The organism is Synechococcus sp. A15-24 (assembly GCF_014280195.1).
Classification (GTDB): domain Bacteria; phylum Cyanobacteriota; class Cyanobacteriia; order PCC-6307; family Cyanobiaceae; genus Parasynechococcus.
Genome location: NZ_CP047960.1, coordinates 2,254,656 through 2,305,373, shown reverse-complemented (window position 1 = coordinate 2,305,373; position 50,718 = coordinate 2,254,656). Strand labels below are relative to the sequence as shown.

Genomic DNA, 50,718 nt, shown 5'->3' with positions numbered 1-50,718 from the left:
GATCCCAATCATGACCAAGGCTGATAGCAGTAATGAGTTGAGGAGAATGAATCGGGTGCTGGGGAGGGGGAACGTGTTTTCCACTTCTTCACTGCTTGTGGAGAAAAGCTGATGCTCCAGCGCGTCGCGTTTGCTCGTTCTTTCCCCAATCTGTTGAGCGACTTGTTGATGGTCTTCCCCAGTCGCTTTGTCGGTTGGCCGGTGGTTTAAAGAAAAAAAAGACCCCTGTCGGGGTCGTGAGGGATCAGACAGGTGTTGGTTTAAAAACCCATGACTCCCGCCACCGTGGCGAGATCGGGTTTCAGGTCTGTATGGAAGGCGGCATCGTTGTTGTTGATGGCGCAATCCGGATCCTTCAGGCCATTGCCGGTGAGCACGCAGACCACGCTCGCTCCAGCCGGGACTTCATCTTTCCGCTTCAAGAGACCTGCGACGGAGGCTGCACTGGCCGGTTCGCAGAAGATGCCTTCTTGGCCACCCAGAAGCTTGTAGGCCTCGATGATTTCGGCATCGGTGACGTCGAGGAAGGCACCGTTGCTGGCATGACGAGCGGCGATCGCTTTGGCGCGGTTCACCGGATTGCCGATGCGAATGGCGGTTGCAATCGTGTCTGGATCGCTCACGGTGGTGTCGTTGACCAACGGCGCTGAGCCGCTGGCCTGGAAGCCCATCATGCGCGGCAGTGTGCGGCAGTGACCGGCCTGTTGGTATTCCTGGAACCCCATCCAGTAGGCCGTGATGTTGCCGGCGTTGCCCATGGGGATGCACAGCCAATCGGGGGCATTACCGAGGGCATCGACGATTTCAAAGGCAGCGGTTTTCTGGCCCTGAAGTCGGTAGGGGTTTACCGAGTTCACCAGCGTCACGGGGTATTTCTCCGCCGCTTCGCGAACGATGTCCAGAGCCCGGTCGAAATTGCCGCGAATCGCCAGAACCTCAGCGCCGTAGACAAGGGCCTGTGCCAGTTTTCCTTGGGCGACGTATCCGTCGGGGATCAGCACGAAGGCCCGCATTCCTCCGCGACGGGCGTAGGCCGCGGCGGCTGCACTGGTGTTGCCGGTACTGGCACAGATCACAGCCTCGCAGCCGGCTTCCTTGGCCTTGCTGATGGCCATGGTCATGCCCCGATCTTTGAAGGATCCGGTCGGGTTGAGACCGTCGTACTTGACGAAGACCTTCACGTCCTTGCCGATCCGTTCCTCGATGGCGGGTACAGGGATCAGTGGAGTCGCCCCCTCCCTGAGGGTGATCACGGGCGTGGTGGAGGTCACCGGTAGCCAGGCTCTGTATGCCTCGATCAGACCGGGCCAGTCCTGCATCACAGGAGTGGCCGCAAAGCGCCGACGGAGGTTCTGGAACAGGGACACCGGATGCTGCTTGGAGTCAGGCGGAATCTACGAGGTTCAGGGCTTGGCTTCCTTCAGGCCGTCCAGGGGTGAATCGGAGAAGAACTGCACCAGTCCTGAAATGGATTGGGCTTTGTCGATTACGGAGAACAGGGCCGGAAGGTTCACAGCCAACACTTCATTGGGATAGGCCTTGAGGAAATCCACGGCGGTCAGTCCGTCACCGCTGTTGTGGAGTCCGTTGATCACGCCAGCCCGCAACGCGGGGATACTGACTTCAGGTTGAGGTGTGTAGATCGGATAAAGGATCTGCCCCACACGTCGGATGATCGCTTCACCAATGCGGGTGTTAATCAGACGACTGGTGAGAACCAGAGGCAGATCCAGTTTTTGGTTGAGGAGTTTGGCGACGTTTTCAGGATCCTGTTTGGATAGAACCAGGAGCTGCTCCAGCAAACCTCTCGCTTCACCGGTGTTGGCCAGATGCTCGATGTCTTCGACGGGGATTGAGCGCCGAAAGGCTCCACTGACCAGTGCAACGTCTTTTGCTGCTAGCGCTGGGCTGGCCAGGGCGGTCAACCCAATACTCCAGGTTGCGGCCAGGGCTATCGCCCGGCAGCGACGTGTTTTGAAGGTTGGCATGAACCCTGGAGCAATGCCCAGAACTTAGGTGGAGACTCCAGCAGCAACCCTCACGAGGCGGACAACTCCTCGTTCGGCCAGACCCTGAGCGACTTGAACACCCATCCGACGGGTGTCCGGTTCATTGAGCAGCCTGGGCATCCGTTTCATCAGCAGGTCGGGAGTGAAGCCCGGTAGAGATTGGAGAACGTTGATCAGTTCACGAATCGGTTCCAACTTCAGCAGTGGATCGGCTGGGGGCAGTCCTCGAGACTGGAAGGCTGAGGGTTGGAGTCGCTTGGGCAAGCGGCGTCCGAGCCGTTGCATGGTCGACCAGCCAATGGCGTCGAGGCGATCCACAGTGGCCTCAACAAGTTGATCTCTGAGCAAACCGGCTTTGGGAGAGAACAGGAAATCGAGAAGCTGATCCAGCAGGGCTTCGAGGTCCAGTTGTGCCTGGCTGGCTGCACTGGACACCAGATTTTCCAGACGTGTCCAGCGGAATGCGTCACCGTCGAACAACATTTCCTTGAGGCTCTGCCGCAATTGCGGATCGGGATCCTCCATCAATCTCCTGGCGAAATAGGGGTACGCCGCGCCAAGGATCTTGAACTGTGGGTCGACGCTCAAGGCGATGCCTTCAAGCGTGACCAGGGAGCGGATGATGAGTGCGTAATAGGGCGGGACGCGGAAAGGGAATTTGTACATCACACCGGACATGTCGTCGGTTACGGCCTTGAAGTCCATGCGATTGACCCCAGCTTCCAGGGCCTGACTGAAGACGGATTCGAATGCCGGAACGATGGGCTCGAGATTGACGTCTTCCGCCAGGAAACCAAGGGTGACGAAGTCTTTGGAGAGCTTTCCGAAATTGCGGTTCACCAGGTGCACCACCGCTTGAATCAATCCGGTGCGGGACTCACGGCTGACTTCACTCATCATCCCGAAATCCAGATAGCAGAGCCGGCCATCCGCGAGGGCCAGCAGGTTGCCCGGATGAGGGTCGGCATGGAAGAAGCCGTGCTCCAGCAATTGCTGCAAGCTGCAGTTCACACCGACATCCACCATGTCGTCGGGGTCGATGCCCAGCTCACGGACCGCATCGAGATTGGTGAGCTTCACCCCATCGATCCACTCCATCGTCAGCACACGACGGCTGGTGGCCTCGTGGAAGATGGCCGGTACGGCGATGCGGGGATTGTGGCGATGCAGCTCAGCGAATTTTTCAGCGTTGGCCGCCTCATTCAGGTAGTCCATCTCCTCGAACACCCGACGGCCTAATTCATCGATCAGGGCAACCAGGTCGCTGCGGATCAGGCCGATGTTGCTGTTCAACCAGGCGGCGATGTTGCGGACGATGTAGAGATCCAGCGTGATCTGTTCGCGCAGACCGGGTCGCTGAACTTTGACCGCAACCTTCTGTCCGTTGTTGAGAACGCCGCGGTGCACCTGACCAAGTGAGGCTGCAGAGATCGGGTCCCGGTCGAGCTGCTCATAGAGCTCATCGACCGGTGCACCCAGGTCTTCCTCGATACAAGCCATGGCCAGATCGCTATCGAAACCCGGCAATTGATCCTGCAGTTGTGAGAGTTCCTCCAACAACAGAGGAGGCACGATGTCGGGTCGGGTGGACAGGGCCTGGCCAGCTTTGATGAAGGCGGGTCCCAGATCCACCAGCAGTTCAGCGCATTCGCGGGCACGGCTCCGGGCCCGTTCTTCATCCTTCAGAAGCTGGAACAGCCAGTCGAAGGCCACGCCGAGCAGCAGCAGCCCGATTGGGACAAGGGTCTGCCACAGGCGGCGGATTAGCCGTTGGGGATGACCTGCATAGATCCTGGTGATGGCAGCGGGGTCGTACTCGAGCAGACCAGCTGCTTCGATGAAATCCCCAAGCTCCGCTGTCATCGTTAAAGGGGTTTGGTGCACCCCTTCTAAACGACGCGAGCCGTCGCTACGGTCGGCTTCACCACCGGGGATGGCGTGCTCACCGGTCTGCAGCTGCAGAACATCGCCCTGATCGATCGGCTCGAACTGGAGTTCGGATCGGGTTTCACGGTGCTCACCGGTGAAACCGGTGCTGGAAAATCACTCCTCCTCGACGCCCTTGATGCAGTGCTTGGTGGCGCTCAGGGAGCTGCTGGCCAGCGTTTGCTGCGCGAGGGTTCCGAGCGGTCGCGCATCGAAGCCAGTTTTCAGCTCACGCCGCTTCTGCAGGCCTGGTTGTCTGAGGCGGATTTCGAGCCGGAGGACGAGCTTCTGGTCAGCCGGGAATGGAAACGTCAGGACGGCGACCGTTGGTCCAGCCGTTCGCGTCTTAATGGCACACCGGTGAACCGTCAGCAGCTGTTGTCCCTGCGGCCGCTGTTGATCGATCTCACGGTGCAGGGTCACACCCAGCTGTTGTCCAAGCCCGGGCAACAGCGCCAATGGCTGGATCATCTGGGGGGCTCATCCCTGGCGGCACTGAAAGCTGATGTGGCCGCGGCCTGGCAGGGGTGGTGTGAATCAGCAGCGGCCCTTGAGGCGGTTGAACGGGAACAGCAGCGTTGCGAGGAGGAACGGGCCGAGCAGGAGGACTTGCTCGAGCAGCTTGAGGCGGCCGGTCTGGAGGATCCTGGGGAACAAGAGCAGCTGGAACAGGACCAGGATCGATTGGTCCATGGCGTTCGTTTGCAGGAGGGATTGGCCCAGTTGTTTCGTCGTTTCAGGGACGGTGCGGACCAGACCCCGTCACTGCAGGACCATTTCGCCGCGTCGGTCCAGGAGCTGCAGGCGATGGCTCAACTGGACGGTTCCCTGACGGCGGTGAAGGATCAGGCCCTGGATCTGGAGGCGAATGTTGAGGAGCTTCTGCGGTCCCTCGATCACTACAGCTTGGCTTTGGAGAGTGACCCGGAGCATCTCGATCGGATTCAGGAGCGTCTGGCGGAACTGAAGCGGCTGCAGCGTCGTCATGGCCTTGATCTGGCCGGTTTGATCGACCGTCGCGATGGTTTGCGGCAGCGGCTGGGTGATGGGGGGTTCGAAGCGGATCTTCAGCGATTGAGATTGGTTGAACAGTCGCAGCGCCACCAACGGGATCAGGCCAATGCCGCCTTGCGACAGGCCCGTTCTCAGGCTGCCATCGATCTCCAGTCTTCCTTGCTCAAGCTGTTGCCCCCAATGGGCCTAGCCAATGTGCGTTTTGAGGTGGATCTGCGTCTTGCCGAACCGGCAGACCATGGAGCGGATGCCGTCTCTTTCCTGTTTTCCGCGAATCCCGGTCAGCCACTGGCACCGTTGGTGGAGGTGGCGTCTGGAGGTGAGATGTCGCGTTTTCTGTTGGCGTTGAAGACGACCCTTGCTGCAGTGGACAGCTCCAGCACGCTGCTGTTTGACGAGATCGATGCTGGCGTCAGTGGCCGTGTGAGTGGAGCGATGGCCGATTTGTTGCGCAGCCTCGGTGAGCAACGTCAGGTGTTTTGTGTGACCCATCAACCCTTGGTGGCAGCGGTTGCGGATCATCACTTCAGGGTCAACAAGGAGGTGAAGGAAGGCGTCACCTATTCGCGAGTGTCCCGACTGCAGGACACTCGCGAGCGCCAGCAGGAACTGGCTGAACTGGCGGGTGGAGATCAGGCTGATCTTTATGCAGCCAGCCTCCTGGCCCAGCGTTCAGCCTGAGTTCAGCAGTTCTTCTTAAGCTCATGTGCTTTCGATCTGGGCCCGATGGTGCGAGCTGCTGCCAAGAGCACGGATCGATCGGCTCCCATGAATCTGTCCGGCGGCAGCCTGGAGGATGTGATCCGAGTGCGTGGCGCTCGCCAGCACAACCTTAAAAACGTCGACGTCACCATTCCCCGCAACAAGCTGGTGGTGTTCACCGGCGTGAGTGGCAGCGGCAAGAGCTCTCTCGCTTTTGACACGATTTTTGCGGAAGGTCAGCGCCGCTACGTCGAGAGTCTGTCCGCCTACGCCCGACAGTTCTTGGGTCAGGTGGATAAGCCAGATGTGGACGCCATTGAGGGGCTGTCTCCTGCGATTTCGATCGATCAGAAATCCACCAGTCACAACCCCCGCTCCACCGTCGGAACGGTCACGGAAATCCAGGACTACCTGCGCCTGTTGTTCGGCCGCGCTGGTGAGCCCCATTGCCCGCAGTGTGAGCGCTCGATCCGTCCTCAGAGTATCGACGAGATGGTCGATCAGATCCTGTTGCTGCCGGAGGGCACCCGCTATCAGCTGCTGGCTCCCGTGGTTCGGGGCAAGAAGGGCACCCACACCAAGATGATCAGCGGCCTCGCTGCTGAGGGCTTCGCTCGGGTGCGCATCGATGGCGAGGTCCGCGAGCTGGCGGACAACATCGAGCTGGACAAGAACCACAGCCACAACATCGAAGTGGTGGTGGATCGGCTGGTGGCCCGCGACGGCATTCAGGAACGTCTCACTGACTCACTGCGCACTGTTCTCAAACGGGGGGATGGACTCGCTCTGGTTGAAGTTGTGCCTAAGAAGGGAGAGGAGCTCCCCGATGGTGTGGAGCGAGAGCGCCTTTATTCCGAAAAATTTGCTTGCCCGGTCCATGGAGCGGTCATGGAGGAGTTGTCCCCGAGGTTGTTCTCGTTCAACAGCCCCTATGGGGCTTGTGAGGTCTGCCACGGCATCGGTCATCTGCGGAAATTCACCGTGGATCGTGTCATTCCAGATCCCACTCAGCCGGTGTATTCGGCGGTTGCTCCCTGGGCGGAAAAGGACAACAGCTATTACTTCTCCTTGCTCTACTCCGTGGGAGAGGCCTTTGGCTTCGAGATCAAGACTCCATGGAACCAGCTCACCGATGAGCAACGTGATGTGTTGCTGCACGGCAGTCGTGATCCGATCCTGATCCAGGCTGATAGCCGTTACCGCAAGGGCAAGGCGGGCTACAACCGGCCTTTTGAGGGAATCCTGCCGATTCTTGAGCGTCAGCTGCGTGACGCCAGCGGAGAGGCGCAGCGTCAGAAGCTGGAGAAATTTCTTGAGTTGGTCCCGTGCGAGGCCTGCGCCGGTCAGCGGCTGCGGCCGGAAGCCCTCGCCGTGAAGGTGGGCCCTTTCTGCATTCCTGAGCTCACGGCCGTCAGCGTTGGTCAGACCCTTGACCGCATCGAGCAGTTGATGGGTGTTGGCAGCCATGAGGGGGCCAACCCATTGCTGAATGATCGCCAGATTCAGATCGGTGATCTGGTGCTGCGGGAGATCCGGCTGAGGTTGAAGTTCCTGTTGGATGTGGGGCTCGACTACCTGAGCCTGGATCGGCCGGCGATGACGCTGTCCGGTGGAGAAGCGCAGCGGATTCGTCTGGCCACTCAGATCGGTGCCGGTCTCACCGGTGTTCTGTATGTGCTCGATGAGCCGAGCATCGGTCTGCACCAGCGGGACAACGATCGTTTGCTGAACACCCTCGTGCGCCTGAGAGACCTGGGCAACACGCTGGTGGTGGTGGAGCACGACGAAGACACCATCCGTGCCGCCGATCACGTGGTGGACATCGGCCCTGGCGCGGGCGTGCATGGGGGCCACATCGTGGCGGAAGGCAGTTTCGAAGATCTGATAAACAGCGAAGCGTCGCTGACCGGTGCCTACCTCAGCGGTCGCCGCTCGATTCCGACACCGGCGGAACGACGCAAGAGCGGCACCCGTTCGCTCAAGTTGCTCGATTGCAACCGCAACAACCTCAAGAACGTCAGTGTGGAGTTTCCCCTCGGTCGGCTGGTGTCCGTCACCGGGGTGAGCGGCAGCGGCAAGAGCACCTTGGTGAATGAATTGCTCCACCCTGCACTGGAAAACGGCCTGGGAATGAAAGTTCCCTTTCCGCAGGGACTCGGTGAATTGCGGGGGTTGAAGTCAATCGACAAGGTGATCGTGATTGACCAGTCACCGATCGGTCGCACGCCACGCTCCAATCCCGCCACCTACACCGGTGCTTTCGATCCGATCCGTCAGGTGTTTGCTGCAACGGTTGAGGCCAAGGCCCGCGGCTATCAGGTGGGGCAATTCAGCTTCAACGTGAAGGGCGGTCGCTGTGAGGCTTGCCGCGGCCAGGGCGTGAACGTGATCGAGATGAATTTCCTGCCTGATGTCTACGTCCAGTGCGACGTCTGTAAGGGAGCACGTTTCAACCGGGAAACGTTGCAGGTGAAATACAAGGGGCACACCATTGCCGATGTGCTGCAAATGACGGTGGAGCAAGCCGCCGAAGTGTTCGACGCGATTCCTCAGGCTGCGGATCGATTGCGCACGTTGGTGGATGTCGGTCTCGGTTACGTGAAGCTTGGCCAGCCGGCTCCAACCCTCTCTGGTGGAGAAGCGCAGCGGGTGAAGTTGGCGACGGAGTTGTCACGCAGGGCGACTGGGAAAACCCTTTATCTGATTGATGAACCCACCACGGGTCTGAGTTTTTACGACGTCCACAAATTGATGGATGTGATGCAGCGCCTTGTTGATAAGGGCAATTCGATTATCTGTATCGAGCACAATCTGGATGTGATTCGCTGTTCCGATTGGATCATTGATCTCGGACCCGAGGGAGGCGACAAGGGTGGAGAGCTTCTGGTGACCGGGACTCCGGAAGAGGTGGCCCAGCATCCAACTAGTCACACGGGCCGTTACCTGAGCCGTGTTTTGGAGCAGCATCCGCCTGAGATCCCCTTGATCGCTGCCTGATGACGCGTTGTCGCACCCATTGGGCTGCTTTCCTCGGTGGCCTTGCACTGTCAGGGTTCGCTGCACCGGCTCAGGCGCTCGAGCGGTTGGTGCTGCGCATGCCGTTCCTGGAGACGAGCGTCACCATCAACCTCGGAGAGGCTGGCTCCGCTTCAGGACTGATTCGATCCAGCCCTGATCTTGAGGATCTCCAATCGGCGAGCGGTGGACAACTTCTTGATCTGATCAGCAAGATTTTTCTGGCGCCGTTGCCTGTCGAGACCAAGGCCTTCCTGGAAGGGTCCACCGGCCAGCCATTGCTTGAGCAGGCCTTGATTGCGGCCACGGATCTCGTTGATCTCGAGGGGGTGGATCCAGACACCAGTGTTCGGATGTTGACGGAAGCTCTGGTGCGAGCTGAACGCAATGGCCAACCCAATGTGCTCGGCTTCCTGCGGGAGCTGCCCGGTGAGCAGGCCTCCATCGATCTGTCTCGGGTGGCTGATGCGGCGAACCGACTCAAAGCCAACCAGGAGCAGGGCGTGGCTCTGGCTAAGGCAGGGCCTTCCGCCACGGTCACGCCATCGTTGCGAGCTCCGTTGAAGTCGTCCTGGACCCGTCAGGTCATTCGTCTTTCCGTAACCCATCGTCAGCAACCACTCAGAGTGCTGACGCTGGTGCCGAGTGGCTCAGCCAACGGCCGTCTGGTGGTGATTTCCCATGGCCTCTGGGATGACCCTGAATCGTTTGAAGGATGGGGCGAGGTGCTTGCGGCCCAGGGCTTCACCGTCCTCCTGCCGGACCACCCCGGCAGTGATTTCAGTCAACAGAAGGCGATGTTGGCCGGTGATCGGCCGCCCCCAGGTCCAGAGGAACTGCGTCTGCGACCCATGGATGTCTCTGCTCTGCTCGATGCCGTCGAGTCCGGCCGTCTGTTGAAGGGCCGAGGCTTGAACACGGAGGCTGTTGCGGTGGTGGGCCATTCCTGGGGTGCCACCACAACACTCCAGCTTTCAGGTGGTGTTCCGACTGAACGCAAGCTCAAGAGCCGTTGCAGTGATCTCAGAGACCCCGAACGCAACCTGAGCTGGGTGCTCCAGTGCAGCTGGTTGAGCGGCATCAACAAGGCCGGTGTAGCCGACCAGCGGGTCAAGGCTGTCGTGGCCGTCAGTCCTCCCTTGCGTCTGCTGTTTGAACCCTCCAGTTCCACCAGCCTCAATTCCAAGGTGCTGTTGATCAGTGGTACCCGCGACTGGGTGGTTCCTTCAGGCCCTGAGGCGATTTCCCCGATGCGCGATACCAAGGCTGCACAGTTGGGCCATCGCCTGGTGCTGGTGAAGGGTGCTGACCACTTCAGCCTGCGCAGTTTTCAAGGGGAAGATCGACCGGCTCTGGTCGGACCGGTGCTGCTGGCCTGGATCAATGAGCAGCTTGGGGTGAATGGAGTCGTCAGCTTCAGCGGTGGTGGCTGGGGTGATGATCAGATTGATCTGGTGGATGTGAGCAATAAGCTCTGACATTGCTTGTTCTTCACAATTGATTCTCCATTGAGCCGTTGAGAAGCGGTTGCTGATAGTCAGTGTTCATCACTGTTTTGGCTGAATCAGGTCGCTCCAAAACGATCATCCCTAACGTTTTTTTCAACTTTCAGTTCGTTTTTTCTCCCTAAAGACAAATCAACGGAGTCGCTTGATTCCGCTGTTGTTTGAAGGGATGGCAGTCATGGGAAGGGGTGTCCGCGTCCTTCATCTGCACTTGCACGGTCTGTTCCGTTCCCGGGATCTGGAGCTTGGTCGTGATGCGGACACCGGCGGCCAGACCCTCTACGTGCTGGATCTGGTGCGCAGCCTGGCCCAGCGTCCCGAGGTTGAACGGGTCGATGTGGTGACACGCCTTGTGCAGGACCGTCGGGTTGCTGCGGACTATGAGCGCCCACTCGAGATGATTGCTCCCGGTGCTCGAATCCTGCGCTTTCCGTTTGGTCCGAAGCGTTATCTGCGCAAGGAACAGCTTTGGCCGCACCTTGAAGATCTTGCCGATCAGCTGGTGCATCACCTCACCCAGCCCGGCCACGAGGTGGATTGGATTCACGCCCATTACGCCGATGCCGGTTTTGTCGGGGCTCTGGTGAGCCAACGGCTTGGTTTACCCCTGGTGTTCACCGGTCATTCCCTCGGCCGCGAAAAGCAACGCCGTCTTCTCGCCGGCGGTGGCGATCGTCAACAGATCGAACAGGCCTACGCCATGAGCCGTCGCATTGAAGCGGAGGAGCAGGCACTCACCCAGGCGGATCTGGTGATCACCAGCACGCAGCAGGAAGCAGACCTGCAATACGCCCGCTACGCCCAGTTCCGTCGTGATCGCGCTCAGGTGATCGCGCCCGGCGTGGATGCCGGACGCTTTCACCCCGTTTCCCCCGCCGCTGAAGGGGAGGCTCTGGATCAGTTGCTCAGCCCCTTTCTTCGCGATCCCCGCAAGCCACCGTTGTTGGCGATTTCCCGTGCTGTCCGCCGAAAGAACATCCCAGCTCTGTTGGAGGCCTTCGGATCCTCATCGGTGCTGCGGGACCGCCACAACCTCGTGCTGGTGCTGGGGTGCCGTGAGGATCCCCGACAGATGGAGAGGCAGCAACGGGATGTGTTCCAGCAGGTGTTCGATCTCGTCGATCGTTACAACCTCTATGGCTCGGTCGCCTACCCGAAACAGCATCGCCGCTCGCAGGTGCCGGCCTTCTACCGCTGGGCAGCCCAACGGGGAGGTCTGTTCGTCAACCCTGCGCTGACGGAACCGTTCGGTCTCACGCTGCTGGAGGCCGCGGCCTGTGGTCTGCCGATGGTCGCCACCGATGACGGTGGTCCTCGCGATATTCAGGCCCGCTGTGAGAACGGCCTGTTGGTGGATGTGACCGATGCCGGAGCGTTGCAGGAGGCGCTCGAGCGGGCTGGCAAGGATGCCAGTCGCTGGCGGCGCTGGAGCGATAACGGTGTGGAGGCGGTGTCACGACATTTCAGCTGGGATGCCCATGTCTGCCGCTACCTGGGACTGATGCAAGCCCATCTGCATCAGCTGCCATCTGGGGGTTCAAGGCTTCAGGGTTCGCCGGCCCCAGTGCATCGACCGGATCATCTGCTGTTGCTCGATCTCGAAAGCACCCTCGATTGTCCCGACGGCCCGTCGCTCATTGCCTTGCGCAGACAGCTGGAACACGATGGTCAGCGCTACGGCTTGGGAATCCTGACCGGTCGATCATTGGCGGCGGCGCGGCAGCGCTACGGCGATCTGCATCTGCCGTCGCCGTTGGTCTGGATCAGCCGGGCAGGCAGTGAGATTCACCTGGGCGAGGATCTCCAGCCCGATCGCATCTGGGAGCAGAACATCGATGCCGATTGGCAGCGTGACTCCGTGGAGGCTGTGATGGAGGATCTCTACGACCTTTTAGAACCCCAGAGCGAAGAGCATCAGGGGCCCTGGAAGCTGAGTTACCTGCAACGTCAGCCGGATGAATCGGTGTTAAGCCACGTGCGTCAGCGGCTGAGGCGGGAGGGGCTGTCGGCTCGGCCTCAACGGCGCTGCCACTGGTATTTAGATGTTCTTCCTCGGCTGGCGTCCCGTAGTGAGGCGATCCGTCACCTCGCTCTGCACTGGCAGCTGCCCCTCGAGAGGGTGATGGTGATGGCCAGTCAGCAGGGTGATGGTGAGTTGCTCCGGGGGCTACCGGCCACGGTGGTACCGGCGGACCATGATCCCTGCCTCGTACGCCATCCCCAACAGAAACGGGTGCTGTTCTCAGGTCGCCCCAGCCTTGCGGCCGTGCTGGATGGATTGAGTCATTACCGGTTTCCCAGTCAGCGCTGAATCACCTGAACGCAGGCTGCGGCCCGATCGGCTTTGGCTCGCGCTTCTGCCAGGTGTTCCCCTTTGGCCAGGGCCACCCCCATGCGACGTCCTGGGCGAGCCGTGGGTTTGCCGAATAGCAGTAGTTGGGTGTCGGGTTCCTGCAGGGCCGTGTCGACGCCCGTGTAGCTGACAGCATCCATCTGGTTCTGGGCGAGGATCACACGACTGGCGGCTGCGTCGGCAGTCGTGATCGACGGGATCGGTAAGCCCAGAACCGCACGCAGGTGCAGCTCGAATTCGCTCAGGTTCTGGCTGATCAATGTCACCAGGCCAGTGTCGTGCGGTCGTGGGGAGAGCTCCGAGAAGATCACCTCATCGCCGCAGAGGAAGAATTCCACACCGAACAGGCCAACCCCCCCCAGGTTCTGGGTCACCGTCCTGGCCATGGCCTGGGCCTGATGCAGCTGCTCGGACGACAGCTCCGCTGGCTGCCAACTGCACTGGTAATCACCGTTCTCCTGTTCATGGCCGATCGGGGCACAGAACAGGGTTTCACCGTTGTGCTGACGAATGGTCAGCAGGGTGATTTCAAGGTCGAAACGGAGAAATTCCTCCACGATCACGCGGGGGGAGGTTCCCCTGGCGCCGGCCATTGCAGCCTCCCAGGCCTGATTCAGACCATCCGGTCCATCCACAACGCTCTGACCTTTGCCGGATGAGCTCATCACCGGTTTCACCACCACGGGCCAGCCGAGGGCAGTAGCTTCGGCTCGCAGTTCTTCCGCGCTGGCGGCGTAGGCGAAACGCGCCGTCCGCAGAGCGAGTTCGCCGGCGGCGAGATCGCGGATCCGATCACGGTTCATCGTCACTGCAGTGGCCCGCGCGGTGGGAATCACTGTGATTCCGTCCTGCTCCAGTTCCGCCAGAGCTGACAACGCCAGCGCTTCAATCTCGGGGATCACCACATCAGGGCGGTGGCGACGAACTGTTGCCAACAACGCGTCGGTGTCCGTCATTGCCAGAACTTCCGCCTGATCGGCCACCTGCATCGCGGGAGCATCGGCGTAGCGATCACAGGCGATCACATGGCAGCCGAGGCGCTGGGCGGCGATGGCCACCTCCTTCCCCAGTTCGCCGCTGCCCAGCAGCATCACCGTCTTGGGAAATTGGGTCATTGGCGGCTTTGACGGCGGATCTCACCAATCAACCAGACGGCGATGAAGCCCAGGGATGAGATGCCGAAGTAAATCAACACCCAGCGCAGCACACGGTCTGGATCAGCGGCGGCAGCGGAGAGCAGGTCTGCTGTTTTGGTGAGCAGTTCGTCCATCAGGTGTCCAGATCCGGGATCAGTGTGAGCTGGCGAACAGGAGATTCTTCACTGACGAATCCCCAGGCTTCGAACACCGAGGGATCGGGATGGGTGATCCGTTGTTGGTCGCCATCGCGCTCGAGGCGGAACCCCTCCTCCGCGATGCGTCGCATCAGGCTGGCGGACTCCTCAAACCGTGCCGCCATCGCCTCCAGGCTGGCGCAGTCCGTGGTGAGACCGGATTCCCGCCATGTGAAGTAAGTCATTGCTCAGATGGTCGGTCGAAGCAGTAGCCCCAGCAGCACGAAGCCGGCCGTGACGAGCCAGAAGCATGGCACCACTGCGCGTTCGCTGGTGCCCCCCAGTTCGAAGTGATGGTGCAGGGGGGCCATCCGGAACACGCGTCGCCCTTGACCGTCCGGTCCTTTGGTGGCTTTGAACACCCACACCTGAATGATCACTGACAGGGACTCCGCCAGGAAGACCCCGCCCATCACCAGCAGAGGCCAAAGACTGTTCGACAGCAGGGCCACGCCACTGAGGGCAGCTCCCATGGCAAGGGAGCCGGTGTCCCCCATAAATGCCCGCGCCGGGTGGCGGTTATGCATCAGGAAGCCGAGCCAGGCGCCGGCCATGGCCATGCAGAAGCCCGCCAGCGCCGGATCACCGGTGTGTCCCCTGAGCATCAACTGCACAGCCATTCCCAGGAACACCAGAGCGCCGCAACCGCTGGCCAGCCCATCCAGTCCATCGGTGAGGTTGGTGGCATTGCTTTCGGCCAGGAACACAAACAGTCCCAGGGGCCAGATCAGCCAACCGATCGGCAGGCTCCAATCGAAGGGCAGGGACACGCTGCTGCTGATCCAGCCCTGCCATGCCGCCACGGCGAGGAAGAGAACCCCCATCAGGCTTTGCAGCAGTAACTTGCCGCGGGGTGTGAGGCCGGTGTTGGTTTGGCGTGTGAGGCTGCGCCAATCATCAAAACCACCGATCACCATGTAGCCCAAGGTGATGGTGGAAACAGCCAGCAGCTGCTGAGCTGCTGTGCCCTCCAGGCTGATCAGCCCCCCGATGATCGTGCCCACGGGCACCACCAAAAGCCCTCCCATTGTTGGGGTGCCTGCCTTGGACTGATGGGCTTGAGGTCCTTCAACCCGAATCACCTGACCCACCTTCAGGGCTTTGAGGCGCGGGATTCCCGCCGCGGCCACCAGAGCGGCCACGGCGGTTGAGATCAGCAGAGGCAGCGTCAGCTGGCTGTTCGGTACCCATTTATCAGAGGCCAGGCTGCCTGCCAGAACCACAACAGTCAGAAGTGATGCACTGACGGATCCGTTCTCCCACCAGGTGCGAGGACGGTTGCTGACGTCAGTCACGACTGAAGTGGCCGGTGCGCTGGGACCCTAGAGGAGCTGTCCGAAACCGACCAGACAAGGACCGGATGTCAGTCCTCCCACTGCTCCTCGTTCTGCTCGTCAGCGTTGTTGTAATCCTCCTTCTCACCCATCAGTGCTGAGAGCTCCTCCTCTTCAACCGTGCTCACTTCGGGAGAACCGGATTCTTCATCAGCCACAAGCCGGCCGCTGGCCTCGAGCCAACTCAGAAGATCAGGCTCCTCACGCAGGGGCAGCACCGGGGCCGGATCCCTGCGTCCGTAGCGCGTCAGGGAGGGGTTGATGCTGTCGAGAGCGCTCATCGTTGAGGAGACAGTCCAATCCACCAACATAGTTCATGCCCTTGATGACGACCATGCGTGATGTCGTGGCGCTATTGATCAGCTGGGGTTCGGCGTTGGTGATCAGCTGGGGTCTGCGCTTCTGGGGTGATCAGCACCTAGCTCCGCTGCAGGCGCCCTGGGCTGTTGTTATGACCATCGTGCTGCTGCCGGCGTTGCTGATGGCGGGGTGGGTGCTGCTGTCGGCAGCACGGCCCGGGGACGGTGAAGGGGGAGAATCAATCGATTCTGATCAGGAGACCCGTTGATGGGCCGCGCCAACAAGGTGGTTCTCGCCTACTCCGGCGGGGTGGATACCAGCGTCTGCATTCCCTATTTGAAGCAGGAATGGGGTGTTGAAGAGGTCATCACCTTCGCCGCTGATCTCGGCCAGGGCGATGAGCTGGAACCGATTCGTCAAAAGGCCTTGGATGCCGGCGCGAGTCAGTCGTTGGTGGGGGATCTGATTCAGCCCTTCATCGAAGAGTTCGCCTTCCCCGCCATCCGCGCTAATGCCTTGTACGAGGGGCGCTACCCCCTTTCCACAGCATTGGCGCGGCCGTTGATCGCTCGCCGCCTCGTGGAGGTGGCCCGCGAGGTGGGTGCCGATGCAGTGGCCCATGGCTGCACCGGCAAGGGCAACGATCAGGTGCGCTTCGATGTGGCTATTGCGGCTCTTGCTCCCGATCTGAAGGTGCTGACCCCCGCCAGGGAGTGGGGAATGAGCCGTGAGGAGACCATTGCCTATGGCGAGCGCTGCGGAATCCCGGCGCCGGTGAGCAAGAAGTCTCCTTATTCGATCGATCTCAACCTTCTGGGTCGCAGCATCGAGGCGGGACCGCTTGAAGATCCGATGGTGGCGCCTCCTGAGGAGGTGTTCGCCATGACCTCTCCGGTGTCGGAAACGCCTGATGCAGCCGAGGAGATCGAGATTGCCTTCGAAGCCGGTAACCCCGTCGCCATCAATGGCCAGGTCCTGGATCCAGTGGCGATGATCCGCGAAGCCAACCGTCTGGCGGGTCGTCACGGCATCGGCCGTCTCGACATGATCGAGAACCGGGTGGTGGGGATTAAATCCAGGGAGATCTACGAAACACCGGGCTTGCTGCTCTTGATTCAGGCCCATCAGGAACTGGAGAGTTTGACGTTGGCCGCTGATGTTCTGCGCAGCAAACGTCAGCTGGAGATGCAGTGGGCTGACTTGGTGTATCAGGGCCTGTGGTTCGGGCCGCTGAAGGATGCACTGGACGGTTTCATGGATCGGACCCAGCAGCATGTCAACGGCGTCGTGCGCCTGCGTCTGCACAAGGGCAATGCCACGGTCATCGGCCGCGGCTCAACCCAGAGCAGTCTTTATGTGCCTGCGATGGCGTCCTACGGCAGTGAAGACACGTTCGACCATCGCGCCGCCGAGGGATTCATCTACGTCTGGGGATTGCCAACCCGTCTCTGGGCTGCCTCCCAGCGGAAATCAGGCTGAGCGCCGCTGACCGAATCCTGGAAGTTTCGGTAGCCGGAACTGGGGGAATCCGATCACATTGTCCGATCGATCCCCCGCGCTCTGCACTTTTGAAGGCGGCAGGGCGGGGTGGTCATGATCATCCGGAGGAGCGTCCAACTGCTGAGCTAGCAGTTGGACGCTCCATCAACGGTTCGAGAGGTTGCTGGAACTTGCGCTCGAACAACTCCGGCAACTCGTCCAGGAGTAGTTCATAGACCTTGATCTGCTCTTCCAGTTCATCAATGCGACGTTGCAGCAGTTGATGATCTGTTGAGCGAGGTGCCTGCGGCATCCAGCGAGGTATCGGAGCTTGATGCTGCTTGGCGTCCTGGGTCATGGACTGACGCTATCGCCGGTCCATGACCAGAACAACCGTGTCAGGAAGCGGCTTCTGAGTTGGCTGCGGGCTGCTCCTGAGGAGCGGCAGCGGGCTCACTGCCCGGGACGACGCGTGGGGCGGGAAGTGGGCCTTCCTGCTTCACCGTGAGGTAACGGATCACGTCTTCACTGAGGCGCATCGCTTTTTCCAGCACAGCCACCTGCTGGCCATCGCCGTTGTGGCTCAGTTGCACGTAGATGCCTTCCTTGTGCTTGTCGATCGGATAGGCCAGGCGGCGCTTCCCGCGCATCTGGTTATCCAAAACATCCGCGCCAACTTCAACCAGCATGTCGCGGTATTTGGTGAGATGGCTCTCAACCTCCTCCTCCGGAATATCCGGACGAAGGATGTACATGGTTTCGTAGTACGGATCGAGCGTCATGGGCTGTGCCGGCGGGGACTTCAGGCTCACCGTGGTGAGCGACGGATCCAACACCTTATCCCCCGGACCTCCCGGATCAATAGAGCTGCATCCGAACAGCCTGGCTGATGCCGGGCAGATCAGGTTCGCGGCCTCGCAGGCATTCCACGAGCGAGAAGAGCAGGATGGCCAGAACGGCAACGACCACGGCGCTGGAAAGGGTGCCCAGCAGCAGGCTGCCTGCTGCGATGGGTTGCAGCAACAGGCGGAAGCCGATGCTCAACACGATCAGCGCGATGTCGGTGAGCAGTGCCTGCAGGGCGTTGAAGCGCAGGAAATAAGGGACGTTTGGATTCCGCACCACGGCGAGGAACAGCACGAAGAACAGCAAAAGGCCCCCGAGACCAAAAGGAATGCTGCGCTCCAGCTGCATCAGCGGCAAAGCGGGTAAAACCAATGGTCTCAGGACTGGATACTGAAGAAACAGTCCGTCGGGGCCGAATCCAAGCGGAATGGCATCACTCCAGGGCAGTAGGTACATCAATGGCGCGACCAGTCGCTGCCAGAGGGGGGGTTCCATCGTCGGCCCTGATGAATTTGCTGACGCTAATGGCTCAAAGCGGTTTCAGCCGCGTGGCGCATGCTGTCCACGGGAACGTCATTGACGCCGCTCCAAAGCCTCAGGGATGCGGCGCCCTGCTGCACCAGCATTTCCAGCCCATCGATGCATCGGTGCCCCCGCCCCTGACCCCAACGCAGCCAGGCGGTGGGACGTGGGGTGTAGATCAGGTCATAAAGGGTGGCCTGCTTCGCAAGCCTGTTCCAGAGATCAGAGCCCAGGGGCATGGCGGAGGCGTCGCCGTGCAGGGCCATGCCCACCGGCGTGGTGTTCACCACCAGATCAGCTGTGGCCAGAAGGTCAGCCACGGCGGGATCTGTTTCGAGGCAGCTGCTCAGAGGGGCGTCCTCCAGCTGCAGGTCAGCAATGAAGTTCAACAGCGCCTCCGAACGTCGTCCGACCACCTGAATCGATGCCAAGCCAAGGGTCTGTAAGCCAGCCACCACAGCTCGGGCGGAACCGCCGCAGCCGAGCACCACGGCCCGTTGATCTCTCCAGCGTTCGCTGCCGCCGAGGGGTGCCAGAAACCCCTCCACATCCGTGTTGGTGCCGCACCAGCCATTCTCTCCATCGGGGATCAGCGTGTTGACCGCCTGAAGCCGACGGGCAGCTGTGCTGAGTTGGCTGCAAAGGCAGGTCACAGCCTGTTTGTGTGGAATGGTCACGTTGAGGCCATGGCAGCCCACCGCCCTGAGCCCCTCCATCACTTGTGGGAGGGCGTTCTCCTCACAGGGCAGTGCCAGGTAACGCCAGTTGAGTCCCAGCGCCTGCAGTGCCGCGTTCTGCATCGCAGGTGAGAGCGAGTGCTGTACCGGATTGCCGAGCAGCCCCACCAAACCAGTGCTGCCGTTGATCATGGCCTCGTCGGAATGCCCGCCCAGCCTGCCTGTTCGGGAACCACACCTCGCCTGGGGCAGGGTCCCCTGATGAAGATGACGAGGTTTCGTTCATCCCTTCAGGAGGTGGCCACCGATGGGCAAGGTTGTCGGCATTGACCTTGGCACCACGAACAGTTGCGTGTCCGTGATGGAAGGTGGCAAACCCACCGTGATCGCGAACGCCGAGGGTTTCCGGACCACGCCCTCCGTCGTGGCTTACACCAAGAACCAGGACCAGTTGGTCGGTCAGATCGCCAAGCGTCAGGCGGTGATGAATCCGGACAACACTTTTTATTCCGTCAAGCGCTTCATCGGCCGTCGTGTCGATGAAGTGAACGAGGAATCCAAGGAAGTGAGTTACGGCGTCGAGAAGGCCGGCGCCAACGTGAAGGTGAAGTGCCCGGTTCTCGACAAGCAGTTCGCCCCAGAAGAGGTGTCTGCGCAGGTGCTGCGCAAGCTGGCCGAGGACGCCGGTAAATACCTCGGTGAGACCGTCACCCAGGCGGTGATCACCGTTCCCGCTTATTTCAACGATTCCCAGCGTCAGGCCACCAAGGATGCCGGCAAGATCGCCGGCCTCGAGGTGCTGCGGATCATCAACGAGCCCACCGCGGCGGCTCTGGCCTATGGCCTCGACAAGAAGAGCAACGAGCGCATCCTTGTTTTCGATCTGGGCGGCGGCACCTTCGACGTGTCCGTGCTCGAGGTAGGTGACGGGGTCTTTGAGGTGCTCTCCACCTCCGGTGATACGCACCTGGGTGGCGATGACTTCGACAAAGTGATCGTCGATCACCTGGCTGAGACCTTCAAGTCGAACGAAGGCATTGACCTGCGTCAGGACAAGCAGGCCCTGCAGCGTCTGACTGAGGCGGCTGAAAAGGCCAAGATCGAGCTGTCCAGCGCCACGCAGAGCGAGATCAACCTGCCGTTCATCACGGCCACGCCCGAGGGTCCCAAGCACCTGGATCTCACCCTCACCCGTGCCAAGTTCGAAGAGCTGGCCGCCAACCTGATCGACCGCTGCCGCATCCCTGTGGAGCAGGCGCTTAAGGACGCCAAGCTCTCCTCCAGCGAGCTGGACGAGATCGTGATGGTGGGTGGTTCCACCCGTATCCCGGCCGTGCTGGAGCTGGTGAAGCGCACCACCAGCAAGGATCCGAACCAGACCGTCAACCCCGATGAGGTGGTTGCCGTCGGCGCCGCCATTCAGGGCGGTGTGCTGGCTGGTGAGGTCAAGGACATCCTGCTGCTTGACGTCACACCGCTGTCCCTCGGTGTGGAGACCCTCGGTGGTGTGATGACCAAGATGATCACCCGCAACACCACGGTTCCCACCAAGAAAACCGAGACCTACTCCACGGCTGTGGATGGTCAGACCAACGTGGAGATCCACGTGCTCCAGGGTGAGCGCGAGATGGCGTCCGACAACAAGTCCCTGGGAACCTTCCGTCTCGATGGCATTCCTCCGGCTCCCCGGGGTGTTCCTCAGATCGAGGTGACCTTCGACATCGACGCCAACGGCATCCTCAGCGTCACCGCCAAGGACAAGGGCAGCGGCAAGGAGCAGTCGATCTCGATCACCGGTGCGTCGACCCTCTCGGATTCCGAAGTGGACAAGATGGTGAAGGACGCTGAGGCCAACGCCAGCGCCGACAAGGAGAAGCGCGAAAAGATCGACCTGAAGAACCAGGCCGAGACCCTTGTTTATCAGGCTGAAAAGCAGATGGGCGAACTCGGCGACAAGGTCGAGGCTGATGCCAAGGCCAAGGTCGACGAGAAGCGCACGAAGCTTCAGGAGGCCATCAACGCTGAGGACTACGACGCGATGAAGACCCTGCTGGAGGAATTGCAGCAGGAGCTCTACACCGTGGGCGCCTCCGTTTATCAGCAGGAAGGTGCTGCTGCTGGTGGTGCAGCTCCCGGTGGCGACGCTGGAGCAGGCGCGGCCTCCGGCGGTGGTGACGCCAGCGATGACGTCATCGACGCGGAGTTCACGGAAACCAAGTGATCGCTTGATCTGATAGCCATCAAAAAAGGGTGCCCATACGGGCCCCTTTTTTGTGTTGTGGAAACGATCAGATCACGATCATTCGCTGATCTTTTCGACGGCAGCCAGGGACTTCTCCACCACACCCTTCGGCAGGCTGACGTAGCCCAGCTCGGGAGCCTGGGATTGGGCTTTCTCGGAGAGCATGAACTCGAAGGTCTTCTTCAGAGCAGCGGTCTTGTCGCCATTGCCCGTTTCGTAGGCCAGCACCCATGTGAAGGTCACGATCGGGTAGCCCGCAGGGGGGGTGGGGTTGCCACCGATGAGATCGGGGCCAATGTCGATGGAGTCGAGGGCAGCGCTCTCGGTTTCGTTGGTGGGCTTCACCTGTTCGCCTGAGGCGTTGGTGACGGCTGTAACTTGGAGCTTGCCTTTCACGTAGGCGGCTTCTACATAGCCCACACCACCTGGGATCTGATTTAGCTGGGCCGCCACACCCTCATTGCCTTTCGAGCCAACACCGGTGGGCCACTTGATGGATTTAGCGGCGCCGGGGCCGTTCTTCCACTCTTCGCTGATGGCGGACAGGTGCTTGGTGAAGTTGTAGGTGGTGCCGGAACCATCGGAGCGACGGACCACGGTGAGTTTCTGGTCTGCGCAGCCCAGTTCACTGAAGTTTTTGATCTTGCCGAGGAATATTCCTGCCAGTTGCTCGGTGGTGAGCTTGAGGTCACATCCTTCGAGGTTGTAGGCCACAGCGATCGCGCCAGCCGTCATCGGAATCTGCAGCACACCTCGCTCCACCTTGGCGATTTCGGCTTCCTTCATCGGTTTGTCCGATGCACCGAAATCCACGGTGTTGGCCGTGAACTGACGCACGCCAGCGCCGGATCCCACGGATTGGTAGTTCACCGTGACGCCCTCCGGCTGGAGTTCTTGGAACCAGCGCTGGTAGATGGCTGCCGGGAAGGAGGCGCCAGCGCCGTTGAGTTTTCCGGTGACCTTGTCATCGCCGCCGCCGCTGCCACCACTGGAGCAGGAGGTGAGGGCCATGGAGGCGCTCAGGCCGGCGATGGCGCAGGGCACGAAAGCTGTTGGAACGACGCATGGGTTCGAATGCACGTGGATGTGACCATCGGGACCGTATGCAGTGCAGGGGAAGGCGGGGCTAAGCGCCGGTAATCGGAAGGTTGTGGTTCAGTTCAGCTGCGATCCATTCCGCACTGGCCGGCATCAGCAGCACGCCGTTGCGGTAGTGACCACTCGCCAGCAGCAGACCAGGTTCGACGTGTTCAAGGAGTGGAGCCGGTCGCTCCACCGGTCTGGCCCGCAGGCCACTCCAGTGCTCAACGACCGTGGCGGATCTCAGCCATTCAGGAGCCTGGTCATGCAGGGATCGCATCAGAGCGAGGGGGTCTTCTGCGGCTTCTGTACCGGGTTCAACGGTGGCCCCCAGGAGCAATCGACCCGGTCCATCGGGAATCAGGTTGAAGCCCTGATCCACCAGGACGGCGGGCCAGTGGTGCCAGTCGATGGCTGCGTTGTTCAACTCCAATCGCAGGGCCTGTCCTAGTACCGGTGCCATGGGACGGTCGTGACCCAGGGGGGCCAGCAGCGCTGAGCTGGCCATGGCTGCGCAGATCACCACGGCAAAGAAGTCGTCGTGCTGGCCTCCTGCCCTCCACACACGCCAGCCGGCGTTATTACGCGCCACGGCCTCCACAGGTTCAGCCACCAGGCCCACTTGACGCTCTCCAACGGCCAGTCGCAGGGATTGCTGCAGCTTCAGGGGATCCACGCGACCGTCCTGCTCAGATCGCAGTCCACCGTGTTCTGCCCCGGGCCAGATCCCGTGCAGCTCGGCTGCGGACAAGGTGGTCAGACCAAGCTTTTGGCGTTGTTCGGCCAGATCGTGGAAACGAACTCTGCTGGCTTCATCACCTGCGACTTGCAGCAGCGGGGTTCGTAGAGCCAGTTCCGGGACGAAGCGCCGCAGCTTGGTGATCCAGTGGGGCCAGAGTTCCATGCTGCGTTTGCGCAGCCGCCAGCCACGGCCACTGGAGCGGCGGAACACATGTCCCATCAGCACACCGAGGGATGCTGTGGTGCCGTTGAGATCGGTTGAAGAGCTTGTCCTGCTGACGGGTTGGGTCAGGCCAGGATCAAAGACCGTCACCGGATGGCCAAGGCCGCTCAGGTGCCAGGCGGTACCAAGGCCAAGGGCCCCGGCACCGACAACGGCAATCGGATGGTTCAGCTGAAGGCCTCAGCAGGGATCACGTCGGAGTAAGCGTCGAAGCTGGCCGCCAGGTTGCTGTAGGACCGTTGCAGACGGGAGCCGTCCTGCAGGCGGGCCGCTTCATCCAGGTCTGCAAGGGCTTCCTTCAATTTGCGGGCGATCTTGTCGGCATCTTTGCGCTCAGAGCGATCCAGGCGCTGGTTGATGTACGACATTTCACGACCCACTTCCTGCATCGGACCATGCAGAAGGTTGCGGGTGAAGACCCAATCCTCAGCGCTCACCAGCCGTGCCAGGTCAGGCAGACGGGACTTGGTGGCTTCAAACGCGGCGGCCTGGCGGCGGATCACCGCCAGGTCATCTGGGTTGATGCCAGCAGCATTGACAGCAGCCGGGGCCATCAGACCCAGGCTCAACGCGACGCAGAGGCAGATCGCGGCAAGGCGGCGCAGGGCCTTCAGCATGGTCAGGAAAAAATCCCGTGGACTTTAACCAGCCAGTTCTGCGCGGGAGAATTTGTTTTTCAAACCTTCGTCGTGCGTGACGTCACGGTGATCCTGCAAATGATCTGCCCGGATCGTCCGGGGTTGGTCAGTGAGCTGGCAGGTTGGGTGGCAGCCAACGGCGGCAACATCCGCCACGCCGACCACCACACCGATGCGGGGGCAGGGTTGTTTCTCAGTCGGATCGAGTGGGATCTCGATGGCTTCGGTCTGTCGCGGGCTGCCTTGCCCGAGGCAGCTGCAGCATTGGAGCAGCGTCTGAACGGTCAGGCTCAGCTGCACTTTTCCGATGCAATGCCTCGGGTGGCGATCTTCGCCAGCAAGCAGGCCCACTGCCTTCAGGATCTGCTGTGGCGGGTGCAGAGCGGTGAATTGCCGATGCAGGTGCCGCTGGTCATCGCCAACCACCCGGATCTCGAGCCCCTTTGTGCCGGGTTCGGGGTTCGTTTTGTCTGTGTTCCAGTCGCCAAGGCGACCAAACCGGAGGCTGAGCAGAGGATGCTGGAGCTGTTGGCAGAGAACCGGATCGAACTCGCGGTGCTCGCCAAGTACATGCAGGTGCTCAGTGGTGATTTTCTGCAGCGTTTCCCGGATGTGATCAACATCCACCACTCCTTTTTGCCGGCCTTCAAGGGCGCGCAGCCCTATCACCGAGCCTGGGAGCGGGGGGTCAAGTTGATTGGTGCCACCGCTCACTATGTGACCGAGGACCTCGACGACGGGCCGATCATCGAGCAGACCACCGTGCCCGTGAGTCACCGTGATGATGTCGATGACCTCATCCGCAAGGGACGCGACACCGAACGGCTGGCACTGGCGCGGGCTTTGCGGATGCATCTTCACCGTCAGGTAATGGTCTATCGGGGCCGTACGGCTGTGTTCGCGTGATCAGGGATCGGCGCATCGGGGGCCAGGCGTTTCGGCTTGGGTTGTTCTTTCTGCCCTCCAGCGCTCTGTTGGCGGGAGTTGGCCTGTTGATCGCCTGCGTCAGCGGAAGTCGTGGTCGGGAGCAACCGCTGTGGCGGGATCGTTGGTGCCAGCCGCTGCTGCTGGCTGGGCTGCTGATGCTGATCGGGGCCTGTCTGGCCGAGAACGTTGGCCTGGCTTGGGCAGGTCTGGCCAACTGGTTGCCTTTTGTCTGGGCGTTCTGGGCCTTTCAACCTCACCTCGCGAAGGCCAGCCAACGCCGCCAGGCGGTGTGGATGTTGCTGGCGGGCACGCTGCCTGTTCTGGTGACGGGATTCGGTCAGATGCTCCTGGGTTGGCAGGGCCCTTGGCAGGTGGGGGGCGGAGCGATCATCTGGTTTCTGCATCCCGATGGCCGCCCGATCGGTCGTCTGTCCGGTCTGTTCGATTACGCCAACATCACCGGCGCCTGGCTCGCAGTGGTCTGGCCGTTGATGCTGGCTGCCGTGCTTCGCCCCGATGGCTGGCGACGACGCGGGGGCGCTCTGTTGCTGTCCATGGCCACCGCGCTGGCAGTGCTGCTCACCCAGTCGCGCAATGCCATGGGTGGATTGGTGCTGGTGCTGCCGTTCGTGTTCGGGCCTTGCCAGTGGATGTGGTTGCTGCCGTTGCTGCTGCTCCTCGCCTCACCCCTCCTGCTTGCTGTCCTGCCGGGGGTTCCCGCCGGTCTGCAGCAGTGGGGGATGCGCCTGCTGCCAGATCAGGTGCTGGTGCGGGTGCTGGAAAGCCAGGGGGAAACCGCCTGGAAACACACGCGTTTGGGTCAGTGGCAGTACGCCCTGCAGTTGGTGACGGCCCGCCCTTGGTTCGGCTGGGGTGCTGCTGCTTTCAGCGTTCTGTATCCCATCCATGCTGCCAAGCGCTGGCATGGCCATGTCCATAACTTGCCACTGGAGCTGGCCGTCAGTCATGGAGTGCCGGCGATGCTGTTGATCGTCGGCACAGTGCTGTTCCTGCTGGTGCTGGCCGCCCAACGCGGAATGCTGCAGAAGGCTCCACTGGAGCGGGCCTGGTGGGCCGCCACGTTGGTGATGGTGGTGATGCACGCCACCGATCTGCCGCTGTTTGACAGCCGTCTCAACATCCTTGGCTGGACCCTGCTCGCCGGGCTTTGTGCCTTCAGCCGTCAGTGCCAGGAACCAGGGCCTGATCGTGATGCTCCAGCAGTTTCTCCGGAGCAAGCGGACCCCTGAGGTGGGTCCAGGGCAAAACGCGGGTGGGCTCCCAGGTCCCATGAACCACCTCATCCCAGGGGGGTGGGGCCGGCAGCGGGTCGCCAGGGATGGAATCCAGCTCGTCGTTAAGGGCAGCTCGATAGGCCTTTTTCCATCCGCCGATGCTCTCGCGGGCGTCGCCGACGGCGGCGATCACCGGGGCCAGGCGTCGGTCGCTGCGGGACAGCAGGGCCTGGATCACGCTCCAGCCGTAGCTCTCCGGGCGGAACTCAATGCCCTTGGGTTTGACTTTCTTCGCCAGCCGTTTCAAGCGTTTGTCCGCTTCCGGCCGCACCCCTTGCCATTGGAAGGGGGTCTGGGCCTTGGGCACGAAGGTGCTGACGCCAAGGGTGAAACGCAGCCCAGGGGTGCCTTTTTTCAGGGTCAGCAGCAGATCGGCGGTGGCGTCCACATCGTCATCGCTCTCGGTCGGCAGACCGACCATGCCGTAGAGCTTCAGGCCTGACAGCCCGCCTTGCTTGGCGTGCTGGGCAGCGGCATGGATCGCTTCGGTGGAGAGCTTTTTGTTGACCACCTCCCGCATGCGTTCGCTGCCGCTTTCGATGGCAATCGTGAGCGACCGACTGCCCCGTTTTGCCAGGATCCGTCCCAGGTCAGGGGTGACCGTGGCGGCTCGCACGGAACTCACGCTGATGCGCGTGCCGTCGAAGCGGTCCTGATCCAACCAATGCAGCAGATCGGAGAACTGGGGGTGCTGGGTGACCGAAGCACCCAGCAGCCCAAGCCGTTGGGTGGCGGTCAGACCCTTTTCCACCGCCGGGATCAGACCATCGTCCAGGGATGGTGTGCGGAAGGGGAGGGTGAGGTAACTGGCCAGGCAGAAGCGGCACAGTTCGGGACAACTCCGCACCACTTCCACCATGTGGATGTCTGGCCAGGCGGCCTCCGGTGTCACCACCGTGGAGTGGCTGAGGGTGTTGCCGCGCCAGGTCTGTTTTTCAATCGTGTGCGGCAGCCCAGGCTGAATCGGTTTCACCCCTTGCAGCTGGCCGTCGCTGTCGTATTGAGGGGCATAGAGCGCGGGCACGTATACCCCTGGCACCTGAGCGAGGTGTCGCAACCGTGCCTGACGGTCAGCCCCTCGGCATTGCTGGAGAGCATCAATGAAGGCGGGCAGCAGCAGCTCCCCATCTCCGAGCAGCACCGCATCAAAGAAGGGGGCCAGCGGTTCAGGGTTGGCGGTCAGCACAGGACCGCCACCGAAGACGATCGGGTCCTGATCGCGACGCTCCACAGCCCAGATGGGAATGCGCTGGTTCTGCAGCAGCTCAGGCAACACTGGACCATCCAGCTCCCAGCTCAGGGACAGCCCGAACAGATCGCAGTGGCGCGGCAGAGGATCACTCTGATCGGTGAATAGTCGCCGCACGTCGACATCGCTGCGACGCGCCAAGGTCGCCCAGACGATCTGATACCCGAGGCTGGTAATCCCCACCGAATAGGTGCTGGGAAACGCCAGCACGGCCTTGAGGGCATCGGGTTCCGGTGTGGCCGGATCGAACAGCAGGGTTTCCTGATTCAGTTGGTGTCTCCTGAGGGCCCGGAGGGTGGTGGTGGCGGGGTGAACGGACGGCGATGACGGTTGATCCGCTGCTGCATCCGTTCTTCAGACGCCAGCTCCATCCCCATCTGACGGTCGTAGATGGAGTTGGGGTTGAACAACCTGGCCACCAGGAAGCTCATCAGAGAGGCCACGAGGATTGGCTTGAGAATCAGCAGGTCCTTGGTGAGGGCAAACGCCAGGAACATGGCGGAGATCGGCGTGTGGGAACACCCCGCCACGAAGGCCCCCATGCCTGCAAACACATAGGTGGTGGGGACGTGGCCTGTGAGGGCTTCCACCCCGATGCCACAGGCCAGGCCAATGGCACCGCCCAGGGTCAGCATCGGCATGAACAACCCCCCGGGGGCCCCTGAGCCGGCGGCCAGTCCGGTGCTGAAGAACAGAACCACGAAGCTGGCGAGGGCGAGGCCGACGTCCGCTTTTCCAGCGGCAATCAGGTGCTTCAACTCCGATGGATTGTGAAAGGTGTCGGGCAGGGCGGCATAGACGCAGCCGATCACCACCCCGCTGAGGGTCATGCGCAGGATTAATCGGTCACCGAACCAGCGGTTCCCCTGACGCTGCATGGCCAGCACATAGCGGGTGTAGAGCTCTGCCAGCACCCCGATCACGGCTCCCAGTGCGATCAGATACAGCAGATCGATGGGCAGGAATTTCACCAGCGGTGTGTAGGCGCGCTCCAGCTGGAAGCCACTGCTGCCGCTGAGGCCGGACGACCCAGGGTTGAGGCCGAGAAAGCCCAGCACGTCCGCCCAGGTGTCTGCGGAGAACGTGGTGATCAGCACCAGCAACAGCACCACGGGTCTGGCCGAGTGCAGCAGCTCCTCGATCGCGTAGATGAAACCTCCAATCGGTGCACTGAACACGGCGGCGATACCAGCGCCACCCCCCGCGGCAACGATCATGCGGCGAAAGGCCGCGGGTGCCTTCAGCCAGCGGGACATCTGCCAGGCCACGGACCCACCCATCTGCACAGCTGGACCCTCCGGGCCGAGGGGAAAGCCACTGCCGATGGCGATGATTCCGGCCACGAGTTTCACCAGGCCCACCTGTAGCCCCATGGGAACGGCCCTGTGGCGCAGAAATCCCATGATGTGGGTGATGCCGGCGCCACCGGCAGCGGGCGCCAGATTGCTGATCAGCCAGCCGGACAGCAAACCGCCGAATCCCCCCAGAGCTGGCAGCACCACCCAGGCGGGAAAGTCATCGAGCAACTCCAGGCGCCAATCCTTGAGCAGGTTGATGCCTCCGGTGAACAGCAGGCCAGTGATGGCAGCCCCCAGGCCTGTGAGTGCCAGCGCCAGAACCACCACCAGCCAGCGGCGTTCGAGCAACCGCTGGATGCTGCGGCTGGACCCCAGCAGGTGGCGTCGTCGTTTCGGTTCGCTCAGGGTGGGCACAGGGTGATGGGGGATCAGGCTTCAGCCAGCACAGCCGCCTCCTCATCCGCACTCATCACCCGGCCTTGATCTTCAAAACCGCTGATCTGATCGAAATTCAGGTAGCGGTAAAGCTCATCAGAGAGCGGATCAATTTTTTCAGCGGCGATTGAGCGGTACTCATCGGCGGTAGGAATGCGACCCAGCAGGGCGCAGACCGCTGCCAGCTCGGCACTGCCCAGATAAACCTGGGCGCCTTTGCCCAGACGGTTGTTGAAGTTCCGGGTGCTGGTGGAGAACACCGTGGTGTTGTCCTCCACCCGGGCCTGGTTGCCCATGCAAAGCGAACAACCCGGCATCTCCATGCGAGAGCCGGCCGCTTCAAAGGTGGCGTAGTAGCCCTCGGCCTTCAGGGTCTCTTCGTCCATGCGTGTTGGCGGGCAGACCCAGAGGCGGGCTTTGTTGCTGCCCGAGCCCTCCAGCACCTTGGCCGCGGCGCGGTAGTGGCCGATGTTGGTCATGCAGGAGCCGATGAACACCTCCTGAACGGGATCGCCGGCGACCTCGCTGAGCAGTTTCACGTTGTCGGGATCGTTGGGACAGGCCAGCACCGGTTCGGTGAGCTCGTCGAGGTTGATCTCCAGGACTTCGGCATATTGAGCATCCGGATCAGCGCTCAGCAGCTGCGGATTGGCCAGCCAGGCCTCCATGGCCTTGATCCGACGAGCCAGGGTTTTGGCATCGCTATAGCCCCTGGCAATCATGTTTTTCAGCAGGGCCACATTGCTGCGCAGGTATTCGCTCACGGTTGCTTCCGAGAGCTTGATCGTGCAGCCGGCGCAGGAGCGTTCGGCGGTGGCATCGGTGAGTTCAAAGGCTTGCTCCAGCTTGAGATCCGGCAGACCTTCGATCTCCATGATCCGGCCGTTGAAGACGTTCTTCTTATTGGCCTTCTCCACTGTGAGAAGACCCTTCTGAATGGCCACCCATGGAATGGCGTTCACCACATCCCGCAGCGTCACACCAGGCTGCAGTGAACCGCTGAAGCGCACCAGCACCGACTCGGGCATGTCCAGGGGCATCGCACCGATGGCAGCAGCGAAGGCCACCAGGCCGGAACCAGCAGGGAAGGAAATGCCGAGGGGGAAGCGGGTGTGGCTGTCCCCACCCGTGCCCACGCTGTCGGGCAGGAGCATGCGGTTCAGCCAGCTGTGGATGATCCCGTCGCCCGGGCGAAGGGCAACACCGCCGCGCTGGGCAAAGAAGTCCGGCAGATCCTTCTGGGTCTGCAGATCCACTGGTTTGGGGTAAGCCGCAGTGTGGCAGAAGCTCTGCATCACCAGGTCGGAGGAGAAGCCGAGACAGGCCAGCTCCTTCATCTCATCCCGGGTCATCGGTCCGGTGGTGTCCTGGGAGCCGACGGTGGTCATCAGTGGCTCGCAGCTGGTACCGGGGCGAACGCCCGGCAAGCCGCAGGCTTTACCCACCATTTTCTGGGCCAGAGTGAAGCCCTTGCCGGTGTCTGCTGGTGCCGAGGGTCGGATGAAGGCGTCCGAAGGGGTGAGACCCAGCTGCGCTCGTACCTTGTCCGTGAGGGCCCGGCCGATCATCAAAGAGATGCGGCCTCCGGCCCGCACTTCATCGCTGATGGTGCTGGGTTTGAGTTCGAACCGACTCACCACCTCGCTATCGCGTTCGATCGTGCCGGCGTGGGGCCTGATGGTGATCACATCACCTGTGTTCAGCACGGTGACATCACATTCGATCGGCAGGGCTCCGGAGTCTTCGGCGGTGTTGAAAAAGATCGGCGCGATCTTGCCGCCGAGAATCACGCCGCTCCCGCGTTTGTTGGGGACGTGGGGAATGTCGTCGCCGGTGTGCCAGAGCACGGAGTTGATCGCACTTTTCCTGGAGCTGCCTGTTCCCACCACGTCGCCCACGTAGGCCACGGGATGACCCTTTTGTTTGAGGGTTGCGATCGTTTTCAGACTCTCGGGATCCCGGGTCTCGAGCATCGCCAGGGCGTGCAGGGGAATGTCCGGTCGGGTGGTGGCGTGGGTGGCGGGTGAGAGGTCGTCGGTGTTGGTTTCCCCTTCCACCTTGAACACGGTCACCGTGATCATTTCGGCCAGGGGCTCACGGCGGGTGAACCATTCGGCCGCCGCCCAGCTGTCCACCACCTGCTTGGCGAAGCGATTGCTCGCTGCCAGCTCCATCACGTCATTGAAGGCGTCGTAAACCAGCAGGGTGCGGCTGAGGCCTTCAGCCGCGCAGCTGGCCAGCTGCTCGTCGCTGTGCTGAAGCAGCTCAATTAGTGCTGCCACGTTGTAACCACCCACCATGGTTCCGAGCAGGCGAGTGGCCTCCAGTGGTGACACCAGGGGGCTTGTCGCTTGCCCTTGGGCGACGGCGCTGAGCCAGGTGGCTTTCACATAAGAGGCTTCGTCAACTCCGGGTGGAATGCGCTCAATGAGCAAATGCAACAGGGCTTCGTCCTCCCCTGCAGGTGGTTGTTGCAGCAGTTCGGTCAGGGCCTGGGTCTGCTCAGCGGTTAGCGGCAGGGCCGGGATGCCTTGGGCTTCGCGGTCGGCGGCCAGCTCGCGATACGCGCTCAGCATGGTGAGGAATTTGCGGGGCAGACCACCATTCTTCCGGACAGGGTCTGTTGCCAGTGAGCAGGATGCGTAGCCTTGGTCCGTTTAACGCGCGCGGTCATGGCCACCACCTCGGATTTGCATGTGGTGGAGACCCGTCCGCTGGTGGCTCCGGCTTTGCTGCACGGAGATCTGCCGATTGATGCCGCCGCCATGGAGACGGTCGCATCGGCCCGTCGACGGATTCAGGCCATTTTGCGCGGCGAGGATCAGCGTCTGCTGGTGGTGGTGGGCCCCTGCTCGGTCCACGATGTGAAGGCGGCGCGGGAGTACGCCGAACGGCTGGCCCCGATCCGGGAACGGCTGAAGGATCAGCTGGAGGTGGTGATGCGGGTTTATTTCGAAAAGCCGCGTACGACGGTTGGTTGGAAAGGCCTCATCAATGACCCCCACCTCGATGGCTCGTACGACATCAATACAGGCCTGAGGCGGGCCCGTGGCTTACTGCTGGACCTGGCCCGGGAGGGCATGCCGGCTGCAACGGAACTGCTGGATCCGGTGGTTCCCCAGTACATCGCTGATCTGATCAGCTGGACTGCGATCGGAGCCCGCACCACGGAAAGCCAGACCCATCGGGAGATGGCTTCAGGCTTGTCGATGCCGATCGGCTACAAAAACAGCACTGATGGCAGCGCCACCATCGCCATCAATGCGATGCAGGCGGCATCGAAACCTCATCATTTTCTGGGGATCAACCACGACGGCCATGCCTCGATCGTGAGCACGACCGGCAACCCGGATGGTCATCTGGTGCTGCGTGGCGGTCATCAGGGCAGCAACTACCACCTGGAGGCCGTTCAGGCTGCTGCAGCGGAACTGAGCAAGGCGAGCCTGAAGGATCGTCTGATGGTGGACTGCAGCCATGCCAACTCGAACAAGGATTTCCGCCGCCAGGCCGATGTACTCGCCACGGTGGCTGATCAGTTGAAGGCTGGATCCGGCCATGTGATGGGCGTGATGATCGAAAGTCATCTGGTGGAAGGCAATCAGAAACTCACCGCTGATCTCTCCCAGCTCACCTATGGCCAGAGCATCACGGATGCCTGCATCAGCCTGGAGACCACAGATGCGCTGCTGTCCCAGCTGGCTAAAGCCGTGGCCGAGCGCAGCAGCGCTGTGACGGCATAACGTTCATCATTGATTAGCACTCCAAGCGCTTGAGTGCTAATCAGGCTTTCTTTTTGCGCTTGCTAACTGTTCAGTATTAACCGATCATGTTGAACAGTTTTTCCATCACTTCTCCGTAGGTTGTTGATCACGACGGAGACGATGTTGATTCACCTTCATTTCTTCGGCTTCGGAGATCCGCTGTGTCGGTTTTCTCTGGAGCAACGCACCGGTCTTCATGTGGAAGGCTTTCGCCCCCTCCTGCTGGATGAACTCCTGGGTTGGTCCCAGCGGGTTGCACGTCACCAGCATTGGGACATTGAGCCACTGCAGCAGATGGTGATCAACCGCTGGATGGAGCAGGAGGACCAGATCCGTGGATGGCAGAAGCAACTCACCCATCACCCTGCTGAGGTTGAACTCGTCGCCGGGCTCGGAAGTCGTGGCGACTGGCAGGGTCACTGGAACGCCATGCTGCGGGTCAGCTGATCAGCAACACCCAGGCCAGTCCCACCAGCAGCGGCACGCTGAGGTTGTCCACCCCCGCGGGACTAATTTGTTCCAGTGCCGTGGCCATCGTGCTGATGCCTAAGGCAACTCTCCAGGCGATGGCGTTGCCGCTGACCAGCATCAATCCGACCAGCACCAGTGTTGACACCAGGGCCATGGTCAACGTGCCAGCGACGGATTTCGTCTGTCCCAGCACGGTCCACCGCGCTGAGTTCACCGATCGGCCGATGAGGCCAGCCAGTCCATCGCCGAGTGCCATGACCAGAACACCGGCGCAGACTGCATCGGCTCGGGCGGGCCAGCACAGAATCAGCAACATGGTGATCGCCAGGCCGTAGGCAACAGTGCCGTAGCTGTTGCGATCGACATCCTCAACGGCCGGAACGATGCGCCATCGGTGGTTGATCGCCGTTGCCAGGGTCACCAATACGGCAAAGGGAACGGCGATCCAGGCCGGGATGGCGAAGAACCAGGCCAGCGGAACCACGGCTCCTGTGCCGATGTGGATGATTTTGCGAGACAACTCCTGCTGATCGGGCCAGCGCTGACGAGTCAGCACGGCGATCAGCACCACTATCCCGAGCCAGAGACCGATGGCGATGGGTCCGATCAGATGCACCACCGGACTGGAGGCTTGGATCAGGCGGCCTGCTGATGATCGGTCATCGAGCGCAGCTTGAGGATGGCTTTGGCTTCCAGCTGACGAACCCGCTCGCGGGACACATTGATCTGACGCCCAATCTCCGCAAGGGTCAGCGGCTCTTCACCGCCAAGACCGAAGCGAAGCCGCAGGATCTTCTGTTCCCGCTCATTGAGCTGGGACAGCCAGCCACCGAGATGCTCTTTTTGGATGCTGCGGTCCATGCCTTCCATCGGCTCCTCGCCGTTGGGGTCTGGAATCAGCTCACCCAGGGTGCTGCGGTCTTCCTCGCCGCGGGCATGGGCATCGAGCGATGCACAGGGAGCGCTCTGGGAGATCAGATCCTCCAGCTCGCGCGGCTCAATGCCCATGGCACTGGCCAGTTCCAGTCGATTCGGTTGACGTCCAAACCGATGGGACAACTCCCGCGAGATGCGTCGCATTTTGGAGAGCTTTTCGCTGATGTGAATCGGCAGCCGGATGGTGCGGGCGCTGTTGTCGATCGCGCGAGTCATCCCCTGGCGGATCCACCAGTAGGCGTAGGTGGAAAACTTGTATCCCATGGCCGGGTCGAACTTATCGACGGCCCGTTCGAGTCCGATCGCTCCCTCCTGAACCAGATCCAGCAGTTCCAGTCCTTGGTTCTGGTACTTCTTGGCGACGCTGACCACAAGGCGGAGATTGGCGGCCATCATCCGATCCCGGGCACGTTTGCCCATGCGGATTTTGTGATGATGACGGGAGGTGAACTCTTCTTCAGGGAGTTCCTGAAGTTGCTTCATCTCCTGGACGTGGTGCGCCAGTTCAATCTCCTCAGCGGCTGTCAGCAGAGGAATGCGACCGATGCTGCTGAGATAAAAACCGATGGAATCGGTGGCCAGACGGCTGCTTTGACGCGTTGATGCCCGCCGTCCAGTGGATGGTAAGGCAAGGGACTTCCGGGAAGACTTTGCAGTCGATCCGGAAGAGTCCAGAGGGATCCCCATCACCCTGGTCTCCTGATGAATTTGTAATCAATTTAGCACTCACCTTCAGATTTGACTGTTGTGAATCCGAAGACTTTCGGGAGCCCCTGATGTGGTTTATGACACCAGTGTGTGGCAAGGGTGTGTTGAACGGCTTCGGCTTGATTGCGACGATTCCGTATCAGTCATCACGGATATTTGACGCAACTTCATCTCGAAAGATCACGATTGCGGGACGCCTAGGCTCCATTGCTTGATCAGTTGAACCTGAGAGTTGCAAACGTCCTCTCCCTCCTCTGGTTGCCGTTGGATGAAGCTGCCATCGCTTTGCATGTCCCAGGCGCCCCGGTTGTCCTTCAGGTAGAGCTCCAGCAAGCGCTCCAGTCGGCCGCGAAGGTTGGGATCTTCCACGGGTGTTACAGCTTCCACCCGGCGGTCAAGGTTGCGACTCATCCAGTCTGCGCTACCGATGTACACCTCAGGTGAGCCACCGTTTCCGAACCAGAAAATGCGCGAGTGTTCGAGGAACTGGCCGATGATGCTCACAACGCTGATGCTTTCACTCAGTCCTTCTCGGCCTGGGTAGAGGCTGCACATGCCGCGGATGATCAGTTCAACCCGCACATTCGCTGCTGCGGCTTCATATAACAACGCGATGATGTCCGGATCCACCAAGGAATTCATCTTGGCTCTGATGTGACCGTCCCGACCTTCCCTGGCATGTTCGATTTCGCGCCGGATCAGGGATTCCATCCCTTTGCGCAGGGTCACCGGAGCCACCAGCAGTCGGCGGAAACTTTGCTGCTTTGAGAACCCGGTCAGGTAGTTGAACAGTTCCACCAGGTCTTGGCCCAGCTCCGGCCGCGTGGAGAGAAGCCCGAGATCGGTGTAGAGCTTCGAAGTCTTTGAGTTGTAATTCCCGGTCCCGATGTGGACGTAACTACGCAGCTTTTCTTGCTCTTTGCGGACCACCAGAACGATCTTGGTATGGGTTTTCAAGCCCAGAACGCCATACACCACATGGACGCCGGAGCGTTCCAGTTGTCGGGCCCACTGGATGTTGTTGTCTTCATCAAATCTGGCTTTGAGTTCCACCAGGGCCATCACCTGCTTGCCATTTTCAGCGGCACGGATGAGTGCCGCGATGATCGGTGAATCCTTCGAGGTTCGATACAGGGTCATCTTGATCCCCATCACCTGGGGATCATCAGCGGCCTGGTTGATGAATTCCTCCACCGTGGTGGAGAACAGGTCATAGGGGTGATGCAAGAGGATGTCTTGCTGACGCATCACCGAGAAGATGTTTTCGAATTCCTCGGGTTTGATGGCACCTTCGTCAATCAGATGCTGTTGGGTTCTAGCCAGCACCGCTGGTGTCTGTCCGCTGTGCTGTTTGTCCTTCAGCTTCGGAAGAGGTAGGGCCATCAAACCGAAGAGATCATCCAGACCCAGGGGTCCATCAATCCTGTAGAGGTCTTCTTCCTCAACCGCGAGGCCATTCATCAACATTTCAACGACGTCCTCGGGCATATCGTTGGGCACCTCGAGTCGCACCACTTCGCCTCCCATCCGCCGTTTGCGTAGACCCTGCTCAAGGGCAAGCATCAGGTCATCGGCTTCGAGATCCCGCAGTTCCAGGTCGGCATCGCGCGTCACGCGGAAGAAGTAATGCCCCTGCACGCTCATCCCCGGAAAGAGGAGATCGAGGTTGAAGGCGATCACCTGTTCCAGCGGTACGGCGGTGTGGATGGGTTTGGGATCGCTCTCACTCAGCTCGGTGGGAATGGAGACGAAGCGGGGGAGGTTCTTCTGGGGAACCTTTACCCGTGCGAATTGACGTTGGCCTGATTCCGGGTCGTGAATGACAGCAGCAACGTTGAGGCTGAGGTTGCTGACGAAGGGGAAGGGATGTGCCGGGTCAACGGCAAGCGGAGTCAGCACCGGAAACACCGAATGGCGGAAGGTGTCGCTGACCCATTGCTGTTGATGCTTGTTCAACTGGCTGTAATCCAGCAGTTGCACGTTGTGGTCGAGCAGTTGTTTGCGCAGTTGTTTGCGATAGTGGTCCTGCTGTTGCTGCAGCAGGGGTATCAGCCGTTCGCGAATGGTCAGCAGCTGTTCGAGCGGCGTCTTTCCGTCTTCGCTGGGGGTGGTGATGCCAGCTTCCACCTGAGACTTCAGGGACGCCACGCGCACCATGAAGAACTCATCAAGGTTGTTGCTGAAGATGGCGCTGAACTTGGCCTGGTCCAGCAGGGGGGTGCGCTGATCCAGCGCCTGGGCGAGGACTCTCTGGTTGAAGGCGATCCAGCTCAGTTCCCGGTTTATGTAGCAGTCCGGGCTCAGAACAGCGGAGCTCATGGGAAGTTTGGAGCTGGATCTGCGGGGTCAGCCGAAACGTAGCAATCAGATTCGTGTTTCCACCGTGGGTGAACGCGGGGCACCAGCCACCAGACCAGCAACGCCGAACAGCACCAGAGCACCGATCCAGAAAGGACTCGTCTGTCCCAGACGGTCGTAGCTGAATCCTGCAGCGGATGCCCCCAGAAAGGTGCCGAGACTCTGGAGTCCCTGCAGTCCTCCCAGGGCTGCTCCCTGACCATCCCGCGTCAGTCGTTTCGAGACCAGCGCCCGCAGACAAGGCGTGACCAGGCCGGTGCCCAGCGCCAGCAGGGCGACGGCGCTGTAAATGACCGGCATCGACGTCTCTTCCTTGGCGAGAGGCACCATCAGGCAACCCACGCTGAGCAGTCCCAGACCCGCCAGGGTGAGACGGAGTTCGCCGAATCGCTTCACCAGCGGGCCTATCAGTCCTCCCTGCACCACCATGGCGATCACGCCCACCAGGGCAAAGGCGGCTCCCGCCATCCCTTCCGTCCAGTTGAAGGCGTTGCGGAGATAGATCACAAGAACGGTGGTGAAGCCGTTGAAGGCCATGAAGAAGCCGAAGAAGGCCAGGGCCAGACGCCGCACATCCGGACGGGCAAACACTCGCTGAAGCAGCGACACAGGGTTGAGGGCTCGCTTGCGCGGCAGAGGTTTACGGGCCTCAAGGGGATGGGTTTCCGGCAGCAACAGACTCACCATCACCAGGTTCACGACGGCAAACCCGGTGGCTCCCCAGGCGGGGAGGATGCGGTTCATTTCGCCGAGCACACCACCGAGGCCTGGTCCAAGGGCAAAGCCCAGGCCGAAGGCAACACCGATCAGTCCAAAAGCTTTGGCACGGTTCTCCGAGGTTGTGACGTCCGCCAGCACGGCGGTGGCGGTGGCGGACGTGCCGCCGCTGATGCCATCGATGATCCGGGCTGTGAACAGCAGGGCCAGGGGGACGCCTGCTGCGGCAGCTCCGGGCCAGATCTGCTGCCAGGGCACCGTCAGGGTGGTGGCGAACAGTCCCATGCCGACGACGGAGCCACCCACACAGATGCTGATTACCGGTTTGCGGCCGAAGCGATCACTGAGGGCACCGATCAGTGGCGCCACAGCGAATTGAGAGAGGGCGTAAGTCCCCGACAGCAGACCGACGGTGCTGCCGCTGCTGCTGAAGTCCGCCAGCAGAAAGGGCAACAGCGGTAAAAAAATGCTCTCGCTCAGTCGATCGTTCAGCAGCGTCAGAAACGCGCTGAGCAGGGTGGGGATACGGGGGCGCTGCAAGGCGACCGGCGGTTGAAGGAGACTCACATTCCCACAGGCCGATGGCATGCCACTCCGCCCGATCGGGTCCGCTGATCACCCCCTGCTGCGGGAGATCTATGCGGATGCCATCGAGAGTCAGGCTCCGGGGCTCTATTCCTCAGACCAGGTCCGCGCCTGGGCGGCTCTGGCCTGGTTGCCCGGGATCCTGGATCGCACCTTCCTGGAGGGGCAGGGGTGGATCAGTGGCCACGACGCTGCCTTTGCCATCCGTGAACCAAGGGATCGCTTGTCATTGCTTTATTGCCGAGGACGGGCTTGCCGCCAGGGCCATGGCCGCGCCTTGCTGGACCAGATTGAGGCCGATGCCCGCCATGAGGGTGTGGAGCGGTTGCGCACCGAAGCGAGTCAGTTAAGTCGCCCGTTGCTGGAACGCTGCGGTTGGCGTGTGCAGGCTCCAGAAACCATCAGCATTGGAGGCGTTCCGTTCGAGCGCTATCGGATGGATAAATGGCTTCTCCAGGACCGCAGCTGATCGAGGCATTGCAGGGCTTGGCCTGTTTTCAGCACGCCATCAGCCGTTTGCAGGCCTGATTCAAGGCTGTCGCTGTGGCCGCTGAACCAGAGGTAAGCCCCGGCATTCCAGCGCAGGGCATCCAGGAGGGGGCCACGGTTGTCGAGTGCCGCAAGGGCCTGTTCAGTCCAGGCCGCTTCATCGCTCCACTCCACATCTGCTGCATGGCAGCCATGGTCTCGAGGGTGAAGAATCAGCCGTTCGGCCTGGCCCTGCTGAACCCTTGCGGTGATGCAGGCCCGACCGATGGGGAGATCGGTGCCACCTTCCAGACCCTTCACCGTGAGCAGATCGGTTTCGCCGGCCAGCTTGAGGGCCTCCCAGGCACGGCTTTCCGTGGGGGGATGAACGAAACCACTCACCAGCAGGTGGTTGCCTTGATGGGGTGTCCACAGCAGTTCAAGACTGGCCACTGGAGGACGTTTGCCCAGTTCCTCGCGGTAACCGATCAGGCTTTCGGCGATGGCGAAATGGTCGGGCTGGTGGATCAGTGCAAACCCGGTCTGCTCGAAGCCGTCTTGGACAGTGGCTATGGAGAGACCCGCCAGGTCAAGGCCCAGTATTCGGAACAGATCAATTGCGGTGACGCCGTATTTGATCGGCATGCGATCCCCCCCTTGCAGCACCACGGGCTGACCGCAGGCGAGCAGCACCAGCGTGGTGAGTGGGTAGATAGGGGCCGTGCGTGTGCGACCGTCAAAGGGCATGCCGAAACAGAGAGGCGGCCGCTGACCCTCTGCACTGGTCAGCACAGGACCAAGTCTGCGGTAGGTATCGAGCATGCCGGTGAGTTCCTGAGGCTCCGGCCGGCGGATGCGATGGGCGATCAGGAAGGCTCCGATTTGAGCTGGGGATGCCACCCCATCGAGCATGAGATGGAGCGCATCGGCAGCCTCCTCCCTGCTCATCCCCTTGCTGGTGTGCTCACCACTGCCAACTTTGCGCAGGTGCTGCTTGAAGCGTTCCCGACCGTTGACGATGGCGCTGGTCACAGATGTCCCTTCAGCTGAGCGAAGTGTTCAGGAGTGCCGGACTCCGTGAACGTAGTGATTGATACTAATCGTCCTAGCTTTGTGGCAGGACATTCAGTCCATCGAAGCTGCCGTGCCGGGGATGGTCGGGGTTGTGACGACCATCGGCGTAGTACAGACGCTCGAGGGCGAGGTTGATGGCCGGTTTTGCTTGCAATTGTTGGCTGAACAACAACGACGAGCTTTCCCGAAAGAGCTGAACCATATAATTGTAATATAGTTTTTTTGTTGCAGCGTCACGGGAACGTGTCTGTTGTATGCGATGCATCAAAACGATGAATTGATTTGGTCGCCGTTGCTGCATTTTGAGTGCATCTGCTGGGTGACACTTACGATGCTGCTGAGACGTTCCGATCTGGAATGCTGCTTTGAGGCAGTTCATTGTTCGCTTAACCGTTATGTCTTTAACAGCCACGTTGATGGCCGCCAAAAAGGCCAAAGGTATGAGTTTTGCTGATCTCGAGGCGGCTATTGGTCTCGATGAGGTTTGGGTTGCATCTTTGTTCTATGGCCAAGCGACGGCCTCGAAGGAGGAGGCCGAGAAACTTGCTGGTTTGTTATCCCTTGATGCAGAAACAACAGCGGCACTGCAGGAGTACCCAACCAAGGGAAGCCTTGAGCCAGTGATTCCCACTGATCCTTTGATTTATCGTTTTTACGAGATCATGCAGGTGTATGGCATGCCTCTGAAAGATGTAATTCAGGAGCATTTCGGAGATGGAATTATGAGTGCTATTGATTTCACTATAGATGTCGATAAAGTTGTGGACCCTAAAGGTGATCGTGTCAAAATTGTAATGTGTGGTAAGTTTTTACCCTACAAGAAATGGTAAAAACTTAGGCTTTCGACTTATCTATAGTCCAATTGTCATTGGGCTTTAAGATCTAAACTGTTCGTTAAGTTTTTTTTGGGCTAATAATCGTCTTGATTCACTTTTTAGGGTTTTACTAAGTTTCAGTAGATATCTTTTGCTATTTTCGGATGCTATACAGCTAAGAGCACGGAGTGCGGTAAATGCGACTTCGTGAGAGTCTTCTTGACACAAACAAAATAATTGTTTGCAGATTTCTTTACTGTCACGACGCTGAATTATACGGATTGCTGCAATAACAACTGAATCCCGAAAATCGTTGAGTGCTTCATTACAGTAATCCAAGAGTTGGTGATCTGTTAGAAGGTGTGAGCGAAATTCCAGCAATTGAAGACCAGCGAGTCGAAAATTTTGACCAGGATGATGTAAGCAATGAGTGACGATTGCTTCGGGAACTTCAGCACCCCAACAACCAAGCGATTGAACTGCAGTTAGTTGAAGTTTTTCATTATAATTGCTGCGCTTGAGCAATTCCAGTAACCATTCACGGGCCTCAATTTGATGGCAGAGTCCTGCGGCCATCACCAAATCAGGCATGTCGCCATAGCGTTGCAGTAAATGTTCAATAATAGGCCAGCCACGATCTGCAAGCATACCCATTTTTTCACAGAGAGCTAGCCGCAGATCAGTAGCAAGGTTGGGCGAATAGACATTTTCTAACCAACAAGGATCCAAGGGAACCTTACGTGAATTGCCGAGTCTCTCCCACAGATCTGATTCAGTATCCTTCATGGTTATTTAGCGTAAGTAGTTTTTTTGATTTCAAGATGTAATTCTTCATTGTGTAGAAACGAACACAACAAGTCTACTATATAGTCTTGGTATCGTATGAATATATCACATATCATTTTCCCTATTTTAGGCTTGCTGAATCTGAGCGTATGATTTTTCATTTATGGTTACATAGGTAAATGATTAATACTCGCTCTAGACAAATGATGTATGCTGAATTTATCTAAACTTCATTAATTGTAATTAAATGGTATCCAGTTCTACTAAGAATTCGTTGTCGGATAACAATTACGATTTTCTATCAACTTGTCAGTATTTTACTTTCACGTCTGTACCAACCAGAACTCGACTCTTTTTTGATTGTAATAAGGCATTTGAGATAAAGTTATATATCCTTATACTATTTTGAAGTCTGAGTGGTTAAAAAAGCAATGAATTAAGAGAATACCACAAACGATCATATACTTTTGAGGCCGAATATTAGGAGAATGTGCCAGCTAATTGATTGCTTGTAAATCAATTTATTATATTGTTTACTGCATGACTTTACATTATGCACGTATACCGTTCGATAGTAATCTTACAAAAGCAAAATTGGTAATCTTAAATATGTCTAAAATCAACTTGATGATCTTAACGGCACAGCTATAATAAATTAGCGGTCAATCACAAATGAGCTTTTTTGGATTAGGTTTTCCTGAGCTACTAATTATATGCCTTATTTCTTTTTTATTAGTCTTAGGGCCTAATAGTTTGCCCAAAGTTGGAAAATATTTGGCTAAATATTTGGGCGGTTTTAGATCCGCCTCTGATGAATTTAAGAAAGAAATTGATGTAGTTGTCTTGGAGGACAAAGATCCTAATGAAGATACCCTTTAATCTTAAGGCGATTGATCTGCGCAGCAGATCTTCTCTCAAATATAATAAATTCCCAATAATAAAGATTCACTCATTGTTGCAATAAGTATAATTTTAAGTTTAAGCGCACACTGTTTAGGACATCCAACAAATTTTATCTGGAGAATTACCTTTCTCTCTAATAAATTGAACAGCCATTTAATGTAGCAAGTGAGACAATTCTGACAAATTTTGCTATGAGTATCACTTGATACAACATCCGCGTTCACTTTCCAACTATAAATATGGAACTATGAACCAGATTTGTGGCGAATCTTTTCACCTCGCATGCATCCACAACTACTCAGACTGCCGCTGAGATTCTTAAGTCACAGCTTCAATGTAATAGCACTACGGAAGCTACATCAAGTTCTCCTTCCTTTCAACCCCAAACCGGTCATGGTTTGTTTTGCTTCTGTGTAGAGTGCCGGCCATTTAGCCCAGATCATCAAGATTTTACCGAAGATATGCCTTCAGATCCTGAGGATTTGATGGATGATTTTTATAAAATGGGTTTGATTAAAGCCGATGCTGTAGAAGTCGCTGAGGCTGTTTCATCAGCGGAGCTTAGAGAAATTCTTTTTTATAAGAACGCTTCTCAAGGTGATCCTGCCAAGGAAAAGCTTTTGCGGGCACTAGCTGAAGAAGCCGGTGGATTAGACCAAGCGATGGCAGCAGCTTTTGGTCCTCAAGCAGGTGAATTCTTCGCCTCTATTCACTCTAGTTCCCCTTTTGGAAGAAGGTCATTTCTCAAAGGATTGGCTGCTGGTGCGGCCATGATAACAATTGCCAATAGTGCAGGATTAGATACTCAAGATGCTCATGCAGCAGGTCATGCCGGCGGTAAATTAGAGAAAACTAACTTGAAGATTGGATTCATTCCAATTACATGTGCAACACCGATAATCATGTCAGAACCTATGGGTTTTTATAAATCTAATGGGTTGAAATGTAAGGTTGTGAAAATGCCAAGTTGGGGAGCTGTTCGCGATTCGGCCATTGCAGGTGAGCTTGATGCTTATCACATGCTCGCACCAATGCCTATCTCTATGACTTTGGGATTGGGAACTTCTCCATTCAGCGTCAAACTAGCCAGTATTGAAAATATCAACGGACAAGCAATAACTGTAGCTAATCGCCACAAGGATAAAGTTAAATCTGCCGCAGACATGAAAGGCTTTGTATTCGGAGTACCATTCCCATACTCGATGCATAATTTACTACTTAGATATTACCTCGCTAAGGGTGGAGTTGATCCTGACAAGGATGTACAAATTCGCCCTGTACCACCACCGGACAGTGTTGCCCAGATGGTTGCAGGTGATATCGATGCATATTTGATGCCTGATCCATTTAATCAGAGAGCTGTGTTTGAAGGTGTTGGTTTTATTCACCTTCTAACTAAGGATCTCTGGGTTGGTCATCCATGCTGCGCTTTCGCTGCGGGAGAACCCTGGATTAATAAGCATCCAAATACTTTTAAAGCCATCAATAAATCTATTATTGAAGCTGCGAATTATGCAACAAATCCTACTAACAGATCTGAAATTGCGAAATACATTTCTGGCCGCGCCTTTCTAAACCAACCGACTAAAGTCGTTGAAGCTGTTTTGACAGGCAAGTTCGATGACGGCTTGGGCAATAAGAAAAATGTCCCTGACAGAATAGATTTTAAACCTTATCCTTGGCAGAGCTTTTCACATTGGATTCAGTCTCAACTTGTACGATGGGACCTTGGAGGAGCTGCTGACGCAATTAAAGCTGGTGACTTTAATGCTAATAGTGCCGCAATATTCCTAACAAATGAAGCTCAATCTTTGGAGAGGGAGTTGGGGTTCAATCCTCCCTCCCGTTCGTTCAAGACTGAGAAGCTTGCATACGACAGTTTTGACCCTACTGATCCGTTGGGCTATGTCAGCAAACAAATTGATAGGGACGGTGTATAGACTGTATGTCTACAAAGTCAACAATCCTGAGATCGTTACTGATCTCAGGATCTAGTCTCCTTTCTTTTTGCGTTGTTTGGGAAATTATAGCCAGTGCCAATTTAATTCCTAATTTTCCAGGGGCTTTAAAGACCTTTCAGGAATTATTATGGTGGATATCAGATCCATTTTTTGATAACGGTCCTAACGATTTAGGTATTGGTTTTAATTTACTTATAAGCTTAAGAAGAGTTCTAATTGGTTACACACTTGCAATGGTTGTTGCAATTCCACTCGGTCTCTTTGTTGGTGTTTCCAAAACCGTTAAGTCTTCTGTTGATCCTTATGTACAACTACTGAAACCGGTCTCACCGCTTGCCTGGCTGCCCATTGGCTTATTCGTATTTAGAAATTCAGAAGTTACCGGTATTTTTGTCATTTTTATTACAAGCATCTGGCCGACTTTAATTAATACCGCAATTGGTGTTCAATCTGTAGATTCTGATGTCTTAAAAGTTGCAAAGTCATTAGGTGCTTCCAAAACTAATACCATTACCAAAGTCATCTTACCTGCAGTAATGCCAAATATTTTAGCTGGGATGAGAATTTCAATGGGTACAGCATGGCTTGTAATAGTTGCTGCTGAAATGCTTCTAGGCACGGGTATCGGATATTTTATATGGAATGAATGGAACAATTTATATGTAGCTAACATATTTGTAGCAATTATAATCATAGGTATAACTGGTTATGTACTGGATCAAATCTTTGAGATTTTGCAACTTCGATTCAATTACGATTTATGACTAAATCTGCTCCCAGTTCAGCTGATTCCATTTCTTACAAGGAACATGAATCTCATGTTGAAATTGTAAATCTAAGAAAAGTTTTCCCAATTTCTCGACCTTCTCTTTTTAACAAAAAAACTGAGAACTATATTGCTCTTGAAGGTATAAATCTTGATATTAAAAAGAACACTTTTGTCTCTTTGATTGGCCCTTCAGGCTGTGGTAAATCAACGCTTTTGAATCTTTTAGCAGGATTAGATGATTTCACGTCTGGTGAAATTTTCATCGAAGGCAAGCCACTGGTTGGCCCTGGTCCAGACAGAGGCATAATTTTTCAGAACTACGCACTGATGCCCTGGCTTACCGCCGCAGGCAACATCGAATATGCCTTAGAGACGGCCTGTCCAGAACTAAGTACCTCACAGAGGCGTGAAAAAGCCAGATACTTTTTGAATATGGTTGGGTTAGAACGCTCAATGAACAAGTTTCCAAAGCAAATTTCAGGTGGTATGAAGCAGAGAGTTGCTATTGCACGAGCTTTGTCTATTAATCCGTCTATGTTACTTATGGACGAGCCTTTTGGAGCCCTTGATGCCCTTACAAGGTCCTATTTGCAAGAAGAAGTGTTAAAAATATGGGAGAAAAATAGAGTCACAGCTCTTTTAATTACACACAGTATTGAAGAAGCATTATTAATGTCTGACAAAATTGTGCTTATGTCAAGTGGACCATCTGCAAATATTGCAGATATTATAGATGTCCCTTTGCCAAGGCCCAGAATCCGTAATATTATAGAAAAAGATTCTCTCTTCATTGATATCAAACTCCAACTTGAGGATCATCTCCTACGCGAAACAAGAGCAGTTGAGGAGTCTTCTTAGTTACACTTTGTGTTTATTTAACTTGCCTAAAGTAGCTCTTTTATTTTATTATGTATTTAGTAATTTCACTTAATTCTATGTCTCCGGGTCTAAAGTATCTTACATATAACGTATCAACATTTTTGTAATTACCTTTAATAAATTCTTGGAATTCTTCTTCATTGCTTATATTGCAATGTTTAGGTTGTATCTCATTGCCCTTTAAAAATTCTCCATCCTTTTCAATTCCAACGATAATTATTAAAATCTTTCCTTGAATAATACTTGCACCTGATTCTTTTAATAAAGCAAGAGTACTTACTTCTTTCATTAATTGTGAAAAAATATCTTGGCCTTCGTTACTTTTTGCTGATTCTTCATTCATTAGCAATGGGCTCGGGTTCTTTCTATATTATAAACATTCATGTTATTATAAAGGACTCTATTATCGGCCCATTAAAAATCTTAATCAAAATTGCGTATGTTAATGCCTAAATAAACCGCTTCCTTAAACAATTCTGTAGTTGCTTTTTTGTCATTTTCTTTTTGAGACTTTAGATAACGCTTCCGCAGTGAGTCAGTGACGGAAGCTAGCCATTGAGTTTGATACATAACTTGTATTGTATTGATTTACACCATTGTACAGTCCGGCCAGTCGCATTTGAATTAGTTTTTAATTTCTTAATCAACTCTCCTCTGATCCTCAAGGATTATATCAAACGGTTATATATTTACTTTTTGAATCCGAATCCTTCTCCATTTTTAGACGGTATATCCCAGCAGAATAATTTCCCCGAGTCGCTAGCAGCTAAAAAGGCATTATCATCTTTTTTCCATCTTAGTCGTGTCGGCGTCGAGTTGATGGATATCTTGTCAATGGGCTCACCATCTCCATTTTTATCTAATTTCCAAATTGCAATTGACCCATCTTTTGCACCAGATGCTAATAATGAGCTACTGTTGGCAAAGCTTAGGCAACTTATCGGCTCATTATGAAGTATAAGTTGCCCCGGAATTGTTCCCTCAGGACCCTTATTTTTAAAGTTCCATACTGTAACTTGGGGGCTTCCCCCTGTAGCTAAATATTTTCCCGTAATATCAAACACAATATCTTTAGGTTTGCCAGGATAACCAGTCATTTCTGCATCTTTACCATTAGTTCGTCGCCAAAAATGTACTGAATTGTCTTGACTTCCACAAGCTACAATCTCCCCGTTTGGGCTCAATGCCAATGATATAAGAGATCCCTTCCACTCAAATCTTTGACAAACTTTATTGGTTTTCACATCATAAATAATCACTTGGCCGTAGCTTGCTATCGCTAATTCGCTATTATTTGACCAATAAATTGCTGACACAGTACTTGTCAGTTCATCGGAACTCCATAATTGATTTCCTGACGAATCAATCACATGTACGAACTTTCCAATGCTACCGGCTAATAATTTTCCGTTATTTGTCCATTGTATATTATCAATCCAATCATTGCCTAATGAGCTTGAACTTAGTAAGCTTCCATCTGAAGCCGCATTAATATCAACCTTGCCGTTTTGGCCACAAGTTGCATATATGCTTCCATTGGGATTTACTGCTAGATCTAAGAGTGATTTGTTGTGAGTGTCTTTTTGCATGTATAGTAACTTCCCTGTTTTTGCATCAAAAGAGTAAATATTGCCTGTTATATCTGCAGCAATAATATTCTTATTTTCGAGTGCCCAGTCACAAGCTATTACGTATTCATTAATTTCACTGTACCATCCACCTTGAAAAATGCTGTTAGATCTTTTCATGCTAGACATTTTTGAAACTCAGTCCTTAATGCATCCTCGTCTAAATTTCGGCCTATGAATACAAGTTGATTCTTCCTGGGCTCGTTTCCCCACTCGCTTCCAGGTTCTGCAGTAAATAACATATGGACCCCTTGAAATACAATTTTTCTAGATTCTTCAGCGTAGCTGATAAACCCTTTGGTTCTAAATATATCTACTCCTTTTTCTCGGAGAAGTTTAGAAATCCAATCGTTTAATTTATCTGGATTAATGTTGCCAAGGCTTTCTAGGGCAATAGATCCAACTTCATCGTCATGCTCGTGTTCTGCTACCCATATTCTTTCGGTCTTTGTATCGATCCCCTTAGTTATATTGCTAAATTCCTTATCTCTGGGCTGATCATCTTTATTTTCATCCAGTCTTATATTAAATTCTTCTGCCGTATGTTGAGTGAAGAGACCTATAGTTGATTTATTGTCTATATATAATTCAAAGAGCTTTTGACCAGCATCTTGTAATTGTAATTCAATAACCTCGTTAAAGCTTATTGCTTCACCTGGTAAAAGTTTTTTAGGTTCTTTTGAGAATATTCTTACACAATCTTCGGCGTATTCGTCAAGATCTTTTCCATTTGAACTATCACATTTTATTGCTGTTATTAGCATTGTTGGATCAGGTCCATCATCAAAATAAAGCCTGTAGTTTCCTTTCTTAAGTTCATATACTCCGGTCCACTCAAACGGATATTCAGGTTCGAGAAATGTCGGACGTCTATCTAATGTTTGCTGGAGATCAAATGCACCAAGATTCAAGACATCTTCAACATCGACCCCGGCTTCTTTTGCACGCAGTATACGGGCCATTTTGTTCATATCTCGAAGGCGTGATTCAAGTACATTGACTTCGTTTTTGGAAACTAAGTCAGTTTTATTGAGTATGAGTACGTCCGCGAAGGCGACCTGCTCTGCACTTTCAGTGCTATGTTCCAATTGTTGATTAATGTGTGCAGAATCTACTAACGTCACTATTCCATCAAGAGTGAATTCATCTCTAACTTCATCATCCATAAAAAAAGTTTGTGCTACCGGCCCTGGGTCAGCGAGGCCGGTCGTTTCAACTAAAACGTAATCAAATTTGTCCCTACGTTTCATTAGATTGCCTAGGACTCTTATCAGATCACCTCTTACCGTGCAACAAATGCAACCATTAGACATTTCAAAGACCTCTTCGTCTGCGTTAATGACGAGTCCTTGATCAATTCCAACCTCGCCGTATTCGTTTTCTATGACTGCAATTTTTTTGCCGTGCTCTTCTCTCAAGATCTTGTTTAAAAGTGTGGTTTTCCCTGCCCCAAGGTAGCCAGTAAGTATGGTGACAGGAACCTTTCGCTTTTCTTTCATTACGAGATGGATGTTCAACAATTATACTAATCCCGGGCAGCTTATATCGCCTTGTTTTTTCGGTGATTCAGAAAGATCTTTGTTTTTTCGTATCGTATTTGACTTCGCTTCTCCTACTAGATGCGCTTGAGTAAGTGGATTAGTGGCTCGCTAGCATCCATTTTTTTGGTTTCTTGCGGCTCCCTCACAACGCCTCCTGAGGGGTCTAAAAAGATTTCCATTATGACCTCATTCCTTCCGATAACACTATTTGCAAGGGCAGTAGCCGGTGAATGCGGAGATGTCAAAGCTTTAATCCCCACAAATATTGGACCACACGATTTTCAATCAACCCCTAAGGACATCCTATCTATTGGCAAGGCTGATGTATTTTTTATTAATGGCTTGGGAATGGAGACTTTTTTAGACAGGCTAATCTCTTCAGCAGCGAGTACAACATTATCCGTTGTTGACACTAGTGTTGGCATCAAGACTATTTCTACTGATATCTCTAACGCGAATTCTTATTCTGATCCTAATCCTCATATATGGCTAGATCCTATACGTGCTATTAGCCAGGTAGAGACTATTAAAGATGCTCTTGTGGATTTAAACCCTGCTTGTAGTGAGGTCTATACTTCAAATGCCTTAGCTTATGTGGATAACTTGCTCGCATTGCATGCTGAAATTTTATCCAAGTTGGAGCCTTATCAGGGCAAATCATTTATCGCTTATCATGACTTTGCACCATATTTTGCTGAACGATATCAATTAAAAGCTGAATACTTAGTTGATCTGCCAGATATCAATCCAAGCCCTGCTGATTTACAGCGAGTTTCGAATCTTGTTCGAGATTCCGATTTAAAGGCTCTTTTAACTGAGCCTCAAGATGGAAGCAATTCTTTCAATTCGTTGGCACGTGATCTTAATATTGAAATAGCACTATTCAATCCTATTGAAACTATTTCACAGGATTTTGTGTATGACGAGTCTCTCTATTTTGACCTTATGCGGGATAACCTGTCCAATCTTCTTCTCTCTCTTGGTGGTTAAACTATGTCATATCCAATTGCTTCTGTTAAGAATCTTACTGTAAGAAGGGGTGCCAATGTTGTTGTAGATGATGTTTCTTTTGAATTATTAGCTGAAAGTGATACAGCTTTAGTTGGCCCTAATGGTGCTGGTAAAAGTTCCTTAGTTGCCTCCTTGTTGGGTCTTATTCCGCGCGTCTCAGGTGACATCAATATTATGGGCACCAAAATGAATAAAGCTGGGTAT

At 56.6% G+C, this 50,718-nt stretch carries 48 protein-coding genes (1 of these 48 cut by a window edge); 20 read left to right on the top strand and 28 right to left on the bottom strand.

Annotated elements, in window-relative coordinates:
* Positions 1–260: 260 nt before the first annotated feature.
* The 3 genes from thrC to SynA1524_RS12850 form a co-directional block, all read right to left on the bottom strand.
* Positions 261–1,319, bottom strand: a complete 1,059-nt coding sequence (gene thrC / locus SynA1524_RS12860; protein WP_186499661.1) for a threonine synthase — start codon at positions 1,317–1,319, stop codon at positions 261–263.
* Positions 1,320–1,403: 84 nt separating this feature from the next.
* Complete coding sequence (locus SynA1524_RS12855) at positions 1,404–1,988, bottom strand: alpha/beta hydrolase (RefSeq protein ID WP_186498405.1); 585 nt, start codon at positions 1,986–1,988, stop codon at positions 1,404–1,406.
* Positions 1,989–2,012: 24 nt separating this feature from the next.
* Positions 2,013–3,872 carry an ABC1 kinase family protein gene (locus tag SynA1524_RS12850; RefSeq protein ID WP_186498404.1) on the bottom strand — a complete coding sequence of 620 codons (1,860 nt, stop codon included), beginning with the start codon at positions 3,870–3,872 and terminating at the stop codon, positions 2,013–2,015.
* A 75-nt stretch (positions 3,873–3,947) separates the two neighbouring features.
* On the opposite strand from SynA1524_RS12850, the gene recN reads away from it, so the two are divergent.
* The 4 genes from recN (at position 3,948) to SynA1524_RS12830 (ending at position 12,482) form a co-directional block, all read left to right on the top strand.
* A complete protein-coding gene (gene recN / locus SynA1524_RS12845; protein WP_186498403.1) occupies positions 3,948–5,630 on the top strand; it encodes a DNA repair protein RecN in 1,683 nt (560 codons plus the stop codon).
* Positions 5,631–5,675: 45 nt separating this feature from the next.
* Positions 5,676–8,648 (top strand): excinuclease ABC subunit UvrA, encoded by a 2,973-nt coding sequence (gene uvrA, locus SynA1524_RS12840; RefSeq protein ID WP_186498402.1) that lies wholly within the window; start codon positions 5,676–5,678, stop codon positions 8,646–8,648.
* A complete protein-coding gene (locus tag SynA1524_RS12835; protein ID WP_186498401.1) occupies positions 8,648–10,144 on the top strand; it encodes an alpha/beta hydrolase family protein in 1,497 nt (498 codons plus the stop codon). Before uvrA ends, SynA1524_RS12835 begins: the two co-directional genes overlap by 1 nt.
* Before the next feature lie 205 nt (positions 10,145–10,349).
* Positions 10,350–12,482, top strand: a complete 2,133-nt coding sequence (locus SynA1524_RS12830) for an HAD family hydrolase (RefSeq protein WP_186499660.1) — start codon at positions 10,350–10,352, stop codon at positions 12,480–12,482.
* On the opposite strand, the gene purT is transcribed toward SynA1524_RS12830, so the two are convergent.
* From purT to SynA1524_RS12805, 5 genes are all read right to left on the bottom strand, one after another.
* A complete protein-coding gene (gene purT, locus SynA1524_RS12825; protein ID WP_186498400.1) occupies positions 12,473–13,639 on the bottom strand; it encodes a formate-dependent phosphoribosylglycinamide formyltransferase in 1,167 nt (388 codons plus the stop codon). The genes SynA1524_RS12830 and purT overlap by 10 nt on opposite strands.
* Entirely contained in the window at positions 13,636–13,794 is a 159-nt protein-coding gene (locus SynA1524_RS12820) for a hypothetical protein (RefSeq protein ID WP_173544310.1), read from the bottom strand. The genes purT and SynA1524_RS12820 overlap by 4 nt, the downstream gene beginning before the upstream one ends.
* Positions 13,794–14,042, bottom strand: coding sequence for a hypothetical protein (locus SynA1524_RS12815; RefSeq protein WP_186498399.1), 249 nt, complete (start codon positions 14,040–14,042; stop codon positions 13,794–13,796). The genes SynA1524_RS12820 and SynA1524_RS12815 overlap by 1 nt, the downstream gene beginning before the upstream one ends.
* Positions 14,043–14,045: 3 nt before the next feature.
* Positions 14,046–15,152 (bottom strand): phospho-N-acetylmuramoyl-pentapeptide-transferase, encoded by a 1,107-nt coding sequence (gene mraY, locus SynA1524_RS12810; RefSeq protein WP_186498398.1) that lies wholly within the window; start codon positions 15,150–15,152, stop codon positions 14,046–14,048.
* Between the two features lie 68 nt (positions 15,153–15,220).
* A complete protein-coding gene (locus SynA1524_RS12805) occupies positions 15,221–15,502 on the bottom strand; it encodes a DUF3134 domain-containing protein (RefSeq protein WP_186498397.1) in 282 nt (93 codons plus the stop codon).
* 14 nt (positions 15,503–15,516) lie between these two features.
* Between SynA1524_RS12805 and SynA1524_RS12800 the strand changes: the two genes are divergently transcribed.
* Positions 15,517–15,759, top strand: coding sequence for a hypothetical protein (locus tag SynA1524_RS12800; RefSeq protein ID WP_286188604.1), 243 nt, complete (start codon positions 15,517–15,519; stop codon positions 15,757–15,759).
* Positions 15,759–16,970, top strand: coding sequence for an argininosuccinate synthase (locus SynA1524_RS12795; protein ID WP_186498395.1), 1,212 nt, complete (start codon positions 15,759–15,761; stop codon positions 16,968–16,970). Before SynA1524_RS12800 ends, SynA1524_RS12795 begins: the two co-directional genes overlap by 1 nt.
* Positions 16,971–17,088: 118 nt before the next feature.
* On the opposite strand, the gene SynA1524_RS12790 is transcribed toward SynA1524_RS12795, so the two are convergent.
* The 4 genes from SynA1524_RS12790 to SynA1524_RS12775 form a co-directional block, all read right to left on the bottom strand.
* Positions 17,089–17,328, bottom strand: coding sequence for a hypothetical protein (locus tag SynA1524_RS12790; protein ID WP_186498394.1), 240 nt, complete (start codon positions 17,326–17,328; stop codon positions 17,089–17,091).
* A gap of 40 nt (positions 17,329–17,368) precedes the next feature.
* A complete protein-coding gene (gene rpsF, locus SynA1524_RS12785; RefSeq protein WP_186498393.1) occupies positions 17,369–17,752 on the bottom strand; it encodes a 30S ribosomal protein S6 in 384 nt (127 codons plus the stop codon).
* Between the two features lie 76 nt (positions 17,753–17,828).
* Positions 17,829–18,311 (bottom strand): Tic20 family protein, encoded by a 483-nt coding sequence (locus SynA1524_RS12780; protein ID WP_011129363.1) that lies wholly within the window; start codon positions 18,309–18,311, stop codon positions 17,829–17,831.
* Between the two features lie 26 nt (positions 18,312–18,337).
* Positions 18,338–19,207 carry a shikimate dehydrogenase gene (locus tag SynA1524_RS12775; RefSeq protein ID WP_186498392.1) on the bottom strand — a complete coding sequence of 290 codons (870 nt, stop codon included), beginning with the start codon at positions 19,205–19,207 and terminating at the stop codon, positions 18,338–18,340.
* Positions 19,208–19,322: 115 nt separating this feature from the next.
* Between SynA1524_RS12775 and dnaK the strand changes: the two genes are divergently transcribed.
* Entirely contained in the window at positions 19,323–21,236 is a 1,914-nt protein-coding gene (dnaK, locus tag SynA1524_RS12770) for a molecular chaperone DnaK (protein ID WP_186498391.1), read from the top strand.
* 78 nt (positions 21,237–21,314) lie between these two features.
* Here dnaK and pstS read toward each other — a convergent pair whose 3' ends face one another.
* Together pstS and SynA1524_RS12760 are read right to left on the bottom strand one after the other, a co-directional pair.
* Positions 21,315–22,268, bottom strand: coding sequence for a phosphate ABC transporter substrate-binding protein PstS (gene pstS, locus SynA1524_RS12765; protein ID WP_186498390.1), 954 nt, complete (start codon positions 22,266–22,268; stop codon positions 21,315–21,317).
* Positions 22,269–22,383: 115 nt separating this feature from the next.
* The gene (locus tag SynA1524_RS12760) at positions 22,384–23,412 is read right to left on the bottom strand and encodes an NAD(P)/FAD-dependent oxidoreductase (RefSeq protein ID WP_286188750.1); all 1,029 of its coding nucleotides are present in this window, start codon (positions 23,410–23,412) and stop codon (positions 22,384–22,386) included.
* On the opposite strand from SynA1524_RS12760, the gene SynA1524_RS13135 reads away from it, so the two are divergent.
* Positions 23,362–23,505 (top strand): hypothetical protein, encoded by a 144-nt coding sequence (locus SynA1524_RS13135; protein WP_286188603.1) that lies wholly within the window; start codon positions 23,362–23,364, stop codon positions 23,503–23,505. The genes SynA1524_RS12760 and SynA1524_RS13135 overlap by 51 nt on opposite strands.
* Here SynA1524_RS13135 and psbQ read toward each other — a convergent pair.
* Positions 23,469–23,918 (bottom strand): photosystem II protein PsbQ, encoded by a 450-nt coding sequence (gene psbQ / locus SynA1524_RS12755; protein ID WP_186498389.1) that lies wholly within the window; start codon positions 23,916–23,918, stop codon positions 23,469–23,471. The two genes, SynA1524_RS13135 and psbQ, sit on opposite strands and share 37 nt — an antisense overlap.
* 72 nt (positions 23,919–23,990) lie before the next feature.
* Here psbQ and purU point away from each other — a divergent pair, with 72 nt between their 5' ends.
* Both purU and SynA1524_RS12745 read left to right on the top strand, forming a co-directional pair.
* Entirely contained in the window at positions 23,991–24,845 is an 855-nt protein-coding gene (purU, locus tag SynA1524_RS12750; RefSeq protein WP_049692723.1) for a formyltetrahydrofolate deformylase, read from the top strand.
* Entirely contained in the window at positions 24,842–26,116 is a 1,275-nt protein-coding gene (locus SynA1524_RS12745) for an O-antigen ligase family protein (RefSeq protein ID WP_186498388.1), read from the top strand. Before purU ends, SynA1524_RS12745 begins: the two co-directional genes overlap by 4 nt.
* On the opposite strand, the gene SynA1524_RS12740 is transcribed toward SynA1524_RS12745, so the two are convergent.
* From SynA1524_RS12740 to acnB, 3 genes are read right to left on the bottom strand one after another with little or no spacing between them, the layout of a single operon-like run.
* Positions 26,043–27,620: a B12-binding domain-containing radical SAM protein gene (locus SynA1524_RS12740; RefSeq protein ID WP_186498387.1), complete on the bottom strand. Its 1,578-nt coding sequence runs from the start codon at positions 27,618–27,620 to the stop codon at positions 26,043–26,045. The genes SynA1524_RS12745 and SynA1524_RS12740 overlap by 74 nt on opposite strands.
* Before the next feature lie 56 nt (positions 27,621–27,676).
* Positions 27,677–29,122 (bottom strand): ClC family H(+)/Cl(-) exchange transporter, encoded by a 1,446-nt coding sequence (locus tag SynA1524_RS12735; protein ID WP_186498386.1) that lies wholly within the window; start codon positions 29,120–29,122, stop codon positions 27,677–27,679.
* A 14-nt stretch (positions 29,123–29,136) separates the two neighbouring features.
* Positions 29,137–31,719 carry a bifunctional aconitate hydratase 2/2-methylisocitrate dehydratase gene (gene acnB, locus SynA1524_RS12730; protein WP_186498385.1) on the bottom strand — a complete coding sequence of 861 codons (2,583 nt, stop codon included), beginning with the start codon at positions 31,717–31,719 and terminating at the stop codon, positions 29,137–29,139.
* Between the two features lie 96 nt (positions 31,720–31,815).
* Here acnB and SynA1524_RS12725 point away from each other — a divergent pair, with 96 nt between their 5' ends.
* Together SynA1524_RS12725 and SynA1524_RS12720 are read left to right on the top strand one after the other, a co-directional pair.
* Positions 31,816–32,883 carry a 3-deoxy-7-phosphoheptulonate synthase gene (locus SynA1524_RS12725; RefSeq protein ID WP_186498384.1) on the top strand — a complete coding sequence of 356 codons (1,068 nt, stop codon included), beginning with the start codon at positions 31,816–31,818 and terminating at the stop codon, positions 32,881–32,883.
* A 123-nt stretch (positions 32,884–33,006) separates the two neighbouring features.
* The gene (locus tag SynA1524_RS12720) at positions 33,007–33,351 is read left to right on the top strand and encodes a hypothetical protein (RefSeq protein ID WP_353616562.1); all 345 of its coding nucleotides are present in this window, start codon (positions 33,007–33,009) and stop codon (positions 33,349–33,351) included.
* Here the strand turns inward: SynA1524_RS12720 and SynA1524_RS12715 are convergent.
* From SynA1524_RS12715 to SynA1524_RS12700, 4 genes are all read right to left on the bottom strand, one after another.
* Entirely contained in the window at positions 33,344–33,994 is a 651-nt protein-coding gene (locus SynA1524_RS12715; RefSeq protein ID WP_186498383.1) for a diacylglycerol/polyprenol kinase family protein, read from the bottom strand. The genes SynA1524_RS12720 and SynA1524_RS12715 overlap by 8 nt on opposite strands.
* A gap of 17 nt (positions 33,995–34,011) precedes the next feature.
* On the bottom strand, positions 34,012–34,998 hold the full coding sequence (locus SynA1524_RS12710) for an RpoD/SigA family RNA polymerase sigma factor (protein WP_186498382.1): 987 nt from the start codon (positions 34,996–34,998) through the stop codon (positions 34,012–34,014).
* A gap of 201 nt (positions 34,999–35,199) precedes the next feature.
* Positions 35,200–37,338, bottom strand: a complete 2,139-nt coding sequence (gene ppk1 / locus SynA1524_RS12705) for a polyphosphate kinase 1 (protein ID WP_186498381.1) — start codon at positions 37,336–37,338, stop codon at positions 35,200–35,202.
* A gap of 45 nt (positions 37,339–37,383) precedes the next feature.
* On the bottom strand, positions 37,384–38,682 hold the full coding sequence (locus SynA1524_RS12700; protein ID WP_186498380.1) for an MFS transporter: 1,299 nt from the start codon (positions 38,680–38,682) through the stop codon (positions 37,384–37,386).
* Here SynA1524_RS12700 and SynA1524_RS12695 point away from each other — a divergent pair.
* Positions 38,681–39,148: a GNAT family N-acetyltransferase gene (locus SynA1524_RS12695; RefSeq protein ID WP_186498379.1), complete on the top strand. Its 468-nt coding sequence runs from the start codon at positions 38,681–38,683 to the stop codon at positions 39,146–39,148. The genes SynA1524_RS12700 and SynA1524_RS12695 overlap by 2 nt on opposite strands.
* Here SynA1524_RS12695 and SynA1524_RS12690 read toward each other — a convergent pair.
* Positions 39,109–40,179 carry an anthranilate phosphoribosyltransferase family protein gene (locus SynA1524_RS12690; protein ID WP_186498378.1) on the bottom strand — a complete coding sequence of 357 codons (1,071 nt, stop codon included), beginning with the start codon at positions 40,177–40,179 and terminating at the stop codon, positions 39,109–39,111. The two genes, SynA1524_RS12695 and SynA1524_RS12690, sit on opposite strands and share 40 nt — an antisense overlap.
* 73 nt (positions 40,180–40,252) lie before the next feature.
* On the bottom strand, positions 40,253–40,423 hold the full coding sequence (locus tag SynA1524_RS12685) for a cyanate hydratase (protein WP_186498377.1): 171 nt from the start codon (positions 40,421–40,423) through the stop codon (positions 40,253–40,255).
* Positions 40,424–40,616: 193 nt separating this feature from the next.
* Between SynA1524_RS12685 and cynS the strand changes: the two genes are divergently transcribed.
* Positions 40,617–41,051, top strand: coding sequence for a cyanase (gene cynS, locus SynA1524_RS12680; RefSeq protein ID WP_186499657.1), 435 nt, complete (start codon positions 40,617–40,619; stop codon positions 41,049–41,051).
* A gap of 45 nt (positions 41,052–41,096) precedes the next feature.
* On the opposite strand, the gene SynA1524_RS12675 is transcribed toward cynS, so the two are convergent.
* The gene (locus SynA1524_RS12675) at positions 41,097–41,822 is read right to left on the bottom strand and encodes a HEAT repeat domain-containing protein (protein WP_186498376.1); all 726 of its coding nucleotides are present in this window, start codon (positions 41,820–41,822) and stop codon (positions 41,097–41,099) included.
* Between the two features lie 672 nt (positions 41,823–42,494).
* Between SynA1524_RS12675 and SynA1524_RS13230 the strand changes: the two genes are divergently transcribed.
* The 4 genes from SynA1524_RS13230 (at position 42,495) to SynA1524_RS12655 (ending at position 46,313) form a co-directional block, all read left to right on the top strand.
* The gene (locus tag SynA1524_RS13230) at positions 42,495–42,701 is read left to right on the top strand and encodes a twin-arginine translocase TatA/TatE family subunit (protein WP_186498375.1); all 207 of its coding nucleotides are present in this window, start codon (positions 42,495–42,497) and stop codon (positions 42,699–42,701) included.
* A gap of 509 nt (positions 42,702–43,210) precedes the next feature.
* Positions 43,211–44,665: an ABC transporter substrate-binding protein gene (locus tag SynA1524_RS12665; protein ID WP_321189156.1), complete on the top strand. Its 1,455-nt coding sequence runs from the start codon at positions 43,211–43,213 to the stop codon at positions 44,663–44,665.
* A gap of 5 nt (positions 44,666–44,670) precedes the next feature.
* On the top strand, positions 44,671–45,450 hold the full coding sequence (ntrB, locus tag SynA1524_RS12660) for a nitrate ABC transporter permease (RefSeq protein ID WP_186498374.1): 780 nt from the start codon (positions 44,671–44,673) through the stop codon (positions 45,448–45,450).
* Positions 45,447–46,313, top strand: a complete 867-nt coding sequence (locus tag SynA1524_RS12655; protein ID WP_186498373.1) for an ABC transporter ATP-binding protein — start codon at positions 45,447–45,449, stop codon at positions 46,311–46,313. Before ntrB ends, SynA1524_RS12655 begins: the two co-directional genes overlap by 4 nt.
* Before the next feature lie 40 nt (positions 46,314–46,353).
* Here the strand turns inward: SynA1524_RS12655 and SynA1524_RS12650 are convergent, their stop codons facing one another.
* The 3 genes from SynA1524_RS12650 to SynA1524_RS12640 form a co-directional block, all read right to left on the bottom strand.
* A complete protein-coding gene (locus SynA1524_RS12650) occupies positions 46,354–46,677 on the bottom strand; it encodes a hypothetical protein (protein WP_186498372.1) in 324 nt (107 codons plus the stop codon).
* 346 nt (positions 46,678–47,023) lie between these two features.
* Entirely contained in the window at positions 47,024–48,091 is a 1,068-nt protein-coding gene (locus SynA1524_RS12645; protein ID WP_186498371.1) for a WD40 repeat domain-containing protein, read from the bottom strand.
* Complete coding sequence (locus SynA1524_RS12640) at positions 48,079–49,461, bottom strand: CobW family GTP-binding protein (protein ID WP_186499656.1); 1,383 nt, start codon at positions 49,459–49,461, stop codon at positions 48,079–48,081. Before SynA1524_RS12640 ends, SynA1524_RS12645 begins: the two co-directional genes overlap by 13 nt.
* 222 nt (positions 49,462–49,683) lie before the next feature.
* Between SynA1524_RS12640 and SynA1524_RS12635 the strand changes: the two genes are divergently transcribed.
* Both SynA1524_RS12635 and SynA1524_RS12630 read left to right on the top strand, forming a co-directional pair.
* A complete protein-coding gene (locus tag SynA1524_RS12635; protein ID WP_286188600.1) occupies positions 49,684–50,493 on the top strand; it encodes a metal ABC transporter solute-binding protein, Zn/Mn family in 810 nt (269 codons plus the stop codon).
* A 3-nt stretch (positions 50,494–50,496) separates the two neighbouring features.
* On the top strand, positions 50,497–50,718 hold the 5' portion of the coding sequence (locus tag SynA1524_RS12630) for a metal ABC transporter ATP-binding protein (RefSeq protein WP_186498369.1). Its footprint extends 546 nt past the window's final position; 222 of the gene's 768 nt are visible here — the first part of the coding sequence; the start codon lies at positions 50,497–50,499; its stop codon lies beyond the right edge, outside the window.

What these genes read in the sequence shown, in the direction of transcription:
- SynA1524_RS12815 (WP_186498399.1), bottom strand. Translation starts at nt 14,042, where the DNA reads ATGACTTACTTCACATGGCGGGAATCCGGTCTCACCACGGACTGCGCC.
- psbQ (WP_186498389.1), bottom strand. Translation starts at nt 23,918, where the DNA reads ATGCTGAAGGCCCTGCGCCGCCTTGCCGCGATCTGCCTCTGCGTCGCG.
- SynA1524_RS12695 (WP_186498379.1), top strand. Translation starts at nt 38,681, where the DNA reads ATGCCACTCCGCCCGATCGGGTCCGCTGATCACCCCCTGCTGCGGGAG.
- SynA1524_RS12835 (WP_186498401.1), top strand. Translation starts at nt 8,648, where the DNA reads ATGACGCGTTGTCGCACCCATTGGGCTGCTTTCCTCGGTGGCCTTGCA.
- SynA1524_RS12795 (WP_186498395.1), top strand. Translation starts at nt 15,759, where the DNA reads ATGGGCCGCGCCAACAAGGTGGTTCTCGCCTACTCCGGCGGGGTGGAT.
- rpsF (WP_186498393.1), bottom strand. Translation starts at nt 17,752, where the DNA reads ATGACGCTCGATCCGTACTACGAAACCATGTACATCCTTCGTCCGGAT.
- cynS (WP_186499657.1), top strand. Translation starts at nt 40,617, where the DNA reads ATGTCTTTAACAGCCACGTTGATGGCCGCCAAAAAGGCCAAAGGTATG.
- SynA1524_RS12700 (WP_186498380.1), bottom strand. Translation starts at nt 38,682, where the DNA reads ATGCCATCGGCCTGTGGGAATGTGAGTCTCCTTCAACCGCCGGTCGCC.
- SynA1524_RS12800 (WP_286188604.1), top strand. Translation starts at nt 15,517, where the DNA reads ATGACGACCATGCGTGATGTCGTGGCGCTATTGATCAGCTGGGGTTCG.
- dnaK (WP_186498391.1), top strand. Translation starts at nt 19,323, where the DNA reads ATGGGCAAGGTTGTCGGCATTGACCTTGGCACCACGAACAGTTGCGTG.
- SynA1524_RS12685 (WP_186498377.1), bottom strand. Translation starts at nt 40,423, where the DNA reads ATGGTTCAGCTCTTTCGGGAAAGCTCGTCGTTGTTGTTCAGCCAACAA.
- SynA1524_RS12850 (WP_186498404.1), bottom strand. Translation starts at nt 3,872, where the DNA reads ATGACAGCGGAGCTTGGGGATTTCATCGAAGCAGCTGGTCTGCTCGAG.
- purT (WP_186498400.1), bottom strand. Translation starts at nt 13,639, where the DNA reads ATGACCCAATTTCCCAAGACGGTGATGCTGCTGGGCAGCGGCGAACTG.
- SynA1524_RS12790 (WP_186498394.1), bottom strand. Translation starts at nt 17,328, where the DNA reads ATGACCCAGGACGCCAAGCAGCATCAAGCTCCGATACCTCGCTGGATG.
- SynA1524_RS12635 (WP_286188600.1), top strand. Translation starts at nt 49,684, where the DNA reads ATGACCTCATTCCTTCCGATAACACTATTTGCAAGGGCAGTAGCCGGT.
- SynA1524_RS12645 (WP_186498371.1), bottom strand. Translation starts at nt 48,091, where the DNA reads ATGTCTAGCATGAAAAGATCTAACAGCATTTTTCAAGGTGGATGGTAC.
- SynA1524_RS12775 (WP_186498392.1), bottom strand. Translation starts at nt 19,207, where the DNA reads ATGATCAACGGCAGCACTGGTTTGGTGGGGCTGCTCGGCAATCCGGTA.
- SynA1524_RS12820 (WP_173544310.1), bottom strand. Translation starts at nt 13,794, where the DNA reads ATGGACGAACTGCTCACCAAAACAGCAGACCTGCTCTCCGCTGCCGCC.
- thrC (WP_186499661.1), bottom strand. Translation starts at nt 1,319, where the DNA reads ATGCAGGACTGGCCCGGTCTGATCGAGGCATACAGAGCCTGGCTACCG.
- SynA1524_RS12830 (WP_186499660.1), top strand. Translation starts at nt 10,350, where the DNA reads ATGGGAAGGGGTGTCCGCGTCCTTCATCTGCACTTGCACGGTCTGTTC.
- SynA1524_RS12640 (WP_186499656.1), bottom strand. Translation starts at nt 49,461, where the DNA reads ATGAAAGAAAAGCGAAAGGTTCCTGTCACCATACTTACTGGCTACCTT.
- SynA1524_RS12725 (WP_186498384.1), top strand. Translation starts at nt 31,816, where the DNA reads ATGGCCACCACCTCGGATTTGCATGTGGTGGAGACCCGTCCGCTGGTG.
- SynA1524_RS12855 (WP_186498405.1), bottom strand. Translation starts at nt 1,988, where the DNA reads ATGCCAACCTTCAAAACACGTCGCTGCCGGGCGATAGCCCTGGCCGCA.
- SynA1524_RS12710 (WP_186498382.1), bottom strand. Translation starts at nt 34,998, where the DNA reads ATGGGGATCCCTCTGGACTCTTCCGGATCGACTGCAAAGTCTTCCCGG.
- SynA1524_RS12805 (WP_186498397.1), bottom strand. Translation starts at nt 15,502, where the DNA reads ATGTTGGTGGATTGGACTGTCTCCTCAACGATGAGCGCTCTCGACAGC.
- SynA1524_RS12780 (WP_011129363.1), bottom strand. Translation starts at nt 18,311, where the DNA reads ATGGAACCCCCCCTCTGGCAGCGACTGGTCGCGCCATTGATGTACCTA.
- SynA1524_RS12650 (WP_186498372.1), bottom strand. Translation starts at nt 46,677, where the DNA reads ATGAATGAAGAATCAGCAAAAAGTAACGAAGGCCAAGATATTTTTTCA.
- SynA1524_RS13230 (WP_186498375.1), top strand. Translation starts at nt 42,495, where the DNA reads ATGAGCTTTTTTGGATTAGGTTTTCCTGAGCTACTAATTATATGCCTT.
- pstS (WP_186498390.1), bottom strand. Translation starts at nt 22,268, where the DNA reads ATGGCCCTCACCTCCTGCTCCAGTGGTGGCAGCGGCGGCGGCGATGAC.
- acnB (WP_186498385.1), bottom strand. Translation starts at nt 31,719, where the DNA reads ATGCTGAGCGCGTATCGCGAGCTGGCCGCCGACCGCGAAGCCCAAGGC.
- SynA1524_RS12655 (WP_186498373.1), top strand. Translation starts at nt 45,447, where the DNA reads ATGACTAAATCTGCTCCCAGTTCAGCTGATTCCATTTCTTACAAGGAA.
- ntrB (WP_186498374.1), top strand. Translation starts at nt 44,671, where the DNA reads ATGTCTACAAAGTCAACAATCCTGAGATCGTTACTGATCTCAGGATCT.
- SynA1524_RS12665 (WP_321189156.1), top strand. Translation starts at nt 43,211, where the DNA reads ATGGATGATTTTTATAAAATGGGTTTGATTAAAGCCGATGCTGTAGAA.
- ppk1 (WP_186498381.1), bottom strand. Translation starts at nt 37,338, where the DNA reads ATGAGCTCCGCTGTTCTGAGCCCGGACTGCTACATAAACCGGGAACTG.
- uvrA (WP_186498402.1), top strand. Translation starts at nt 5,676, where the DNA reads ATGGTGCGAGCTGCTGCCAAGAGCACGGATCGATCGGCTCCCATGAAT.
- SynA1524_RS12675 (WP_186498376.1), bottom strand. Translation starts at nt 41,822, where the DNA reads ATGAAGGATACTGAATCAGATCTGTGGGAGAGACTCGGCAATTCACGT.